This is a genomic window from Pseudomonas sp. LRP2-20 (assembly GCF_024349685.1).
In the GTDB taxonomy this organism is placed as follows: domain Bacteria; phylum Pseudomonadota; class Gammaproteobacteria; order Pseudomonadales; family Pseudomonadaceae; genus Aquipseudomonas.
This window is the reverse complement of sequence record NZ_AP025944.1, coordinates 3384673-3442343: the sequence shown is the minus strand read 5'-3', so window position 1 is coordinate 3442343 and position 57671 is coordinate 3384673. Positions and strand designations below refer to the sequence as shown.

Below are 57671 nucleotides of genomic sequence, written 5' to 3'. Positions count from 1 at the left end.
GGGCAGTAGGCCATGGTTGGCAAGCCGCGCTGGCGGCTCCACGGCAACAGGTCGAACTCGATGCCGCGCTGCGCCGGGTTGTACAGCACCTGATTGGTGGCGCAAGCCGGATTGTGCAGTTCGCGCAGATCATCGACATCGAAATTGGACACCCCCCAATGGCGGATCTTGCCCTGCTCGCGCAAGCGCTCGAACGCTTCGACCGTTTCCGCCAGCGGATACTGACCACGCCAGTGCAGCAGGTACAGGTCGATCACCTCGGTACCCAGGCGCTTCAGGCTGCGTTCGCAGGCTTCAGGCACGCCACGGCGGCTGGCGTTGTGCGGGTAGACCTTGCTGACCAGGAACACTTGGTCACGGCGCCCGGCAATGGCTTGGCCGACCACTTGCTCGGCGCCGCCCTCGGCATACATTTCGGCGGTGTCGATCAAGGTCAGGCCCTGTTCGATACCTTGTTGCAGGGCGCTCACTTCGGCGGCCTTGCGGGCCGGGTCTTCGCCCATGTACCAGGTGCCCTGGCCAATGGCCGGCACGTTGCAACCTGCCAGTTTCACGTAACGCATGTCACCTCCGGAGTCTGGGTAGTGGAAAGCAGTACCTCGAGCAGCGCCTGGGCTGCGGTGGAAAGCTTGTGGTCGGCCAGGGCGATCACGCCGATGCGCCGTTCCACGGCAGGTTCGACCAGGGTCACGCAACGTGCGCCAAGTTCCTGCATCTGGTTGATACACAATGCCGGTACCGCACTGACGCCCAGGCCGCTGGCGACCATGCGGCCGATGGTCGACAGCTGGTGGCTTTCGAACGCCACCGCCAGCTTGCCGTGGCGTGCCGCGACGTATTGCTCGAGCAGCAGGCGCACCGCCGATGGGCGCTGCAAGGCGATGAAGTCTTGCGCCAGCAGCTGCGCCCAGGTCGCCTCGGTTTGCAGGGCCAGCGGTGAATCGGCCGGCACCACGGCGACAAAGCGGTCCATGTACAGCGGGTGGAAATTCAGGCCTTCGGTGTTTTCCGGCTCGAAGCCGATGCCCAGTTCGACGCGGCGGTGGCGCACCAGTTCCAGCACCTGTTCGTTGATCACATCATGCACCGTGACGTTGACTTTGGGGTAACGCTGGCGGAACACCTTGAGCGAATGTGGCAGCAGGTTGCCGGCAAAGGCCGGTATGGCCGCCACCGAGACGCGGCCCAACTGCAGGGTGAAGCGCTGGCGCAGCATCTCTTCGGTGTCGTCCCAGTCGGCCAGCAGGCGCCGGGCCAGCGGCAACAGCACCTCGCCCTCTGCGGTCAGGCTGACGCTGCGGGTGGTGCGGGTGAGCAGGGCACCCCCAAGGTTATCCTCCAGCGCCTTGATGGTCAGGCTCAGGGCCGGTTGTGACACATGCAGCTGTTCACCGGCCTGGGCGAAGCTCTGGTACTTGGCGACAGTGACGAAGGCGCGCAGTTGCTTGACGTTCATGACAGTCTCGATCGCTGTTTTGAAAAAGTTATCAATCGATGATGAAAACAAAATTAACAAATCAGTCGCCAGCGGTGAAGATGGCTGCACACGCTCACCGACAGCCTCGTCGGTTCAACAACTACAAAAGGCGGATCAGCATGGCCGGACTGGACAAGCGCGTAGCAACCTATGAAGAGGCCCTGGCAGGCCTGACCGACAACATGACGGTACTGGCCGGCGGCTTTGGCCTGTGCGGCATCCCCGAAAACCTCATCGCCGAAATCAAGCGCCGTGGCGTCAAGGGCCTGACCGTGGTCTCCAACAACTGCGGCGTCGACGGCTTCGGCCTGGGCGTGCTGCTGGAAGACCGGCAGATCCGCAAGATGATCGCTTCCTACGTCGGCGAAAACGCCGAATTTGAACGCCAGCTGCTCAGCGGCGAGCTGGAAGTCGAACTGACCCCGCAAGGCACCTTGGCCGAGAAGATGCGCGCCGGTGGCGCCGGTATCCCGGCCTTCTACACCGCCACTGGCTACGGCACCCCGGTTGCCGACGGCAAGGAAGTGCGCGAGTTCAAAGGCCGCAAGTACATCCTCGAAGAGTCCATCACCGGCGACTTCGCCATCGTCAAGGGCTGGAAGGCCGACCACTACGGCAACGTGGTGTACCGCAACACCGCGCAGAACTTCAACCCGCTGGCGGCCACTGCCGGCAAGATCACCGTGGTCGAAGTGGAAGAGATTGTCGAGCCTGGCGTGCTGCTGCCCAGCGAGATCCATACCCCGGGCATCTTCGTCGACCGGGTGATCGTCGGCACCTTCGAAAAACGTATCGAAAAGCGCACCGTCAAGGCCTGAGCGCCATCCATCAGAACAACAAAGAGATCCTGACCATGGCACTGACCCGCGAACAGATGGCGCAACGCGTCGCCCGTGAACTGAAGGACGGCTACTACGTCAACCTCGGCATCGGCATCCCGACCCTGGTGGCCAACTATGTACCGGCCGACATGGACGTGATGCTGCAGTCCGAAAACGGCCTGCTCGGCATGGGTGAATTCCCCACCGAAAGCACCCTCGATGCCGACATGATCAACGCCGGCAAACAGACCGTCACCGCCCGCCGTGGCGCATCGATCTTCGACTCGGCGCAATCGTTCGCCATGATCCGTGGCGGCCACGTCGATCTCACCGTGCTGGGTGCCTTCGAGGTGGACGTGGAAGGCAACATTGCTTCGTGGATGATCCCCGGCAAGCTGGTCAAGGGCATGGGCGGCGCCATGGACCTGGTGGCCGGTGCCGAGAACATCATCGTCACCATGACCCACGCCTCCAAGGATGGCGAGTCCAAGCTGCTGCCGCGCTGCAGCCTGCCGCTGACCGGTGCCGGCTGCATCCGCAAGGTGCTGACCGACCTGGCCTACCTGGAGATCGAAGACGGCGCCTTCATCCTGCGCGAGACCGCGCCGGGGGTCAGCGTCGAAGAAATCATCGAGAAAACCGCCGGTAAGCTGATCGTGCCGGACGATGTGAAGGAAATGACCTTCTGACATAGAAGGTACAAGTTACCCCTGTGGGAGCGGGCTTGCCCGCGAATGCGCCGGTACATTCACCGCCGCATTCGCGGGCAAGCCCGCTCCCACAGGGTTTTTGCGTTTTTGCTGAAACATCCGATAAAACCAATAAAAGGAAGTAACTGTGGCCGCTGAAATCCAAGACAGCCGCTCCGCCCGCTTTGCCCTGCGCTGTTCCAACTGGGCCGAGCGCTGGTTCCCCGACTCCTGGGTATTCGCCGCCCTGGCCGTGCTGCTGGTGTGCATCGGCGCCCTGGCCATGGGTGCCAAACCGACCGACACAGCCAAGGCCTTTGGCGATGGCTTCTGGAGCCTGATCCCGTTCACCATGCAGATGGCCTTCGTGGTCATTGGCGGCTACGTGGTGGCCAGCTCGCCACCCGCCGCCCGGCTGATCGACCGCCTGGCGCGCATCCCCGGCAATGGCCGCTCGGCGGTGTGCTGGGTCGCGCTGATCTCGATGCTGGCTTCGCTGCTCAACTGGGGCCTGTCGCTGGTGTTCGGCGGCCTGCTGGTCCGAGCCCTGGCCCGTCGTACCGAGCTGAAGATGGACTACCGCGCCGCCGGTGCTGCTGCCTACCTGGGCCTGGGTGCTGTCTGGGCGCTGGGCCTGTCGTCCTCGGCCGCGCAGTTGCAAGCCAACCCGGCGAGCCTGCCGCCTTCGATCCTGTCGATCACCGGCGTGATCCCGTTTACCGAGACCATTTTCCTCTGGCAGTCCGGGGTGATGCTGGCGGCCCTGGTGGTCGTCTCGCTGGTGATCGCCTATGCCACGGCACCTGGCCCGACCAGCGCGCGCAGCGCCGAAGATTGCGGCGTCGACCCCAGCTTCACCGCGCCGCCAGCCCCCAAGCGCACCCGCCCGGGCGAGTGGCTGGAGCACAGCCCGATTCTGATCCTGATGCTGGTGGCCCTGGCTGGCGGCTGGCTGTACCAGGAGTTCGCCACCAAGCCGGCGATTACCGCGATTTCCGGGCTGAACACCTACAACCTTTTGTTCATCATGCTCGGTGCCTTGCTGCACTGGCGCCCGCGCAGCTTCCTCGATGCCGTGGCGCGTGCCGTGCCGACCACCACCGGGGTATTGATCCAGTTCCCGCTGTATGGCTCGATCGCCGCGATCCTCACCCAGGTCAAAGGTGTGGATGAACAGACCCTGGCCCACCACATTTCGCTGTTCTTCACCCAGATCGCCACCCATGACACCTACGCGCTGCTGATGGGCGTGTACTCGGCGGTGCTGGGCTTCTTCATTCCGTCTGGCGGTGGCAAGTGGATCATCGAAGCACCGTACGTGATGCTGGTGGCGAACGACCTGCAGTATCACCTGGGCTGGGCCGTGCAGATCTACAACGCCGCCGAGGCGCTGCCGAACCTGATCAACCCGTTCTACATGCTGCCGCTGCTGGGCGTGCTGGGGCTCAAGGCGCGCGACCTGATCGGCTTTTCGTTCGTGCAGTTGCTGGTGCATGTGCCGTTGGTGCTGGTGTTGCTGTGGGCACTGGGTACCACGTTGCAGTATGTGCCGCCGGTGATGCCATGAGGTAAAGGCTGAGACGGCTGACTTCTGTGGGAGCGGGCTTGACCCGCGAAGCAGGCGCTGCAGTGCCTGGCACCGGCTTCGCCGGTGTTCGCGGGCTAGCCCGCTCCCACAGGAGAACACGTCAGTCTTTGATGCCGAGTCCTAGCAACAATGCCGCCAAGGTCGCGCGCCCTGGCTCATCCAGCCCGAACACCGGCCGCCGTGGCTCACCCACCGGCAACCCGGTAAGCCCCAAGCCTGCTTTGATCGTCGCCGGCAACCCGCCCTTGAGAATGAAGTCGAGCAGCGGCAGCTGCCGGTAGAACAGTTTCCTGGCCTGCGCCAGGTCTCCCTCCAGTACCGCCTGGTACAGCGCCTGGTTCAACGCCGGAATCAGGTTCGGCGCCGCCGTGCACCAGCCCTTGGCCCCGGCCACGAACGCTTCCAGCGCCAGCGGGTTGCACCCGTTGTAGAACGGCACCTGGCCCTCGCCAAGCAGCTGCAGCTTGTGCATGCGCTGGATGTCGCCAGTGCTCTCCTTGACCATGGTCACGTTGGCCACTTCGCGGACGATGCGCAGGATCAGCTCCACCGACATGTCGGTGCCGCTGGTGGCAGGGTTGTTGTAGAGCATGATCGGGATATTGATGGCATCACCGATGGTGTGGTAGTGCTGAAGGATCTCGGCTTCGCTGAGTTTCCAGTAGGCGGCCGGCAGTACCATCACCGCGTCGGCGCCGTGGGCCTGGGCAAAGCGGGCGCGGCGCACCGCGCCGGCCGTGGTCAGGTCGGAGACGCTGACGATGCTGGGCACTCGCTTGTCGATGCGGGCGAGGCTGTACTCGGCCACCTGCTGCCATTCGCTGTCGCTGAGGTAGGCACCTTCGCCGGTACTGCCCAACGGGGCGATGGCCTGCACGCCGCCGTCGATCAGGCGTTCGATGGACTTGCCCAGCGCGGGCAGGTCGAGCTGTTCGCCGCCTGCGCTGAAGGGGGTGATGGTGTAGCCGATGATGCCGTGGAATTCGGTGGTCATGATTCGGGCTCCGCAAGCAAGGCGATCTGGGGTCAGTTCAGGCAGTCGGCGTGAATACGCAGGCTCTGCCGGGCAAAGTAGTTGAAGGCAGCGGCATGGCGCTTGGGCCGGTCGATCCAGTCGTGGGCTTCGCGGCCCAGTGCCGGGGCGATAGGCTTGATGGTGCCGGCCGACATTGCCAGCAGCTGCAGGCGCGCGGCGCGCTCGATCAGCTGGGCGTACACGCAGGCCTGCTCGATGCTGGTGCCGGTGGACAGCTGGCCATGGTGCGAGAGCAGGATGGCGCGCTTGTCACCCAGCGCGGCGCTGATGATTTCGCCTTCCTCATTGCCCACCGGCACGCCCGGCCAGGCTTCGAGGAATGCGCAATCGTCGTAGAGCGGGCACAGGTCCATGTGCGATACCTGCAGTGGGACTTCCAGCATCGACAGGGCGGCAACGTGGGTCGGGTGGGTGTGGATGATGCAGTTCACATCCGCACGGGCGCGGTACACCCAGCTGTGGAAGCGGTTGGCCGGGTTGGGCATGCCCTGGCCATCGAGCACCTCAAGGTCCTCATTGACCAACAGCAGATTGCTGGCGCTGATTTCGTCGAAACCCAGCCCCAGTTGCTGGGTGTAGAAGGTACCGGGATGCGGGCCGCGTGCGCTGATCTGCCCGGCCAGACCGGAGTCGTGGCCGTGATCGAACAGAATTCGGCAGGTCAGGGCCAGCTTTTCCCGTGCAGTCCACGTATTATCGGCAAGCGAGCCTTGCATCTGCGTCAGCGCCTGCTGGACCAGTTGGTCCTTGCTGTGTGTCAGGGTCTTTGCCATGGGGGATTCCTCTGTGGCGTGATGAGCGATGTCGGCGCTGGCCCGTTGCGAAGCTTTGGTCGGTAGAGCAACGGGGTAGCGAATGACACAAATAATCCTATATGACACAAAGTGTCATAAGCAAGCCTGTGGATCCGGGAAAAGCGCGTCGCATGTCTAACCGATTGAAACTGTTGAGAAAGAAACTGGGTGTCACGCTGGAGGCGCTGGCCGATAAATCCGGCATGACCAAGAGCTACCTGTCCAAGGTGGAACGCGGCCTGAACACGCCGTCGATCGCTGCTGCGCTTAAGCTGGCGCGGGCGCTGAACGTCAACGTCGAGGAATTGTTCGCCGAGGAGCAGGCCGGGCAGGGCCGCTACAGCCTGGTGCGCCAGGGCGAGCGCCAGGCGCTGGTGGGCGATGGTCACGGGCCTGGCTATGCGGCGTTGACCAACCAGGTCGGGCAGCGCAGCCTGTTGCCGTTCCTGATCCAGCCGCCGACCGAATTCGGCGACCCGACTTTCAAGGAGCATGAAGGTGAGGAGTTTCTGTTCGTCCACGCCGGCCAGGTGGAAGTCGACTTCATGAATGAGCGGGTGCTGCTGGAGCAGGGCGATGCGCTGCACTTCAACGCCCAGACCCCGCACCGCCTGCGCTCGGTCGGCGAGCAGCCGGCGCAGCTGCTGGTGGTGGTGCACCACAGCGACGAATGAGGGCAGGGCGATGATCGAGGTGTCGCGGTTCTGGCGGGATCCGGCATTGCCCTTCGTCGAAGCCCGGCGCGTGGGGGATGGGCGCAAGGTCTGCTACGCCGCCCATTCCCATGAGAGCTTTTCCATCGGCGTGATCACCGGGGGGCGCAGCACCTACCTGAGCGGCGCCAGCCAGCTCGAGGTGACGGCCGGTACCACGGTGCTGATGAACCCAGGCGTAGTGCACACCTGTAACCCGATCGCCGGGCAGCCTTGGTCATACCTGATGCTGTTCGTCGACATGCCGTGGTTGCAGGATCGGGGCTTTGTCCTGCCAGCGCAGACCGTCAGTGCGTCTCCTGCGTTGTACGGCCGGCTGCTGCAACTGTTTGCCGACCTGTTCGACGGTGAACTGGATGATCGCGAGGCACGGCTGGCGAGTTTTTTCACAGAACTTCCGGGCTATTTACTGGCTTCAGCGCAGCAATCACCTTCCTGCCATCCACAGTTGGAAGCGGCAGCGGCGTTCATTCGTGCCCATCGTCTCGACTCGCTGAGCCTGGAGGACATCTGCGCAGCCTGTGGCTTGTCACGGTCTTACCTGATTCGCGCTTTTCGGCAGCGCTTCGGCCTCACCCCACACGGCTACCTGCTGGATCAGCGCGTGCAGCATGCGCGGTCGCAGTTGCGTAAAGGGCGAGCTATTGCCGAGGTGGCACTGGAGGCCGGGTTCGCCGACCAGGCGCATCTGCAGCGCGCTTTCAAGCAGCACCTGGCTGCGACACCGGGGCATTACCGCGATGCTGTACCGGCCTCTTCGCGGGGCAAGCCCGCTCCCACAGGATTATGAATGTCTTTCAGGGAGTGGTAATCCTGTGGGAGCGGGCTTGCCCCGCGAAGAGGCCGGCACTGGCTTCATCAAACGAGCAGGTATCCCGCACTCCCCACCAGCAATACTGCCAGCCCCCGATTCAGCAACTGCAGATACCGCGGCTCGCGCAGATACTGGCGAATCACACTCCCGGCCCAGGCCCAGCAGGCCACCGAAACGAAACAGATCGGCCCGTAGATCCAGGTGAACAACCACAGCAGTTGCTGTTCGCCACCGGTATAGGCACCCACGCCCGCCACCGCCGCCAGCCAGGCCTTGGGGTTCAGCCATTGCATGGCTGCACCATGCCAGGCTGAAGGTGCCTGCTGCTGATCGGTCCCACCCAGGTGGCCATCATCGCTGGCCAGCTTCCACGCCATGTACAGCAGAAACGCCACGCCACCCCAGTGCAGTGCCGCGCCCAGCAGCGGCCAGCGCAACAGCAGTTCGTGCAACCCCAGGCCAACCAGCACCAGCAGCAAGCAGAAGCCCAGCGTCGCGCCTGTCACATGCCACAGGCTTGCCCGCAGGCCATGACGGGCTCCGCTGCCGAGGGCGACGACATTGACTGGCCCGGGAGAGATCGATGCGGCAAGGGCGAAAGCAGCCATGGACAGGGACAGGCTCATTTTCCGTAACTCCGTGTGTTGGACGATGTTGCCATCCTGCCGCTGCAAGCGGCGCGAGTATTGAAGAAAAATCCCCTGCCATGCTGTTACAGGTTTTGTAATAGTTTCGCGCTATCAGATTAACCTGCTGTGCTTGTAGGATTTCCTTCCCTATTTTTGATCAAGGTCCTTATGAGCGCCTTCGCGGAGCCCCCCAGTCCCCGGCCTTCCCGGCCATCTTCCCGCCGTCCCCGTGACGCTTCCTTCGTGAGTACCCGCTAATGGAATGGCTAGCCGACCCCACGGCCTGGCTGGGCCTGTTGACGCTTATCGTCCTCGAGCTGGTGCTGGGTATCGACAACCTAGTGTTCATCGCCATCCTCGCCGACAAGCTGCCGCCGCATCAGCGCGACCGCGCGCGGGTCATTGGCCTGAGCCTGGCACTGATCATGCGTCTGGGCCTGCTGGCCAGTATCTCGTGGATGGTCACCCTCACCGCACCGCTGTTCGAGGTGTTCGGCAAGAGCTTCTCTGGCCGTGACCTGATCATGCTGTTCGGTGGTGTGTTCCTGCTGTTCAAGGCCACCATGGAATTGCACGAACGCCTGGAAGGGCACGTCACGCAAGCCAGTGGTGCGTTACGCCATGCCGCGTTCTGGCCGATCGTGGCGCAGATCGTCGTGCTCGACGCCGTGTTCTCGCTGGACGCGGTGATCACCGCCGTAGGCATGGTCGAAGAGTTGTCGGTGATGATGATCGCGGTGGTGTTCTCGATCGGTATCATGATCGTCGCCAGCAAGCCGCTGACCCGCTTCGTCAACGCCCACCCGACAGTGATCATGCTGTGCCTGGGCTTCCTGATGATGATCGGTTTCAGCCTGACCGCCGAAGGCTTGGGCTTCCATATCCCGAAAGGCTACCTGTACGCGGCCATCGGCTTCTCGATCCTTATCGAGCTGTTCAACCAGCTGGCCCGTGCCCGCCGCAAGCGCAGCCTGCAGCAGCACCGGCCACTGCGTGAGCGTACCGCGCATGCCGTGCTGCGCCTGTTGGGTGGCCGTCGGGTCGAGGCTGACGAAGTGGGCGAAGACATTGCCGACCTGGTCGAAGGGGGCGAGGAGCAGGTGCTGTTCGACCGCCGCGAGCGGGTGATGATCAGCGGCGTGCTGAACCTGGCCGAGCGGCCGATCCGCACGGTGATGACGGCGCGAGCCGAGGTCGACGTGATCGACCTGGCGCAGCCGGCGCAGGCCATCACCGAGGCGTTGGCCAACTCGCCGTACTCGCGCCTGCCGCTGATTCGCGATGGCCATATCGAGGAACCGCTGGGCTTCGTGCACAAGAAAGAGCTGCTCAAGGAGTGGTTGTCCGGCAGCCAGCCGGACCTTGAGCGCATGGCCCGGGCGCCGTTGAACCTGCTGGAGAGCTTCAGCATCCTCAATGCCCTGGAGCAGATGCGCAGCCAGTCGACGCACATTGCTTTCGTGATCAACGAGTTCGGTGACTTCACCGGCTTGCTGACCATGACCGATATCCTCGAGTCGATCGCCGGCGAGTTGCCGGACGCCAGCGAGGTAGAGGGCCCGGCGATCGTCGAGGAGGCTGGCAGCTTTGTCGTCAGCGGCGCCCTGAACCTGAGCCAGGTCCAGGCCGGTACAGGCTTCAGCGCCCGTGCCACCGAGGACTACCAGACCCTGGCGGGCCTGGTGATGAGCCTGTTGGACCGCCTGCCGGTGGTGGGTGACCGGCTGGCCTGGAACGGCTGGAGCATGACCGTGGTGGCGGTGGAGGAGCGCCGGGTGCGCCAGGTGCGCCTTACACCGAACGCCGACGCTGACGCAGCAGGTGCTTGAAGCCTTCAAGCACCAGCACCAGCACTGCGGCCCAGATGGGCAGGTAGGTCAGCCACTGATCAGGGCCGATGGATTCGCCCAGCAGCAGGGCAACGCCCACCAGCAACACCGGCTCGACGTAGCTGAGCAGGCCGAACAGGCTGAACGGCAACAGGCGGCTGGCCAGCACGTAGGCGATCAGAGCACAAGCGCTGATCGCCCCCAGCAGTGGGATCAGCCCGTAGAGGCCGGGGTGCTGGTGCAGGTCGGCCGCCGACAACGGCCCCTGGGTAACGAAGTACACAGCCCAGGGCAGCAACAGGCACATGTCGCACCACAGGCCACCCAGGTGGTCGGTGCGGCAGCGTCGCCGCAAGACGAAGTAGATCGGGTAGCCGATCATCACCAGCAAGGTTTCCCAGGCGAAGCTGCCATGCTGGTACAGCTCATGCCCTACGCCCAGTGCGGCGCAGCTGACCGCCACTTTTTGCAGGCGTGACAGGCGCTCGCCGTAGACCAGCCGCCCGGTCAGTACCATCGCCAGCGGCAGCAGGAAGTAGCCCATCGACACTTCCAGGCTGCGCCCATGCAGTGGCGCCCAGAGGAACAGCCACAGCTGCACCCCCATCAGCCACGAAGTGCCGACCATGCCCAGCAGCAGGACTGGCGTCTGGCGCACACGGGCAAGCAATTCACCGACGCGCTTCCAGTCTTTGCTGACCAGCATGAACAGCGTGAGGCAGGGCAGCGTCAGCAGCGTGCGCCAGCCAAAGATCTCTTCGCCATCGAGCGGCGACAGCAGGGAGGTATAGAAATACATCACGGCGAACAGACAGGACGCCATGACCGACGAAACAATGCCTTTTGACACGAATGCCTCGGATAGGGGAGTGAGCGGGTGGATCAGCCGCGCATGATCTCAGGGGGCGCGCCCTGCGGCAACCGCGCAGCACCTGGGCGTGCAGCAAGTGCGCTGAGGAACTCGTTCGCTGGCATCGGCCGGGCAAACAGATAGCCCTGCTGGAAGTCCACCTCGAAACGTGCCAGATAGTCACGCTGGACGTCGGTTTCCACGCCTTCGGCAACTATGCCCAGGCCCAGTTTGCCGGACAGCTCGATGATGCTGTCGAGAATATGTTGCGACAACGCGTCGCCACCGATCATGGCCACGAAACTCTGGTCGATCTTCAGGTAGTCGACCTTGAACTGGCGCAGGTAATTGAGGCTCGACTGACCGGTGCCGAAGTCGTCCAGAGCGATCATCACCCCCATGTCATGCAGTTTGGCGAACAGTTCGAGGGCCACCGGCGTGGCTTCGATCAGCTTGCGTTCGGTCAGCTCCAGGGTAAGCCGTACCCGCCCAGGGGGGAAATGCTGGAGGAAGGTGCGGCAGTCGTCGAGCAGGCTCAGGTCACGGCAGTGGTCGGCAGTGATGTTGATGCCGATGTGGAAGCCTTCTTCCAGTAGCGCAGTGTAAGGTGCAAGGCTCTGCGCGGTGTGCAGCATCAGGGCCCGGGTCATGGCGACGATCTGGCCGCTGTGTTCGGCGTAGGGGATGAACAGGTCCGGGCGGACCAGGCCTTCACGGGGGTGGTTCCAGCGCATCAGCACCTCAGCCCCGGCCCAGCGGTAGTCACCCTTGCGCACCACTGGCTGGAAATACGGCAGAAACTCGTCCGCCTCCAGGGCCCGATTCAGCTCGGCCCGGGGCGAACTGGCCCGGCGGATCTGCCAGCGGCAGGCACTGCCGGCCACCACGCCGAGCACCAGCAGCAGGCTGAGCAGGGCCGGGTAGTGGCTGCGCAGCAGCTCACCTTGCTTGCCGGCCTCGTAGCCACCGTGCACGCTGAACGGGTAGCGGGTCGAGCCGAGGGTCACATCGGCAGCGGCGGCAACCGGTGGGGCACCGTCATGCACCACGCCGTCCTTGCCCATCCAGGCATTGCCGACGCGGATCTGCAACGCTTCCTCCGGGCCGATCAGGCGCAAGGCTGTAAGCAGGTGATCGCCATCCACGGTAGTGATCGCGCCGCGATCGCCATCGCTGGCCCGGTACACCAGCAAGGCATGACCGGGCGTTACCGAGTTGCCGTCCATCAGCCATAGCCGGCCATCGGTGTAGTCATTGGCATCGACGACTTCGTCGAAGTCGCCGAACAGCGAACTGCAGTACAGGTTGTGTTGCTGAAACAGGTTGGTCGAACGCACGAAAGCATTGCGCGTGACTTGGCTGCGCAAGGCCAGTTGAGCGTCCGCGCATGGGCTGCCCGCCAGCGGCAGCAGCGCCTGAGCGGCATTGGCGAGGTTGTCTAGAATATGATCGACATGTTCGACCACCTGGCGTGTTGTCGCCTGGCTGGTGGCGCGCAGTTCGCGCTCGATCTGCCAGTTCATCACCGCCAGGCCACAGGCAAGCGGTACCACGCCGACGATCCAGGGCAAGAGCGTGCGCCAGCTCCAGCGAGCGGGGCGTTTGACCGTTAGGGGCATGCTGGGGTGATCTTCCTGATGACTGACGTGCTGAGGATAGCCGTTTGTCGGCGGCGCTGGCCAACTAAAGCGCGACAAAGCAATTTACGCAATGTAGAATCGATTTACGAATACAACAATAAGGTCCTTCGCGTTTGAGGGATCAACCCGCCGAGAATGGGTCCATATGACATACCATGGGTTCAAGCTGATCATTGGTGACTTCCTCGCCCGCAGCGTGCGCGGTATCCCGTGCTCTCCACCATTGCCGTTCCACATCCTACGCATTCATTAATTATCGCTGCAGATGAGGGTACGAACATGGCTGATATCTTTGACAATCCAATGGGCCTGATGGGCTTTGAATTCATCGAGCTGGCTTCGCCGACGCCCGGCGTACTGGAGCCGGTATTCCAGATCCTCGGCTTCACCAAGGTGGCCACGCACCGCTCCAAGGACGTGCACCTGTATCGCCAGGGCGGCATCAACCTGATCCTCAACAACGAACCCAAGAGCATCGCCTCCTACTTTGCTGCCGAGCATGGCCCGTCGGTGTGCGGCATGGCGTTCCGCGTGCGCAACGCTCATGAAGCCTATGCCCGGGCCCTGGAGCTGGGGGCTCAGCCGGTCGAGATCGAAACCGGCCCGATGGAGTTGCGCCTGCCGGCCATCAAAGGCATCGGTGGGGCACCGCTCTACCTGATCGACCGTTTCGATGAAGGCAGTTCAATCTACGACATCGACTTCAATTTCATCGAAGGCGTCGACCGCAATCCGCAAGGGGCAGGTCTGAAGATCATCGATCACCTGACCCACAACGTCTATCGCGGGCGCATGGCTTACTGGGCCGGGTTCTACGAGAAGCTATTCAACTTCCGCGAGATTCGCTATTTCGACATCAAGGGCGAGTACACCGGCCTGACCTCCAAGGCCATGACCGCGCCTGACGGCATGATCCGCATTCCGCTCAATGAAGAGTCGTCCAAGGGCGCCGGGCAGATCGAAGAGTTCCTGATGCAGTTCAATGGCGAGGGCATACAGCATGTGGCCTTCCTCACCGATGACCTGCTCAAGACCTGGGATGCACTCAAGGGCTTGGGCATGCGCTTCATGACCGCGCCGCCGCAGACCTATTACGAGATGCTCGAAGAACGCCTGCCAGGGCATGGCGAGCCAGTCGACCAGTTGCAGGCCCGCGGTATCCTGCTGGATGGCGCTTCCGAACCAGGCGACAAGCGCCTGTTGCTGCAGATTTTCTCGGAAACACTGCTTGGTCCGGTATTCTTCGAGTTCATCCAGCGCAAAGGTGATGATGGCTTCGGTGAAGGCAACTTCAAGGCGCTGTTCGAGTCCATCGAGCGTGATCAGGTGCGTCGTGGCGTACTCAATGCCGAATAAGTGAGTGAAGCGTGGCGTTGTCAGTCTTTGCTGGCAGCGCTGCGAGCACGCAGGTTTCGTTGCCTGAACAGGCCCCAGTAAGTAATTGCGCCAGTAATGATCCCGACCAGCGCCAAGGAAGGGAAAAGTTGTCTCATTGTCTGGCGTGTCTCATTTGCCGAATATCCCTGTGCATAGCCTGCCTTGACGGTATAACCATATTTCTCCGAGACACCTTCCTGGAAGAATTCGGCTTGTGAGGGGCGCGCCGGATCCCGACTGTCGCCGTCGGTCCAGATGTACAAGTCTCCAAATTCGAGCACCAACGTCAGCCCGGTCTGAAATGCGCGCAGTTCATTACGCAGCATCGTGCCATAGGACGTGACAATGACCCCCAGATTTTGCTTGCTCAATTGATAAGCGAGCATGACTGTATTGGGTGTTGCAGGCGGGTCCAGCACCAGACGAAATTGCGATTTTGCATCTGGGAATATGCTGTACGGTGGGTATGGTGTTTTCAAGGTGTTGCAGTAAGTACGGCCGTCAACGGTCAATGCCAGCGAGCGCAGGTGCGGCGCTTTTTCAACCTGATCAAACATTTGCGCCTGGGCATTGTCGCAGGGAGCCCCTGCCAATTTCATTGCAGCCTCCGCCGAAGCGTGTATTCGATCAAGTGCGAGGTCCACGGAATAGATTGCCTCGCCAACAGAGATTCGCGCGGTTTCCTCAAGTTTCTTGTCATGCTGATAAAACATGATCATCAGCCCGGATCCAACCGGCAGTAAACTGATTGCCAATGTCAGCAACAGTTCTACCAAACTCTGCCCTGCAGTCTTGATTCTTGACATGAGTGTCCAGCTCCCCATTTCCGGAGCCGCCCGAGATGGACGGCCCAGTGAAGAGCCTATGAATCAATCACTCCGCCCGCTGTAAGCCAAAACCATGGGTGTTTTGCGAAAGACGCTGCCAGGGTGTAGGACTCATTGCGACTCGAGTGCAGCAATGACCTTTTTTGCCAGCAGCGCGGTGGAGGCGGGATTCTGCCCGGTGATCAGCCTGCCGTCTGGCACCACGAACTCTTTCCAGGGATCATCGTCTTTGCTGTAGATGCCCCCCCGCGCAACCAGTTCGTTTTCGGTGAGAAAGGGCACTACCTTGTCCAGTTCTACCAGTTTTTCTTCGGTATTGGAAAAACCGGTTACCTGGCGGCCCTTGAGCAACAGGCTGTTGTCGCTGAGCTTGATGTTCAACAAACCGACCACACCATGGCAGACTGCGGCAACGATGCCGCCGTTTTCGTAGATCTTGCGTGCCAGTTCCTGTAACGGCTGGTTGTCCGGGAAGTCGTACATCACCCCATGGCCGCCCGTGTAGTAAATGGCGCGGTAATCCGCTGCCCTGACCTTGCCCGGGCTGGAAGATGCGCCCAGGCGGCTCATGAACGATTTGTCGTCGTACCATTGCCAGTCCAGCTCTGGGGCCAACTGCAGGCTATGTGGGTCGATTGGCACATAGCCACCATTTGGGCTCACGTAATCGACTTCATATCCGGCTTTCTGCACGACGTCGACAAAATGCACCGCTTCACCCAGCCACAAGCCGGTGGCCCGGTTCAGGGTCGGGTATTTGGCCGTATTGGTCAGTACCACCAGAATCTTCTTGCTCATCACCACGCTCCCTGGTCTGTCGTTGAAGGGCACTGCGTTCCTTGGCGCGGGGAAAACCTATTGAGCATAGCTTGGGTTTGGCAAGGCGCTATTTCGGCAATGGCTCTATGCTATTACCCAGGCCTGTACGGTGTGTCGAGTGAGAAGCTGTTAACAGTGCAGCTATTGCGGCGGCAAATCTTCGGGCAGATGATGCGCAAACGGATTTTTTACCCAAGAGCCATGATGGAATCACGACAGTGTTCGTAAACCACACACCGGGCAAACCTTCGGCGCAAGGCAGGGCGCCTGCCACCCGGCAGTCTGCGCAAGTGGGCATGGCTGAGCAGATCACGCAGTTCGACTGGCGATACAGTTCGCTCGGGCCGCTGCCGCACTGGCAGGCACCGTTGCGCATAGCCGTCGACATGATGTTGCTGTCGCCATTTCCCTGCGCCGTGGTCTGGGGCGCGCAGATGACCGTGATTCACAACGATCCTTACGCAGCATTGCTCGCTAGCGGCGATCATGCGTTGGGGCAAGCGTTCGACAAACTCTGGGCAAAAGAATGGAAGGCCATCGGGCCTTGGGTGTTCAAGGCACTCGAAGGTTGCTCGAACTTTGTCGAAGACCAGCCGCTGTGGCTACCGTGCAGGCGAACGGGCAGCCAAGCCTGCCACGCATTCAGCTACACACCGTTACGCGATGAGCAGCATGAGGTGGTGGGGTTTCTGCACACGGTGATCGATACCAGCGCCAGCATCGATGCGCATGACAAATGGCGCGACCAGGCGTTGGCGTTCGAACGCCAGATCGAACGCATCCTGGCCGACCGTGATCACATCTGGCAGCTTTCCCGCGATGCCATGGTCGTGGTCACTCACGACCTGCGGCTGCAAGCGGCCAACCCGGCCTGGCAGCGTGCGCTGGGCTGGACTGAAGACGAGAAGCGCGGTGAACCGATCCTGGAGATGGTCCATCCAGCCGACAGGGCCGAGGTGGAAATTGCCGTGATGGAGTTCATTCACGACCGGGGGGGCGAGCAGTTCGAGACGCGCTTGCGCCACAAAGACGGGCACTACCGCCTGTTCCGCTGGACGGCGAGCTTCGACGGCACGCTGCTGACTGCCGTAGGGCGTGACATTTCACAGGACCATGAAGACGCCTTGCGCCAGTCCGATACCCTGTTACGGGCCAGCCAGCGCCTGGACGCGGTCAGCCACCTGGCAGGCGGCATGGCCCACGAGATGAACAACCTGCTGTCGGGTATCGGCGGCAGCCTCGAACTCTTGCAGCGGCGCATGGACCAAGGGCGGCTGGAGCACATCGACCGCTATGTGGCTCTTGCCAGCGACTCCGTGCGACGCGCCATGACGCTCACTCACCGTTTGCTGGCATTTTCCCGCCATCAGCCGCTGTCACCCAAACCGCTGGACATCAATCGCCAGCTGAGTGCCATGGAACCATTGTTGCGCCAGGTGCTGGGGGCTGAAATGCGGGTGGACTGGGAGCTGGATGTAAAACCCTGGACCCTCTGCCTGGATATTGCACAGCTGGAAAATGCCATGGTGAACCTGTTCGCCAATGCACGTGAGGCTTGCCTTGGGCGTGGCGTGGTGACACTGCGCACCATCAATCAGCGCCTGCAGGCGCCATTACCCGATGAGCACGGCGTATCCCCAGGTGACTACGTCGCGGTGTATGTCACAGACGATGGTCATGGCATGCCCGAAGTCGACCTGGCGCGGGCATTCGAACCGTTTTTCACCACCAAACCCATGGGCCATGGCGCCGGGTTGGGGCTGGCGATGGTCTATGGCTTCGTCGGCCAGTCCGGTGGGCACGTCTGGCTCGAATCTGCACCTGATCACGGTCTCAAGGTCTGTATGCTGTTCCCGCGTTGCCTTGAGCACATCGAGCCAGAACCCCCGCAGCCGGTACCAGCAGTTACACGGGCCATTGGCCAGCGCGTGCTGCTGGTCGATGACGAGGAAAACCTGCGTTCGCTGATGAAGGAGTACCTTCAGGAGCGTGGCTTCGACGTGTGCGATGTGAGGGACGCGAACTCGGCGCTCGATCGCTTCCGCCACCACGGCCCCTTCGAGCTGGTGATCACCGACATTGGCCTGCCAGGCGGTTTCAGTGGGCGGCAGGTCGCCAGGGCGATGCGCATGGTCGAGCCGGAGCAGAAAATCCTCTTCATTACCGGCTTCAACGACCAGCCGCTGGATCCGCAACTGTCCGAGGCGCCAGGCACGGCGCTGATGCTAAAGCCTTTCGCCTTGGCCAGCCTGATGGACCAGGCCCTGCTGATGTTGAGCGAATGAACCGGCTCAGGGATGCCCCAGCATGGTGGCTACCTGTGCCTGCAACTGCTTGAGCTCGAACGGCTTGCAGATCAACTGCATGCCCGGCGCGAGAAACCCCTCGCGCGCCATTGCCGTCTCGGCGTATCCGGTGATGAACAGCACCGGAAGCTGCGGGCGCAGTGTGCGTGCGATCTCGGCCAACTGCCGGCCATTCATGCCCGGCAGGCCGACATCGCTGACCAGCAGATCGATCACCTGGCCTGAACGCAGCAGTTGCAAGGCTTCGTTGGCGTTGCTGGCGCTGCGGCAGGGATAACCCTCGTCCTGCAACGACTGGCAAAGCAGTTCGCGGACATGGGGATCATCCTCGACGACCAGTACATTACGGCTTCTGGCGGCAGGCGTAGGGCGCGGCGTAGCGGCCTCGGGTTGTTGCGCATCATGGAAGCGTGGCAGGTAGAGGTCCACCTGGGTGCCATGGCCGATCTCGCTGAACAGCGCCACATGGCCGTGAGACTGCTTGCTGAAGCCGTAAACCATCGAAAGGCCAAGGCCAATCCCTTGACCCACCGGCTTGGTACTGAAGAAGGGCTCGAAGGCATGCTCCAGGGTGCGCTGTGACATGCCCTGGCCGTCATCGATGATGCTCAGGCAGGCATACTCACCTGTATTCAACCCACCGCTTGCGGGCCGCTGCGCGTCAATCTGCTGGTTGCTGGCCGCTATCCGCAGCCTGCCCCCATTGGGCATGGCCTCGCAGGCATTGACCAGCAGGTTGTTTAGCGCCTCTTGCAATTGCTTGTCGTCCGCCTGCACGGCCCAAAGGTCTGCGGGCAGGTCCAGTTGCAGGCTTACCCCTTGGTCAAGGATGGCCTCCAGTCGCTGCGGTTGCAGTAGGGCAAGCAGGTCGATGCGCTGACTGTGCAGCGATTGCCTGGACGAAAACGCCAGCAGGCGATGGGTAAGCACTGCGGCACGTGACACAGCCTGCTGGCCCATGCGCAGGATCCCTTCAACGCCGTCACTGCGCCCGTTTTTCAGGCGCCGGTCGATCAGTTCGAAGCTGCCGCCGATGCTGGTCAGCAGGTTGTTGAAGTCATGCGCCACACCGCCGGCCAGCTGGCCGATCGCCTCCATCTTGCGGGTCTGCTGCAAGGCCTGGTCGAGGACGCGTTGCTCCTCGCTGCGCGCATCCAGGCGCTTTTGCAGTTCGAGCATCTGGTCGCGCGCCAGGTATTGGCGGCGCCGGTTGCGTAACGCTGTCTGAGCCAGCTGCTGTAACTGCCCTTCGACGAAAGGTACGGCAAGCGGGGTCAGGTTGCCCAGGCCAAGATGGGTGGCAGAGGGGGAGGCTGGTGTTGGCGTCAACAACAGGATAGGAAAGTCCGACCACGCCGGCTGTTGGTCGATGTAGCGCTGCAAGACAGGCGCTGCGTCAACGCTCAGGGCCTGTTCGGCGATGATCGCCAGGCCTGCGCCTTCGATCAGCCAGGCCTGCAGCTTGGCGATATCAGGCGTGCACAAACAGTCGACACCGGCCGCCGCCAACAACTTGGAAGTATTGTTGGCAAGCTGATCCGGGGCCAGGATCAGAGCACGTTCGTCCATCGACAACGAGCTGGCCAATGCGGTTCTCCTGAAATGCTCGGCAGGGCCGGTTCCCTGCTACCTCCAATGGTCCATAAACACTGGACCACGGGCATCTGCCAAGGGTTCAACGCAATCTACAGCCCTTGTTGCAGGAAGGGATCGTCCGGGTTCTGCCGCTCCAGCTCAGCCAGCAGGACCTGGACATTCTGCAGTTGGCCGGTTTCTTTCCAGTACTGGATCAGCAGCACCCGCGCCCGACGGTTGGCTGGCTGGCGGCTGAGCAGGGTTTCCAGTTGCTTTTGCGCGGCATCGGATTGATCCAGATCGTGCAAGGTCACCGCGAGGGTGTAGCGGTAATCGGCATTTTCCGGTTCCAACTCTACCGCGCGCGACAAGGCGAGCAGGGCGTATTCACGCTGGTCATGGCGGATCAGCCACAGCCCCAGCTCGTACTGCAGGAACGCCGAGTCAGGGCGCAGCGCCAAAGCCTTGGCCAGCACCTGGCGGGATTGATCGTGATGGCCCTGGCGCTCCAGCAGGCGCACCTGGGTGGCCAGGGCATCGAGGCTATCCGGGTCCACCGCGAGGCTGCGCTGCAGGGCTGCGGCCGCCTGGTCGTAATCATTCTCGTGCAGGTACAGGCGCGCCAGGTGCACCTGGGCCTCGGCGTCGTCAGGTTGTTTTTCCAGTGTCTGCTGGTACTGCTCCAGCGCGCTCTGCAACGGGCCGAAATACAGGCCGATGGCGTCGGGGTCGAGGCCAAGCAGGGCGTCCACGGCGGCGAAGCGCACGCTTTGCTCGTCATCGTCCAGCAGTGGCCCCAGCACCAGGCTGCGCTGGGACGCGGGCAACAGCTTGCGGATACCGGCAATGGCTGCACGGCGCACCAGCGGGTCGTCGTTTTCCAGGTCCAGGCGGGCCAGCTTCAGCGCCTGCGGCGAGGGGTAGTTGGGTAATTCGGCATACAGCGCAGCGCGGCGGATCGGCGTCAGGTCATCGCGCTGCAGTTGTTGGTACAGCACCCGGGCGGCACCGGGCAGGCCATCATGTGCCTGGCGCAGCGCCTTGCCGTAGCTGTGTGGCGGTAGCACTGGCGGTGCGGGCCTGTCGTCGCGGCGCAGAAAAACGATGGCGATGGACACCAGAATCAGCAGCAGTACGGCGATCAGGTAGCTGTGGCGTCTGGGCATCGGGCGCTGCGATCCATGGCGGTGGGAAGGCAGAGCTTGGGGCAGAATGCCCTGGGCTGCAAGCCGCAGGGGCGCCAAGGGGCAATAAAAAAGCCCCGCAGGCCAGGGCCAGCGGGGCAAAGGGTTGGGGGAGGAACCAACCAAAGGAGTCAGTGAAACGAAGCGGGATCAGCGTGCGCTGGCGACAGTCTCCGGTTGCCAGCCGCCGCCGAGGGCCTTGTAGATCGAGACGATGCCGCGATACAGCTCGACCTCACCCTGCGCCTGGGCGTCTTCGGCGCTCAGGCGTTCGCGTTCGGCGTCGAGCAGCACCAGGTAATCCACCGTGCCCTCGCGGTAACGCACCGAGGCCAGGTCGGCCGCCTTGCGGCTGGCGTCGCTCTGGCGCATCAGCGACAACAGCCGCTGCTGGGTCTTGTCGTAGTCGCTGAAGGCGTTGGCCGACTCTTCCAGGGCCAGCAGCACCTGCTGTTCATAGTTGGCCAGGGCACCTTCGGCGTCAGCCTTGGCGCCCCGCAGGCGGGCCCGCACGCTGCCCAGATCGAAGGCGGCCCAAGTGATGCTTGGGCCCAGCGCCCAGGCATTGGCCGCAGAGGACCCGATCTGCGAGCCACGGGCGGCGGTAAAGCCAAGGAAGCCGCTGAGGCTCACCCGCGGGAACAGGTCGGCGGTGGCCACCCCGACATTGGCGGTGGCCGCGGCCAGCTGGCGTTCGGCGCTGCGGATATCCGGGCGGCGGCGCAGCAGCTCGCCGGGGTCGCCCACCGGCAGGGCCTTGGCGATGGCCGGCAAGGCCTTGGGCGACAGGTCGACGCTCAGCGCGTCCGGGCGCTGGCCGAGCAAGGTGGCGATACGGTGCCGGGCCCGGGCCTGTTCGGCCTGCAGTTGCGGCACGGTGGCTTCGACACCCGCCAGGCGGGCATCGGCACGCACCACGTCGAGTTCGTTGCCGACCCCGGCGTCGCGCAGGGTCACGGTGATCGTGCGTGACTCCTGCTGGGTCTTGAGGTTGGCCACGGCGATCTTCTCGCGCAGTTGCGCCCCGCGCAGCTGGCCATAAGCGTCGACCAGCTCGGCGATCAGGCTGACCTGCAGCTGTTGCAGGTCTGCCTGGGCCGCCGCTTCCTGGGCTTCGCTGGCCTCGATCTGGCGTTGGATGCGGCCGAACAGGTCAAGCTCCCAGGCCATGTCCAGGCCCAGGTCGTAGCGCTCCTGGTTGACCCGCTGCGTGGTCTGGCCGGGCACCTGGCCCTTGCCGATCTCGCTGCTGGCGCGGCTGGTGACCACCGGGAACTGGTCGTTGGCGGCGTCGTCACGGATCGCCCGTGCCGACTTGAGCCGGGCGAAGGCCACGCGCAGGTCACGGTTGCCGTCCAGCGATGCCTGCACCAACTGGTTCAGCACCGGGTCGTCGAACTGCTTCCACCACACGCTTTCGAAGCGGCTGCGGTCAAAGGCCTTGGCCTGTACATCAGCGCTGTCGAAATGCGCGGGCTCGGTGTCCGGGGTCTTGTAGTCCGGGCCGACTGCGCAGGCCGCGAGGGCCAGCGCCAGCAGGCTCGGGGTCAGCGGTTTGAGCAGGTTCATGCGTGGTTCTCCAGCACGTGCGCGTGCTCGGCCTTGCGGGCCTGGCGACGCTCGACGAAACGGCGGATCAGGAAGAAGAACACTGGGGTCAGGAACAGGCCGAACACGGTCACGCCGATCATCCCCGAGAACACCGCCACACCCATGGCATGGCGCATTTCCGAGCCGGCACCGGAGCTGAACACCAGCGGCACCACGCCCATGATGAAGGCGATCGAGGTCATCAGGATCGGCCGCAGACGCAGGCGGCAGGCTTCCAGCACCGCAGCCAGCGGGTCGAGGCCCTTGGCCTGCTCATCCTTGGCGAACTCGACGATCAGGATCGCGTTCTTGCACGCCAGGCCCACCAGCACGATCAGGCCGATCTGGGTGAAGATGTTGTTGTCGCCTCCGGAGACGATCACCCCGGTGATGGCCGACAGCAGGGTCATCGGCACGATCAGGATCACCGCCAGCGGCAGGCTCCAGCTTTCGTACTGGGCGGCCAGCACCAGGAAGGCCAGCAGCACGCACAGCGGGAAGACCAGCAGCGCGGTGTTGCCCGAGAGGATCTGTTGGTACGTAAGGTCGGTCCACTCGAAGGTCATGCCGTTGGGCAATTCCTCCTTGAGCAGTTTCTCGATCGCAGCTTCGGCCTGGCCAGAGCTGTAGCCGGGGGCTGCTGCACCGTTGATTTCCGCGGTGATGAAGCCGTTGTAGTGCATGACGCGGTCCGGCCCGGAGGTGTCGCTGACCTTGAGGAAGGTTGCCAGCGGGATCATCTCGCCCAGGTTGTTGCGCACCTTCAACTGGCCGATCTGCTCGGCATCGAGGCGGAACTGCTGTTCGGCCTGGACGTTGACCTGGTAGGTGCGGCCAAAGCGGTTGAAGTCGTTGGTGTACAGCGAGCCCAGGTAGACCTGCAGGGTGTCGAAGATATCGGTGATCGCCACGCCGTGGGTCTTGGCCTTTTCCCGGTCGATGGCGGCATCGACCTGCGGCACGTTGACCTGGTAGCTGGTGAACAGGCCCGCCAGTTCCGGCACGTTGTGGCTCTTGGCGATGATGTTCTGGGTCTCTTTGTACAGCGCTTCGTAGCCCAGGTTGCCACGGTCTTCGATCTGCAGGCGGAAACCACCAATGGTACCCAGGCCCTGTACCGGCGGCGGTGGGAAGATCGCGATGTAGGCGTCCTGGATGTCGGCGAACTGGGCATTCAATGCAGCCGCGATGGCCGCCGCCGACTGGCTCGGGTCCTTGCGCTCGTCAAACGGCTTGAGCGGGGTGAACACGATGCCGCTGTTGGGGCTGTTGGTGAAACCGTTGATCGACAGGCCCGGGAAGGCCACCGAGTCGGCAACACCTGGTTGCTTCAGGGCGATTTCGCTCATGCGCTTGATCACCGCCTCGGTACGGTCAAGGCTGGCTGCGTCGGGCAATTGGGCGAAGGCCACCAGATACTGCTTGTCCTGCGCCGGCACGAAACCGGTCGGCGTGGACGAGAAGCCCAGGTAGGTCAGGCCCATCAGCCCGGCATAGACGAACAGGGCGATGCCGCTGGAGCGGATGACCCGGCGTACGCCGCCCACATAGCGGTGACTGGCACGGTCGAAGAAGCGGTTGAACGGGGCGAACAGCCAGCTGCCCAGCAGCTTGTCGAGGAACCGCGAGAAGCGGTCCTTGGGTGCATGGTGGTCCTTCAGCAGCACGGCAGCCAGGGCCGGCGACAGGGTCAGCGAGTTGAACGCCGAGATCACGGTCGAGATCGCGATGGTCAGGGCGAACTGCTTGTAGAACTGCCCGGTGAGGCCGGAAATGAACGCAGCAGGTACGAACACCGCGCACAGCACCAGGGCGGTGGCGATGATCGGGCCGGTCACTTCGCCCATGGCCTTTTGCGTAGCTTCCAGCGGTTTCAGGCCCAGCCCGATATTGCGCTCGACGTTCTCAACCACGACGATGGCGTCGTCCACCACGATACCGATGGCCAGCACCAAGCCGAATAGCGACAGGGCGTTGAGCGAGAAGCCGAACAGGTGCATTACCGCAAAGGTACCGATCAGCGATACCGGCACGGCCAGCAGCGGGATGATCGAGGCACGCCAGGTCTGCAGGAACAGGATCACCACCAGCACGACCAGCACCAGGGCTTCGAACAGGGTGTGCACCACTGCTTCGATGGAGCCGCGTACGAAGATGGTCGGGTCATAGACGATGCTGTAGTCCATGCCTTCCGGGAAGTCCTTCTTCAGCTCGGCCATCTTCGCCCGCACTTCGTCGGAGATCTCGATGGCGTTGGAGCCCGGGCGCTGGAAGATCGGGATGGCCACCGCCGGCTGGTTGTTCAGCAGCGAGCGCAGGGCGTACTGGCTGGAGCCGAGCTCGACCCGGGCGATGTCCTTCAGGCGCGTGATTTCGCCATCGGCACCGGCACGGATGATGATGTTCTCGAACTCTTCTTCGTTGACCAGGCGGCCCTGGGTGTTGATCGACAGCTGGAAGCTGGTCGAGCCGGGGGCGGGCGGGGCGCCCAGCTGGCCAGCGGCAACCTGGCGGTTCTGCTCGCGAATGGCAGCTACCACGTCGCTGGCGGTCAGGTTGCGCGACGCGGTCTTGTTCGGGTCGAGCCACACGCGCAGCGAGTAGTCGCCCATGCCGAACAGCTGCACGTCACCGACGCCGCCCAGGCGCGCCAGTTCGTCCTTGATGTTGAGGATGGCGTAGTTGGACAGGTAGAGCATGTCATAGCGGTTGTCCGGCGAGGTCAGGTGCACGACCATGGTCAGGTCGGGCGACGCCTTGTCGACGGTGATACCGATCCGGGTCACTTCTTCCGGCAGCTTGGGCTGGGTACGGGTGACGCGGTTCTGCACCTGCACCTGGGCGTTGTCCAGGTCGGTGCCCAGGGCGAAGGTGATGGTCAGGGTCAGCTTGCCGTCGGCGGTGGACTGCGAGGACATGTACAGCATGTTCTCGACACCGGTTATGGCCTGCTCCAGCGGCGCGGCCACGGTTTCGCCGATCACCTTGGGGTTGGCGCCGGGGAAGTTGGCGCGCACCACCACGGTGGGTGGCACCACTTCGGGGTATTCGCTGATCGGCAGCTTGAACAGCGAGATCGAGCCCGCGATCAGCAGCACCAGCGACAGCACCGCGGCGAAGATCGGCCGGGTAATGAAGAATTTCGAAAAGTTCATCGGTGTGGTCCCTTAACCGCGTGGCGCCTGGGCGCTGGCGACTTTTTCGGTGGAGCCCGCAACCTTCTGCGCCGGGTTGCTGGCCTCGAGGGCCTGGCGCTGCTGGGCGAGGGTGGCGAGGGTCTGTTCACTGGCCATCGGGGTCTCTTCCGGGGTCACCGGCGAGCCAGGGCGCACACGCTGCAGGCCCTTGACCACGATGCGGTCGTCCTTGGTCAGGCCGCTGCGCACGATGCGCAGGCCTTCTAGCTTGGGCCCCAGTTCCACGGCGCGGTAGGCGGCCTTGTTGTCCTTGTCCATGACCAGCACGAACTTCTTGCCAAGGTCGGTGCCGACCGCTTCGTCGTTGATCAGCACGGCGTCATACTGGGCGCTGCCGACCAGCTTCAGGCGGGCATACAGGCCTGGGGTGAACTGGCCGTCGCGGTTGTCGAACACGGCGCGGCCACGGATGGTGCCGGTGCGTGGGTTGACCTGGTTGTCGACGAAGTTCATCTGGCCCAGGTGCGGGTTGCCGGTTTCGTTGGTCAGGCCCAGGTACACCGGGGTGCTCTGGCCACGCTGGCCATCGCGCGCCAGCTGGGTGTACTTCAGGTACACGCGCTCGTCGGCGTCGAAGTAGGCGTACACCTTGTCGGTGGACACCACGCTGGTCAGCGGCGTGACATCGGCGGTGACGATGTTGCCGGCGGTGAACTCGGCGCGGCTGACGCGGCCGCTGATCGGCGCGGTGACGCGGGTGAAGCTGAGGTTCAGGCGGGCCAGGTCGAGCTGGGCCTGGATCGCATCGACCCCGGCGCGGGCTTCAGCGGCGGCGCTGCTGCGCGATTCGGCAAGCTCGGCGGAGATCGCGTTGCTGTCGCGCAGGCGCTCGCCACGGCGGGCTTCGTTGGCGCTGCGGATGGCAGTGGCCTTGGCCTGTTGCAGCTGGGCTTCGAGGCGGCGGACTTCAGCTTGGAACGGGCGCGGGTCGATCTGGAACAGCAGGTCGCCTTTTTTCACCTGGGCACCTTCGGTGAAGCCGACCAGATCGATCTGGCCCGAGACCCGTGGGCGCACTTCGACGGTTTCCGGCGCTTCCAGGCGGCCGGTGAACTCGTCCCATTCGTTGATCGGCTGCTCGATGACCTTGGCAACGCTGACCTTGGGCGCGGCGGGAGCCTGCACGGCGTCGGGGGTGCGGCCACAAGCGCTGAGCACCACCACTGCCAGGGCAGCGAGGGGAAAGCGCAAGGGTTTGAGTGAGTGATCCATGGAGAACTCCGCCAATGTATTAGTAGTGGGCGGAGTGTGAGTGTCTTGCGCGTGACGCACGAATCGAACGCAGCGAAGGTTATTATCACGGGCAATGATATGTCCGGCTCAATCATCGATGGCAGGCATGTGACGGGGCCAGCAGGTAAGCTCTCTAAGACTGTGCCGGCCGCTTCGCGGGTGAACCCGCTCCCACAGATATTGCACAGGCCTCGAGAGCTGTACGGTCCTTGTGGGAGCGGGTTCACCCGCGAAGAGGCCGGCACAGCCATCCCAGCCCCGCGACTGAAATAGGCCCCACCTTGCACACCTACCACCGCCTACCCGGCCCCCTCGGCATCGTCCTCCTCGGCGTGCTGCAAATCCTGGTCTGGGGCGGCTCGTTCTTCCTCATGGCAGTGATGGCCGACCCCATCAGCCGCGACACCGGCTGGCCCAGCCAGTGGGTCTATGGCGCGCTGTCCCTGAGCCTGATGGTCTCGGCGCTGCTCGCCCCCTGGTCCAGCCGCCTGGTCGCCCGCTACGGTGGCCGCCCGCAAATGGCCGCCAGCGGTGCGGTGGTGGCGGTGGGGCTGCTGATCATGGCCGCCAGCCACGACCTCGGCCTGTTCCTGCTGGCCTGGGCGGTGATCGGCATCGGCATGGCCATGGGCTTGTACGAAGCGCTGTTCGCCACCCTTGGCGGGTTGTATGGCGAAGGCGCAGGCAAGGCCATCACCGGCATCACCCTGATCGCCGGCTTCGCCTCGACCCTGTCCTGGCCGACTGTGGCCCTGGCCATCGAACACTTCGGCTGGCGTGCAACGTGCGTGTGCTATGCGCTGGTGCTGATTGTGGTGGTCGCACCGCTGTACTGGCGGGTGCTGCCTGCCGGTGGTCGGGTCGAGGTGCCGGCCAAGGCACAGGCCGCAGGCGAAGCGCTCGGCGTGGACCGCCCACTGTACCTGCTGTTGACCAGCATGTTCGCCATCGGCGCGATCATCATGACCGCCATCGCCGTGCAGCTGGTGGCCGTGCTGCAGGGGTTGGGGCATTCGCTGCCGGTGGCCATCGGCCTGGCGGCGATGCTCGGGCCCAGCCAGGTGGCCTCGCGGGTGCTGCAGATCCTGGCGGGCAAGCGCCACCCGATCTGGACCGCGCTGGCCTGGGTGAGCCTGGTGCTGGTGGGGCTGCTGATGGTGACCTTTGTGCCGGCTGCCACGGCGGTGGGCTTGCTGGTGTTCGGCTGCGGCAATGGCCTGCGGGCGATTGTACGTGGGCTGCTGCCGCTGGCGATGATGCCGCCAGCGCAGTACGTGCTGTTGATGGGCCGCATGTCGCGGCCGTCACTGATCGGACAGGCACTCACGCCAGTGGTTGGGGGCTTACTGTTCGAGCACTTTGGCTCGATGGGGGTGTTGGTCACCCTGTGTCTGTTGGCGCTGACCAATGTGGTGCTGGTGGGAGTGGTTATGCGCAAAGTACATGTCAGTCCTTGACCAGCCAAATGGCGCCTGTTTCACATTTTTTTGGCCATACGCATCGCCGCAAAAGCTAGGCTGTCAGCGTTTCGGGACGTCACCTTTGCGCGAAACGATGGATCTTGCCAGAACCACCCTACGGCGCTGGTGATGGGTAATACGTGAGTGGTGTTATTGGAGCGGTACGTCAACTCGGTGTCGCTGCTGTCGATAGTGCTCAGTCCATAATGCTTTGCGGTCTCTTCAAGGAATAGTTTTGGTTGTTCGAGTTCATTAGGATCGAGCCAGCCGAGGCGGGCAATTCTGTAAGAAGTTTCTTCGCCCTTTCTGCCGATATAAAAGAAGTCCGCGGAGTATGCGCCTGGTGCAGACACGCCAATGATGGTGCCGAGATGAGTGAGCTCATGAATTAAAAAGTGGGTTCTGATCATGTCTGTCGTGGATTCGTGGAAGAATGAATCGTGGAAGCGAATAATTCCCGAAGTGTCACCTTTGGGAACGCTGGCAACGACGCCTGGGTCGCCACCGTTAACTTTCAATAATTTTGAGTTAAGGAATTCGTCAAAGAAGTACTTTCCACTGAGTGATTTGACGTTTTTCCAGGCCTGCGTAATCTCTCCTTGGCGTTCGTAATAAGCAGGTCCAAATGACTCCATCATGATCCAGGGATCAGGTGGCGCCGCGATGGCAGATTCCAGAGCCGCCTCAGCGTTCGTTAATGCCCATAACACTTTTACCGCGTCTTCCGAGGGGAAATTGGCCAACCCTCTAGCGGCCACAGTTACAGTGTCAGGGGTCGCTTGAGCAGTGGCTGGACTGCGAAGCATCAAACCTGAATCATCAACATGGGTGGCGGGGTTATTACAAACCATCGCATAGAGGTTCAAACCGTCCACGGTAAGCGCCGGGTCTGAGCTCATCCATCGGCCGGCAAGTGGGTGGTAATATCGATGACCGAAGTAATACAGTCCTGTCGCATCTCGTTCTTTACCTGAAAAACGTACGCTTTTGTAGCTTGCCTCAACACCCGGGCGTGCTAGCCAGGCCGACGTCTCTCCGTAGGGATAATATTCCTCAATACTGATTATGTTGCCGTAACCGTCAACGTCAAAGCCACTGCTACCGACGAGGTCGGTGTAATGGTAGCGAAGCGAGTTGTTGTCAATGCCTGTGGGCTTGCCCGTGGACCAATGTAATAGGCGAATATATGCGCTGTCAGCCTTCCCAAGGCTCATGATCTGCAGGCGCTCTGTCACTTTGTTTTTATTGGAGGTTGTTCTCATCTCTAACTGAGGTAAGTAGATCACCTGCTGATGGCTTGCTGCTTGGTTACTGCCTTTCGATACGCGCTGATGGCGGGCATCGTAGCGATAAAGCTCGTGATCGCTCGGGGCGCCATGGCGCGTCACTGGCGTAATTTTTTGCAGCTCCCCACGGGATGTCCAATGTAGGCGTTGACCTGGCTGCAGTTCCCGTTGCTGTCCTGCGTTTGTAAACCTCGCTTCCACTTCCTCTGGGCTGCTCGCAAGCGTGCTGCTCACGCCTCTGTTGCTGCGGTTGCTGACAGTGATGTCGGTGGTGTAGCAGTTGTTGGTGGCGGGTGCACTGTGGCGAATCTGGGTCAGATTGCCTGCGGTGTCGTAGTGGTAGAGACGGGTGTACCGGGTGTAGGTGGCGTTGTCACCGCCAAGCGGCAGGGTTGCCGGAGTTGATTGACTGTTCTGGCGACCCGCATTGGCCATTTCCCGGCCGCTGGCACTGACCAGTTGATACAGGCTGTCGTAGCCGTACACGCTTGCTGATGCCACACGTTGGTTGCGCCAAATGCGAGTCTGCTGCGTTTCGTCCTTGGCATTGAACACATTGCCCACCGGGTCGTATCGGTAACGCAGGTCCTGCAGAAAGCCGGTTGCACGCTGTAGCTGAATGATTGCCAGTCGTTGCGTTCGCGGCTCGTACCTGTAGATGCATCTCACGCCGTTGCCGTGTGTCTCGCTCAGCGTTCGCCCCGCTGCCGAATAGGCAAGCGAAAGCACCACTGGCTGCTCCGCGCCTTGCTTCACGGTCAGCCAACTGCACGCCAGCTGCCCGTTCACGCCATACGCCACGCGTTGCTGATGGCCAGCCGCATCCAGCGTGAGCAGCACCTTGCCCGAGGCGTCGGTGTGGGTCACGGTGGTATACCTTTCTGCCGCAAGCAGTGCATTCCAGGCTGACGGGTCAGCGCCGTGCCAATCGACCTGCATGTCAGTGTCAGTCGCCGCGTTGAACAATCGGCGCGTTATCGAGAGAGGCACGCCTGAAAGGGCAAAGCTTTCGTTGGCCATCAACCCGGCCGTATCGTAATGGCTGATGCAAAGCCCGGCGATGTTCAGGTCTTTGTCTGAAGCCGTGCTGGCCGCGTAAATGAAGCGCTGCGTTGTTCGTGGGACTTCATAGACAACCTGTTCGGAAACGGCTAGCGGCCGACCAGGTAGGGTTGGCACCTCGTAATGCCAGGTGTGGCTGACGGCCTGGCTGTGGTCTTCGGAGCTGTAGCCAGTGCTGAGGATGCCGTTCACGATGAGCAGTGGCCGGCCGGCGATGTCTTTTAGGTTGACCGATGTGCCTGCGTCCACGCTGCGAGTGTGCAGAGCTTTTCCGCGCAGGTCGTTGTGAAAGATGAAGTTGGCTATCCCTGCGTCAGCCAGGCGCGGGTCCGCGCTCTGTGTCAAGAAGCCAGGCGCGGCGAAGTGATGATGAGTAATGCGTACCTGGCTTTCATCCAGCTGGTCAGGATGACGGTAAAAGGCGATCTCGCGCACCGCAAGGCCGCGGTTGTCCTGGACCTTTACGGTCGGGGTGTTGCGGTTGACTGCCATTTCGATGCGGCCCATGGGGATGCTACCTCGCCGGATCAGCGCGTGAGTCCTTGGGAGGTAAGCTTCCGGCAAATTCGTCAGTGCGTAACCTGATAAAAATGACAGTTGCCATTTGGCCGTCTGGGTCAGGATGCGCTGACAGCCCGAGGTCTTTGTCGGCGGTACAGCACGGTCGTTGCGGTGAATCCGCATACCGCTGCGAACATCAGCCAGTAGGCAGGCGAGGCCTTGTCACCGGTGGCTTGCACCAGCAGTGTCGAGATCGCCGGCGTGAAGCCGCCAAACAGCGCAGTGGCCAGGCTGAAGGCCAGCGAGAACCCGACCACACGCACGTTCGCCGGCATCACCTCGGTCAACGCCGCGACCATCGCACCGTTGTACATGCCGAAGAAGAACGAGAAGTACAGCAGTACCGCCAGCAGGCGCTCGAAGCTGGCGGCCTCGGCCAACCAGTGCATGGCCGGGTAGGCGGTCAGCACGCACAGCAGCGAAATCGCCAACAGCTGCGGGCGCCGGCCGATGCGGTCGGAAAGGGCGCCGCCGATGGGCAGCCAGATGAAGTTGCTGACCCCGACCAGCAAGGTCACCACCAGGCTGTCGGTGGTGCTCAGCTGCAGCACGGTCTTGCCGAAGGTCGGGGTGTAGACCGTGATCAGGTAGAACGTGGTGGTGGTCATTGCTGCCAGCAACCCGCCGGCCAGCACCGTGCGCCAGTTGTCGCACATCGAGCGGAACACCTCGGCAGCGCCCGGGTGATGCCCGCGCGCCTTGAACGCTTCGGTCTCTTGCAGCGAGCGGCGGATGATGAAGATGAACGGAATGATCACACAGCCGATGAAAAACGGAATACGCCAGCCCCAACTGGCCACTTCATGGGTCTGCATGCAGGCATTGAGGGTGTAGCCCAGTGCTGCCGCCACGACGATCGCCACTTGCTGGCTCGCCGATTGCCAGCTGGTATAGAAGCCGGTGCGCCCCGGCGTGGCGATTTCCGAGAGGTAGACCGAAACGCCACCCAGCTCGGCGCCAGCGGAAAAGCCCTGCAACAGCCGCCCCAGCAGCACCAGCAGCGGGGCCAGGATGCCGATGCTGGCATAACCCGGCACCAGCGCGATCAGCACAGTGCCGGCGGCCATGATCGACAGTGTCACGATCAGCCCTTTGCGCCGGCCGACCTTGTCGATGTAGGCGCCCAGCACGATGGCCCCCAACGGGCGCATCAGGAAGCCTGAGCCGAACACCGCGAAGGTCATCATCAATGAGGCGAACTCGCTGGTGGCCGGGAAGAACGTCTGGGATATGTAGGTGGCATAGAAACCGAACAGAAAGAAATCGAACTGCTCGAGGAAGTTGCCGCTGGTGACCCGCAGGATGGCGCCCAGCTTGGCGCCCCTGGTCTGTGTTGTTGTTTTCATCATGGCTACCGTTTTGCTCGCTTTTGTTGTTTTTTGAGGCGGGGCGCGATGTTCAGTCGCTGCCGGCATTGATTGGGTTGGGCTGGCGTTTCTCGATGGCGTGCTTGAGCAGCGCGGCGCTGCGGAAGATGCCATGGGCGAACTTGCCGTAGGGCATGGTCAGGAAGAACGCCATGACCAGCCCCAGGTGCAGGGCCAGCAGCAAGCCAAGGGCGCTGGTTTCACGAAACGCCAGCAGGGCCAGGCCGCTGGCGCTGACCAGCAACAGCAGGGCGATGAAACCGCGGTCCATGGGCTTCTGCTCGCTGTCGCCGTGGGCGGGGTTGCGCTGCAGGTTGAGGTACAGCAGCCCGGCAGGGCCTACCAGCAGGCCGATGCCGCCGGCGATGCCGAGCATGACCGGCAGGCTCAGCACCGGGTATGGCGCCGCCAGGCCCAGCAGGTAGTGGTAGAGCGTTGCGCTGCCGGTGGCGGCCAGGCACAGCAGGAAACCGTAGAAGGTCAGGTGGTGGAAGCGGCGCCGCCACAAGGTGAAGCGGTCATCGGCGTTGTTGCAGCCTTCGCCGTGGCCACCGTCCAGGTACTTGAGCTTGGCCACGCTGGCCGTCGCTTCCAGCGCAGCGGCGGATTTCAGCCTGGCGTCTGCCGCAGGTGGCGTGATGTCGCGCCAGAACCGCCGCACTCCCAGGCTCAAGGCAATGACCGCAAAGCCGAACACCGCGCCGAACATCAGCGCCAGGGTGTTGTGCGCAAAAATGCCATAGAAGTTGCCCCCAGGCATGGGCGTGAACAGGTTGCCCATGGCCAGCAGGCTCAGGCACAGGAACAGCACCAGGCCGAAGCCGCTGGCCAGCGCCAGGGTCAGGCCGTTGCGCTGGTAAAGGCGGCCCAGGGCACGGGGCCAGGCGTATTCGACGTAGGTGTCGAGGCGTACCTTGGCCATGGCCTTGGGCACGTTGACCTCGAAGGCGTGGGGCGCCGCGTACTGGCAGGCGTGCAGGCAAGCGCCGCAGTTGTGGCAGAGGTTGGCCAGGTAGTGGATGTCGGCCTGGGCGAACTCCAGGCGCCGGGTCATCGCCGGAAACACCGCACAGAAACCTTCACAGTAGCGGCAGGCATTGCAAATGCTCATCTGCCGCTGCACTTCGCCCTCGTGCACATTCAGCACCGGGATCAGTTCGCTTTGTGCCTGTGGTTCAAACAGCTGCATGGCGCACCTCGCGGTTATCGACGAAGCCTGCGCTGGCGGCCGCCTGGACGCCGGCGATACGGCCGAATGCCGTGCCGATGGCCATGCCGATGCCGGCGGTGTAGCCCTTGCCCAGTACGTTACCGGCCATCATTTCTCCTGCGACGAAAAGGTTGGGGCTGGGCTTGCCGGCGAAATGCACGGCGGCCGTTTCGTCGGTGGCCAGGCCCAGGTAGGTGAAGGTGACGCCTGGCTTGAGCGGGTAGGCGTAGAACGGCGGCTTGACCAGCGGGCGGGCCCAGTGGGTCTTGGCCGGGGCCAGGCCTGCGGTGTGGCAGTCGTCGAGCGCGGTATGGTCGAAGGTGCCGACCTGGCAGGCGTTGTTGAAGGCCTCGATGGTCTGGCAAAACTGCGCTTCTGGCAGGCCCAGCTTGCGCGCCAGTTCAGCCAGGGAGTTGGCCGTGGTGCCAGGGAACACCGGTGGCATGAAGCGGCCGATGGCCTGCTGGTCGATGATCGAATAGGCCTGCTGACCCGGCTGGCCGGCTACCAGGCGGCCCCAGATGGCATAACGCTTGGGCCAGAAGTCTTCGCCTTCGTCGTAGAAGCGCTCGCCGTCGCGGTTGACTACCACGCCCAGCGACACGCAGTCGATGCGGGTGCAGATACCGCCGTCATACAACGGCGCGCGAGCGTCGATGGCGACCATGTGCGCCTGGGTCGGATCGCCAATGATGTCGGCGCCGAGCTCGCCCATGCGCTTGAGCAGGGTGCCGGTGTTGAAGCGCGTGCCGCGGATCAGGAAATTGTCCGACGGCCATTCGCCACGGGCGTTCTGGCCCCAGGCTTCACGCAACCACTCCCGGTTGGATTCGAAGCCGCCCGCCGCCAGCACGCAGGCCCTGGCCTGGATACGTTCGGCAGGCAGCTGCCGACCCTCTGCTTCACGCGCGGCCAGGTGGGCGGCGACAAATTTGCCGTCCTGCAGTTCGATATCGCTGACCGGGGCGTTGTAGCGCACCTGCACGCCAAGCCGTTCGGCACTGCGGAAGTAGGCGTTCACCAGGGCCTTGCCGCCGCCCATGAAAAACGCGTTGGTCCGCGCCACATGCAGGGCGCCAGACAGCGGCGGCTGGAAATGCACGCCGTGGCGGCGCATCCAGTCGCGGCAGCTGGAGGAGGCGCGGATGGCAATGCGTGCCAGCTTTTCGTTGGTCAGGCCGCCGGTGACCTTGAGCAGGTCCTGCCAGTACTCCTCTTCGGGGTAGGCATCGACCAGCACATCCTGGGGCGCGTCGTGCATGCAACGCAAGTTGCGGGTGTGCTGCGAGTTACCGCCGCGCCATACCTTGGGCGCAGCTTCCAGCAGCATGACGCTGGCACCGGCCTCGCGTGCCATCAGCGCGGCGCAGAGGGCGGCGTTGCCACCGCCGATTACAAGAACATCGATCATTTTCGCTCCTCGTTCGCAAGGAGGCGTGAACGAAGAGCCCCTTGCGAGTGAGGAGAAAGTAGGGGAGCCGGCCATGCGCCGAAAGGCGGGCTACGGCATGGGGTGTTCAGTTTTGCTAAAGGCTGGCGTCTTCGATCCAGGTTGCGCCTGGCCATTGCCGCTGGCTGACGAGGTGGCGCGCGACGTCGATGATCACCCGTCGGGTGGCCAGCGCGGCAGGTGACAGTTCATCGTCCGCCAAGGTTGCCAGCAGGTTGCGCCGGCCTACGTGGGCGTCGCTGATCTGCGCGACACACAGCCCGTTTTCACCCTTGAGCGCCGCTGCGGCGCCGGGCTGGATGGTGGCGGCATGGCCGGCACGCACGGCGTTCATCAGGACCGCCAGGCCATCGACTTCCATGATGATGTTCGGCACCAGGCCGAAGCGTTCGAAAGCGGCCATCAACGTCGAACGCAGGCCATGCTGGGCGCTGGGCATGACCAGCGGCAGCTGGCCCAGATCGGCCAGCTGCACACTGCTGCACGAGGGGGCCTGGGGGAGCTGTGGAGGGCTGATGACGAACAGCTTTTCGTCGAGCAGCGGCGTCACGCTCCAGCGTTTACCCCCCTCAAGCTGGAACAGGATGGCGAGGTCGATCTGCCGGGCATTGAGCTGCGCGGCGAGGTGCCCTGAAAGCATCTCCACCAGGTGCAGCTGGATATCGGGGTAACGCTCGCGCATGGCGTTGATCAGCGGCAGCGCGAGCACGGTGGCGGTGGTGGGCGGCAGGCCGACGGTGACGTAACCGCTCATGCGTCCCCGGTGGGCAGCCAGGATGGCGTTCTCGGCCTGGCGCAGGCTGAGCTGGGCATGGTGCAGGAAGGCCATGCCGGCGCTGGTTGGCGTGACACCTGTGCTGCTGCGGTTGAGCAGGCGGGTGCACAGCTCGCTCTCCAGCTTGGCGATCTGCTGGCTGAGGGCGGAGACGCCGACCTCCAGTTCGAGCGCGGCGCGGCCAAGGCTGCCGTGTTCGATGATCTTCACGAAATAGCGCAGTTGCCTGAGTTCCAAGGGGGGCTCCTGACGAAGGCAGAGGAGGGGATGGCTGGTCGGGCAGTGTAACGTGCCTTCTGCGCCTGACCTGCGCCTGGTGTTCTCCAGTTACGCGTTGCCGGGTCATGCACTTTCCCGGGTAATCAACTCGCAGTGCAGCAAGTTCAAGCGTTCGACTTCGCCCTCATGTGCCACGCATCCCAGATGCTGCAGTACCCGCATCGCTGCCAGTTCGCCAATTTGCCGCGACGGTGGCCGCAACGTGGTCAGGCTGGGCAACAGCATCTCGGCGAAGGGGTAGTCGCCAAAACCTACTATTGCCATGTCTTCGGGCAACCGCAGCCCGGCACGCTGGCCGGCAAGGAGGGCGCCGGCGGCCAGGTTGTCGTTGGCGAAGATGATCGCCTCCGGACGTGGGGCGCGGCGGACCAGCGCTTGCATGGCCTGTTTGCCGGCCTCGAACGGCGTGCATTCAGCCGAGGGCACGAACACCCAGGGCTCAAGCCCGGCGTCACGCAGTGCTTCGATGTAGCCGTCCCGCCGCTCCAGCGCGCTCAGGTCACCCGCCGCGCTGTTCTGCACAAAGGCTATGCGCCGATGGCCCTTGCCCAGCAGATAGCGGCACGCCTGCACACCCACCTGGTGATGGAGGAAGCCAACCTGCAGAGGCGCTCGTTCCGGGCGGTAGTCCCAGATTTCCACTACCGGTACATCGGCCTCGGCGAGCATCTTCTCGGTGGCCGGGCTGTGGAAGTGGCTGGTCACCACCAACGCTGCCGGCGACCAGCCAAGAAAGGCCCGCACGGCGCTTTCTTCCTGGGCCTCGCTGAAATAACTGGAAGCCAGCAACAGTTGGTAGCCATGCCGGCTCAAGGTGTCGCTGAAGGCCTCGATGGTCTGGGCGAAGATCGGCCCGGAGATGTTCGGAATGACCATGCCGACAATACGACCACGGGCAGAGGCCAGCCCTCCGGCCACCAGGTTCGGTACATAACCCAGCGCCTGTACCGCCGCTTCGATGCGTTCGCGCAGAGGTGGGGAAACCTGCTCGGGCTGGTTGAAGTAGCGCGACACGCTGATGGCCGAAACGTCGGCTGCCCGCGCTACCTCGGCGAGCGTGACACGCCCCGCGCCACGGCGCTTGCGGGTGGGTTCCTTGGTTTGGCTCACAGGCTGGCCTCATTGACAGATAAGGCGATGTTAGCGCTAACGAGTGCCGTCGTGGCAAATAGCTTAATGGAATATTAATCGTATTTTTAAGTATTTGACCTGCTAAGCCAGCGGCTCTGATACTTGTTGATGTTAGCGCTAACAAGCGCTGCTGTTGGCAAGCGCCTGCCACTCGCACGAGCGAGACCAGACAACCACAGCATCACCCGTGTCGGCCCCCGTGCGGGCCATGGTCTGGTCTTTGAAGGCAGTCGCATCATGCACAAACACCGCAAGGCATTTCCGTTCAAGCAACGCCAACCGCTGGCTGCCGCTGTATTGCTGGCCGCCATTGGCCAACCCACGCAAGCGGCCGAACAAACGCCGCAGGCCACCTCGCTGGACGCGGTGACCGTGACCGCCACCCGCCGCGAGTCGACCTTGCAGGAGGTGCCGGTGGCCGTTTCGGTGATCGATGGCGAACAACTCGAACGTGACAATCGCAACAATGTCGCCAGCATCGTCCAGCAGGTACCGACCCTCAATTACCGCGCTGGCGCCTCGAACAAGGACACCTCGCTGTTCATCCGCGGCGTGGGCACCATTTCCACCTCGCCCGGTGTCGAGCCGACCGTGGCTACCGTGGTCGATGGCGTCGTGTTCGGCCGCCCCGGGCAGTCCACCCTCGACCTGCTCGACCTGGAGCGTATCGAAGTGCTGCGCGGCCCGCAGGGCACGCTGTTCGGCAAGAATGCTTCCGCTGGCGTGCTGAACGTGGTCAGCAAGGCGATCCCCGAGCAGACCCAAGGCTACGTGGACTATTCGCACTTCGGCGGTGGCGACGAAAACCGCCTGCGCTTTGGCATCGGTGGCCGCCTCAACGAGCAGGTCAAAGGCTCGTTGAGTACCTTGTGGGGCGACTACGACGGCAACGTCGAAAACGTCGCCAATGGCCACGACGTCAACGGCTACCAACGCAAGGGCGCCCGCGGCAAGCTGGAGTTCGAGCCCAGTGACGAGCTGCGCCTTACGCTGATCGCCGACTACATGAAAGGCGAAGACACCCTGCCCAGCGGTGTGGTGACCAGTGCCAGCACGGCCATCGCCAACCAGCTGCGCCCGGTTGTGCCCAGTGCTCACAACCGCGACATCAACAGTGATTTCAAGACCCACGTCGAAGACCAGAACCAGGGCCTGTCGGCACAGCTCGACTGGCAGCTGGGTGACTACACGCTGACGTCCATCAGCGCCTGGCGTGGCTGGGACAACACCCAGTACCAGGATGGCGACCGCCGCGCCTTGCTGCCGGTTACCGCCTCCCATGACAAGGGCACCGTGGACTATGACCAGTACAGCCAGGAGTTTCGCCTGACGTCGCCCAAGGGCCAGTTCAATGAATACGTGCTGGGCGCCTTCTACATGCACGGCACCTCCGACGAAACCTATCAGCGGCTCTCGGTCAACAGCGGGGTGGCGAACACGGGCAGGGCGGACTACTCGACCACCAACGACAGCGTCGCGCTGTTTGGTGAAAACACCTTCAACTTCACCGAAGATTTCCGCGCGATCTTCGGCTTGCGCTGGACCCACGACGACCTTGAGTACGACCACCGTCGCGTGTCGACTTCGCCGACGGCCGTTACCGGCATCCAGCCCTCGACCGCCAGTTCCGGCTCGGTGGACGAGGACGGCTGGAGTGGCCGTACCGGCCTGCAGTACGACTTCAACGACAACCTCACCGGCTACGTAACCTATTCGCGCGGCTACAAGGGCCCGGCTTACAACGTGTTCTTCAACATGCAGCCGCGTGATACCGAGGCCCTCAAGCCGGAAACATCCGACGCCTACGAGGTGGGGCTCAAAGGCACCGCACTGGATAACCGCCTGATGGCCAACCTGGCGGTGTTCCACACCGATTACGACAACTACCAGGCCAACTTCTTCGACACCGTGGCCAACCAGGTGGTGACCCGCCTGGTCAACGCGGGCAAGGTCAAGACCCAAGGCGTCGAACTCGATGCCAGTTTCCAGGCTACCCGCCAGCTCAAGTTCACGGCCGCTGCGGCCTATACCAAGGCGCGGGTCGACCATTTCAACTGCCCGGTCGGGGCGGCGGCCAATTGCAACATCGACGGTGGCCACTTGCCGTTCACGCCAGACTGGAAGACCTACGTGCGCGCCGATTACGTGATCCCCCTGGATAACGGCCTGGATGTGGAACTGGCCAGCGACTACAGCTGGCAGGACGCGGTGCAGTTCAGCCTCGACCAGAACCCCGACACGGTGCAGGGCGCGTATGGCATCTGGAACGCCAGTATCGCCCTGGCCGATTACAACGACGGCTGGCGCGTGGCGTTGCTGGGCAAGAACCTGGGCGACAAGTCCTACGCGCAGATGCTGGCCAGTGGCGGTGACTACATCTATCGGTCCGTGCCGCGTGATGACGGGCGCTATTTCGGCATTCAACTGCGCAAGGACTTCTGACTGTGGGCGCACTGCAAGGAGACAGAACATGAGTCGTCAAATGAGCCTGGGTGCCTTCCTCATGGCCACCGGGCACCATGTCGCCGCCTGGCGTCACCCGGACGTGCCTGCCGACCCGCTGGACTTCGCCAGCTACCGGCGCACTGCGCAAATCGCCGAAGCCGCCTGCTTCGATGCACTGTTCGTGGCTGACAGCGTCGCCGCCCCCAGCGATGCGCTGGCCAGTCGCAGCGCCCGCTCGGTGCATTTCGAACCCCTGACCCTGCTTTCGGCGCTGAGCGTGGTCACCGAGCGCATTGGCCTGATCGCCACTGCCACCACCAGTTACAACGAGCCATACCATGTGGCACGCAAGTACGCCTCGCTCGATCACCTCTCGGGCGGCCGAGCCGGCTGGAACCTGGTGACTTCCGACGCCGCAGCCGAGGCCGGCAACTTTGGCCGCGATGCACATATCCCCCATGCCGAGCGTTACGCGCGGGCTCGCGAGTTCCAGCAGGTGGTGCAGGGCCTGTGGGACAGCTGGGCCGATGACGCCTTCGTCCGTGACAAGGCCAGCGGCCAGTTTCATCGGCCGCAGGCCGTGCGCAGCCTCGACCATGCCGGTGCGCATTTCCGTGTTCGCGGTCCCTTGAACGTGGCCCGTTCGCCCCAGGGCCGGCCCGTGCTGGTCCAGGCCGGATCGTCCGAAGCCGGCCGCGAACTGGCGGCCGAAAGTGCCGAGGTGGTGTTTACCGCGCAGCCCAGCCTGGCGCGCGCCCAAGCGTTTTACGCCGACCTCAAGGGGCGCCTGGGCCGCCATGGGCGTAGCGAAGACTCGCTGAAGATCATGCCTGGCGTGTTTGTCGTGGTCGGCCGCAGTGCCGCTGAGGCCCAGGCGAAGTACCAGCAGTTTCAGGGTTTGCTCGACCCCCGTGTGGGGGTTGCCTTGCTCGGCCGCATGCTCGGTAACTTCGACCTGTCCGGCTACCCGCTGGACGGCCCGCTGCCGGAGCTGCCGCTGACCGAAGATGGTCAGCGCAGCCGCCAGCAATTGCTGACCGAGCTGGCGGGGCAGGAGCAGTTGACCCTCGCCGAACTGGGCCGTCGCATCGCTGGCGGGCGAGGGCACTACAGCCTGATCGGCACGCCGACGCAGATTGCCGATGCGCTGCAGGCCTGGTTCGAAGGCCGTGCGGCCGACGGCTTCAATGTGCTGGTGCCGCATCTGCCACAGGGGCTCGAAGACTTCGCCGAGCTGGTGGTTCCCGAGTTGCAGCGTCGAGGTCTGTTCCGCCGCCAGTATCAGGGCCACACCCTGCGCGAGCACCTGGGCCTGCAACGGCCTGCCAACCCCTATTTTGCCGAGTGAGGTCAACCATGAGCTACATTGCCAACCCCGAGCGCTACGCGCGCATTCCGTACCGCCGCGTCGGCCGCAGCGGCCTGGTGTTGCCAGCCCTGTCCCTGGGCCTGTGGCACAACTTCGGCGATGCGACGCCGATCGACACCCAGCGCGCCTTGCTGCGCACGGCCTTCGATGCCGGCATCACCCATTTCGACCTCGCCAACAATTACGGCCCGCCCTATGGCAGCGCCGAGCGCAATTTCGGCCGCCTGTTGCGTGAAGACCTGCGCAGTTATCGGGACGAGCTGGTCATCTCCAGCAAAGCCGGCTGGGACATGTGGCCGGGGCCGTACGGCCAGGGTGGCAGTTCGCGCAAGTATCTGCATGCCAGCCTTGACCAGAGCCTCAAGCGCCTGGGGCTGGACTACGTGGACATCTTCTACTCGCACCGCTTCGATGCCGACACGCCGCTGGAAGAGACCGCGATCGCCCTGGCCGATATCGTGCGCCAGGGCAAGGCGCTGTACATCGGGATTTCTTCCTATTCCGCTGGCAAGACCCGCGAGATCGCCGCGTTGCTGGCCGAGTTGAAGGTGCCGCTGCTGATTCACCAGCCCTCGTACAACCTGTTCAACCGCTGGATCGAGCAGGACCTGCTGGACACCACCGACGCGTTGGGGGCCGGGGTCATCGTGTTCACGGCACTGGCCCAGGGGTTGCTCAGCGACAAGTACCTGAACGGTATTCCGGCCGATGCACGGGTCAACCGCCCCGGTGGTGGCTCGCTGCAGCCGCAACACCTGTCCGAGGCCAACCTGGCCCGCGCCCGTGCGCTCAAAGAAATTGCCCGCCGCCGCGGCCAGAGCCTGGCGCAACTCGCCCTGGCCTGGACCCTGCGCGATCCAAGGGTGAGCTCGGCCCTGATCGGCGCCAGCCGGCCGGAGCAGATCAGCGAGAATGTCGCGGCACTCGACAACCTGGCATTCAGCCCTGAAGAACTTGCCGAAATCGACCGCCATGCCGTTGAAGGTGGGATCAATCTCTGGGAAAAACCCTCGACCGACTGGAAGGAATGAGCCATGCGCGTCTTACGCTTTGCCGCGCTTTTACTGCTGGCGCTGGCGGGGGCCGTTCATGCGGCGGACCCTGCCACGCTGCGTATCGGCTATCAGAAAGGCTCGGTCAGCCTGGTGCTGGCCAAGCAGCACCGGCTGCTGGAACAGCGCTTCGCCAATACACGGGTCGAGTGGATCGAATTTCCGGCAGGGCCGCAGATGCTCGAAGCGCTGAACATTGGCAGCCTCGATATCGGTTCCACCGGGGACATACCGCCGATATTCGCACAGGCAGCGGGCGCAGACCTGCTGTACATCGCCGCCGAACCGGCAAAGCCGAAGGCCGAAGTCATTCTGGTGCCCAAGGGCAGCCCGATCACCTCGGTGGCTCAGCTCAAAGGCAGGCGTGTGGCTTTGCAGAAGGGCTCCAGTGCCCACAATCTGCTGCTGCGCAGCCTGGCCAGCGTGGGCTTGAGCATGCGCGACGTGCAGCCGGTGTACCTGGCGCCCGCTGATGCCCGGGCGGCCTTCGAACGTGGCAGCGTCGACGCGTGGGCGATCTGGGATCCGTTCTATTCGGCCATCGACCTGGAAGGCAAGGCGCGGCTGCTGGCGGACGGCGAGGGGCTGGGGCTGATCGGGCCGTTCATGCTGGGGGCGCGTGGCTATGTCGAGGCCAATGGCGATTTCATCAAGCACTTGTTGGCGCAGATCACCAAGGCCGAGGCGCTGACGCGCTCTGACGAGGCCGGCAGTGTCCGTGTGCTGGCGCAGTTCATGGGGCTGTCGGAAGAAGTGGTGCGGCGCAGTTTCAGTCATCGGCCGGCATCGCCGCTGATACCGGTGAGTGAAGAGATCGTCGCAGCGCAACAGCACACGGCAGAGCTGTTCTTCGAGAACCGCGTGTTGCCCAAGCGGGTGGATATTGCGGGTGCGGTGTGGCGTCATGATTGATGCCTTGCGGCCCTGTCGCCGGCAAATTGGCTTGCCGGTGACAGGGCCGCAAGGCCCAGGTCAGCCTTTGGCAAACTGCAACAGCTTGTCGCCATCCAGCCGGTAGCGCACCCACTCAGCCTGTGGCTCGGCCCCCAGTGACTGGTAAAAACCGATCGCGGGTTCGTTCCAGTCCAGTACGCTCCACTCGAACCGCCCGCAACCTTTGGCCACTGCTTCGCGCGCAATGTGCCGCAGCACATCCCGACCTGCGCCGCCGCCGCGCTGTTCGGGGGTGATGTACAGGTCTTCCAGATAGATGCCGTTGCGGCCCTGCCAGGTCGAATAGCTGTAGAAGTACACGGCAAAGCCGATGGCCTTGCCGTCACGCTCGCAGATCAGGCTGTGCACGGTGCTGCCTTCACCGAACAGGCTGTGTTCGATATCGGCGAGGGTGGCGATCACTTGGTCACGGGCACGCTCGAACTCGGCCAGTTCGGTGATGTAGGCGAGAATCTGGGCGGCATCGGTGCGAACGGCAGGGCGGATGGTCAGGCTCATGCAGGGGCTTCCTTGTGCTTGAGTGTGTGGCGCTGGATGGCGGTACAGTAATGTGTATCTGCATAATATAATCTAACTGTACCGGTCGCAGGGCAGGGCGACTCCGTTAGTGTGACAGCACCTGCAACAATTCTGGAATGCCTGCCAATGCTTGCCTCTGCCGACCTGCTGACCGCCTTCGTGCTGTTTGCTTTCGTTTCCTCGATCACGCCCGGGCCTAACAACACCATGCTGCTGGCCTCGGGCGTGAACTTTGGTGTGCGCCGTTCGATTCCGCATGCCATGGGTATCAGCGTGGGGTTCATGGTCATGGTGCTGGCGGTGGGGCTGGGCCTGGGCGAGGTGTTCAAGGCCTGGCCGGTGCTGTACAGCGTGTTGCGCTATACCGGTGCGGCCTACCTGTTGTACCTGGCCTGGAAGATCGCCACCTCCGGGCCGCTCGGCGCTGATGCGCCCGGCGCGCGCAAGCCGCTGGGTTTCTGGGGCGCTGCGGCATTCCAGTGGGTCAACCCCAAGGCCTGGGTGATGGCAGTGGGGGCGATCACGACCTACACGCCGGCCCAGGGCTATGTGGCCAATGTGGTGGTGATTGCCGCACTGTTCGCCCTGGTCAACCTGCCCAGCGTCGGCGTATGGGTGATGTTCGGCAGCGCCCTGCGCAACCTGCTGCAGAACCCGCGCTGGCTGATGCTGTTCAATGTCCTGATGGCCTTGCTGCTGGTGATTTCACTTTACCCGCTGCTGTTTGTAGAATCGGCGTTTTCATGAACCGCCGAGTACAGTAAGCCGATGCAATTGATCCCCTGGTCATTTGAGGCCGCCGAAGGTTTCACCCTGCGTGGCTGGCGTTCGCCGGCCAGTGGCAAGCCGCTGCTGCATTTTCTGCACGGCAACGGCTTTTGCTGCCTGGCTTACCAGCCGCTGCTGATGCGCCTCAGTGAACATTTCGATTTATGGCTGAGCGATGTCCAGGGCCATGGTGACAGCGATCATGGTGGTGATTTCCGCGGCTGGAACCGCAGCGCTGCACTGGCAGTGCAAGCCTTCAACGCCGGACGTGGTGAATATGGCGAGGTTGCCCGCTACGCCGTGGGGCATAGCTTTGGCGGCGTGCTGACCGGGTTGATGCTGGCCAGCCAGCCGGGCTTGTTTGCCCGTGCCGTATTGCTCGACCCGGTACTGTTCAGCCGGCGCATGATCGGTGTGATGGGCGCTGCTGCGCTGGTCGGCTTGCACCGTCGGCATGCCCTGGCGCGCAAGGCCGCCAGCCGGCGCAGCCATTGGCCCGACCGTGAGTCGGCGCGGGCCTCGCTGCACGGGCGTGGCATCTTCAAAGGCTGGAGCGAAGCTGCTTTGCAGGCGTATGTCGAGCACGCGATCGGTGACTGCGGCGAAGGCGTGGTGCTCAAGTGCCGGCCCAGCCGTGAAGTGGAGGTCTTCAGTTCGTTCCCGTCGCGCATGTGGGCGCAGTTGGCCTCCATTCAGGTGCCAACCCTGGTGCTTTATGGTGAGCAGACCTATCCCTTCGTGCCGCACTCGGTGGCGCGCTTGGCTAGCCTCAACCCTGAGGTGAGCGGCCTTCAGGTCCCCGGCGGGCACTGTTTCATGCAGGAAGACCCGGCGATGGCCGCGCACAAGGTGCTCGAATACCTGCAAGCGTGAGTGTTTGTTCCATTGGTGGAACGATCAATGCCATTTCAGCTGACTACCGGCCGATTGGGCTCATTGGTAAGGTTAACCCAGCTTAGAGAGGAGACTTCTCATGAAAAAGATCCTGGGTATCCACCGTAGCCCTCACGCCCATTGGGTAGGCGATGGTTTCCCTGTGCGCAGCCTGTTCACCTACGACAATCTGGCGAGCAAGATCAGCCCGTTCCTGTTGCTGGACTACGCCGGCCCCTACGACTTCACCTCGACAACTGACCGCCGCGGCGTCGGCCAGCACCCGCACCGCGGGTTCGAGACCGTGACCATCGTCTATCAGGGTGAGCTGGAGCACCGAGACTCGACCGGGGCCGGCGGCCTGATCGGCCCGGGTGACGTGCAGTGGATGACCGCCGCCAACGGCATCATCCACGAAGAGTTCCACTCCCCGGCGTTCGCCCGCAGCGGTGGCACGCTGGAAATGGTGCAGTTGTGGGTCAACCTGCCAGCGCGTGACAAGCGCGCGGCTGCCGGTTACCAGACGCTGTTGTCGGCAGACATTCCCGTGCTGCAACTGGCAGGTGACAGCGGTAGCCTGCGGGTGATCGCCGGTGCCTATCAGAGCCATTCGGGCCCGGCACGGACCTTCACTGCGATGGACGTGTGGGATATGCGCCTGAATGCGGGTGCCAACCTGCAACTGCCGGTTGCCGCAGGTCGAAATGCCGCGTTGGTAGTGCTGCGGGGTAGCGTGCGGGTCAATGGCGAGCGGGAGGCGGGCCCGGCCAGCCTGGTACTGCTGGAGCGCGATGGCGAGGATGTGGCCATCGAGGCGCTCGAAGGCGCCAGCCTGCTGTTGCTCAGCGGCGAGCCGATCGATGAGCCGATCGTTGGCTATGGCCCCTTCGTGATGAACAGCCAGGCGGAGATTGCCGAATCGTTCGATGACTTCCATGCCGGGCGCTTTGGGCAGATGGCGGGCGAGGGGGCTGGCCTGAATCACTGACAGCCTGTATTGGCCCATTCGCGGGGCAAGCCCGCTCCCACGGGATCATGACTGCCCCTCAGGTAGTGACGATCCTGTGGGAGCGGGCTTGCCCGCGAAGAGGCCAGTACAAACCACACAAATCTTGGCATCATGCAACGATGCCTCTGTCCCACCTGCACGCCGTGCACCGTTCACTAAGCGCTTCTGGCCAGCACATCTTGTGGCTGCGCTACCCCACGCCTTACCACTGGCCCTCCACCCTGGCCTTCCTGGCTGCCCGCTGTATCCCAGGCATCGAAACCTTCTGCGATAACACCTATCGCCGCAGTTTCACCGTGGCTGGCAAACAGGCGGTGCTCGAAGCCAGGCCGGCCAGCGGCAATCGCCTGTGCATCCGCTTCAGCGCTGTACCTGCCCGGTCCGTCCCCGGCCTGATCGCCCGCATCCGCCGTTTCTTCGACCTCGACGCCGACCCCACGCGCATCGCCGCAGCGCTGTCCCGCGACCCGTTGATGGCCAGGCTGCTTGCCGCCCGCCCGGGCCTGCGCGTCCCGCAAGGCTGGGACGCCTGCGAGCAGGCCATGCGCACGGTGCTGGGGCAGCAGATCAGCGTGGCAGGTGCCATGACCCTGGCCGGGCGCCTGGTGGCGCGCCATGGCCAGCCGCTGCGGCTGCCGGCCGCTGGTGTGACACATGTGTTCCCGACGGCGCGTGTGCTCGCCAATGCCGACTTGGAAAACCTGGGCATGCCCCGCGCACGCGCAGCCACCCTGGGTACTCTGGCGCGAGCGCTACTGGCGCAGCCGACACTGCTGCGCCAGGGGCAGGCGCTGGAGCCGCTTTTGGCCAGCCTTTGCCGCTTGAAAGGGATCGGCCTCTGGAGTGCCCACTACCTGGCGCTGCGCCAGGCGGGCGCCGGCGATGCGTTGCCATTGGGGGATGTGGCATTGGTCAAGGCCTTGCGCCTGCTGGAAGGGCCTGACGCGCAATTGGCCGAACGCGCTCTGGCCTGGCGACCCTGGCGCGCTTATGCCGCGCAGCATCTGTGGGCATCACTGGCCGGCTGACAGCGCATTGCGCGACCGCTTGTCGCGAAGTGCCAGCATTCGATCGAACGGGCGGGGCCAAACATCGTTCTTCCACTAAGGTGCTAAAGGATTCTCCGCACGATCATTGCCCCGGCGCATGGACGGCCGCTTGGGCATGCGCAATATCAATTGGCACCCTGCCTGCCAAAGGCGTACTCACACACAACAGGCCATCCAGTACAGAGAGGGTCGTACCATGTCGTTGATAGGAGTTTCGATGCTGGAAATGCGGCAGATTATCGAGCAGGCATGCCTGCCCGACCGCTGCGAAGTCAGCTGCCCGGACGGCACCACCTTGACCATCCGCCTGGGTCAGGGACAAAGCCTGGAGGAGGGCGTCACCCTCTCCGGGGTTTCGCTGCAGAGCTTGAACAGTTGTCGCGACCTGGTGAACCTGGTCGGCCAGCTGCACACCCTGCGAGATAGCCACCCGGCAGCACTCAGGGCCATCGCCTGAGCACCGATGTGCACCGGTCAGCCAAGGCTGGCCGGGCGCACGTATTCGGGCATCAGTGCATTGCTCCAGAACAGGATCATCGACACCAGGATGGTCACCAGCAACAGCAGGCCCACGCCCCAGACGCAGCTGGCAAACAGCATGGCCTGCTCCTTGCGCAGGCGCAGGAAGGTCTGCAGGCCGCCATACAGCAATACCGTGGCGTAGGCTGAAGCGGCGAGCAGAGCCAGCAGTGCCAACCAGCGAATCGGCAGCAAGCCGACCACCCCGGCAAAGAACCAGGGCGTGGCGCAATAGGCGGCGAAACCGATGCATTGGGTGAGCGTCGGTTGCACATCGAAGCCGCGCGACATCCAGCGAATCATCACCCCCATCAGCATCACCCCGACCACGGTGGTGGCATACAGCAGCCCGGCCAGTTGCGCGGCGCTGGCCATGCTCAGTTGCACCCGCTCCTGCGCGGCCAGGCTCCAGCCGAAGGTGGTGGTGCCGACGAACAGGCACAAGGCCGGGATCAGGGCCAGCGCCAACAGGCGCGGCAGGTATTGTTGCGGGTGGTCTTCCTCGGCGCGGCGGATGTCGATCCAAGCGTCGGCGGGGTGGGTGAAGAGCTTGAGCAACGGGCTGTTCATGGCGTTCTCCAGAAGGCAGGGCCTTGTAGTTATGGAGATCTGCCGTTTGCAGCAGGTTCAGCCCAGTGCGCCGCCGTTGATCGGCTTATTGCAGCTCCAATAGCAGGTTCAGCCCGCCATCGCCGCATTTGCCGTGGTCACGGACCACCCCGTGATAGCTACGCCCGTCCCACACGAATGCCACGCTGTGGGCGCGTTCGACCTTGTCCGGCAGTGGTGGGCAGATGTGCAGGCGCAGGGCAGGGCGGCCTTGCAGCGTAAGGGCCGCCATCTGGCATTGGCATTCCACGCTCAAGGCTACCGGGCCGAACAGGGTGTCGCGGACGTAGTCGAGCTGCAGGCTGGAGTTGGGCGCACGGCCTGGCAGTTTCATGGCAACTGGGCTCCTGGGCGTTGGCAGCGCAGGAATGGCGGGATGAGCATCGGCGGCTGGCTCCTGGCAAAAGGATGGCACGTATCAACTTTTGGAAGCTTAACGGCGCTGGATGTTCAATTTGTTTCACAGATTTTCATCAGGTTTTTGCAGTGTGCCGACGAAGGGCCGCCGGGCGACCCAGGTTGGAGGACGGTCAATCCAGTTGCCAGTTGTTATCACCTTGGCTCAGTACGCCGCCGTGGTCGGTTCTGTCACCTTCACGTGCTACGGCTTTACCTTCGATTTGAAAACCGGTTGCGCCGGTTTCGATCAATGCACCGCAACTGGTTCGGTCGCCGACTCTGGCGACCGCCTTGCCATTGAAGGTGTAGTGCGTGCTGCCTGTCTCAACCACGCCCGGGCCGTGAATTGGGCAGTCATGGCGGTGGCCTACGAGTATTACGGCTTTCATTTCTGCTCTCCTGGATTGGGGGCGGTGCGGGATTCCAGGTCCATATCAGCGGGCCATTGGACTTTGGGGGCGAGGCGGTCGAATGGGTTGTGATGAACAGCATTTTCCCAATGGTCGGCATCAGGTGATTCTTCACAGGCTTTTGAGGCGCGGATAAAGTCGGGCAGTGCTTCGGGGCCTTGCTGCATGAACAACCTGGCGATGGCCCAGTACTGCTCGCCTTTTTCAATATCGTCGGCAAGGAAAACGCGATCAATTACTTCGTCAGTACCGGGTTTGCGGACGGATAGCATGACCTCTTCCCTCAGCCCGCCGTAACCCATGGCCCCGTAGATCCGATAAGCCTCGGCTGTGAGGTCATCCCAGTCGTAGACTACCGGTTTTACCCCCCAGTTTTTACGACCGAAAGGGTGAAGCAAGTCAAAGCGGAATTGGTAGAAATAGACCTTACGGCGGTGTCTGTTGAAGCGTATGGGTTGGTTGTGAGGCTGCTCGATGTCCATTCGCACATAGGGTGTTAAGACTGCGAATAAGAAGACGCATACTCCCAGGAAGGTAATAATGGAAGTAAAGTCGGTTCTGACTGCTGAGAACAGTTCATGGTAAATTGCTGCTGTTGCGATACATGCGGCTGAGAGGAGTACTGTCGAACCTAGGGTGATGGAAAATCCTCTAAGCTTTAGGGTGTGTCTTGATATTTCGATCATGTTCTCGTCGATGTGTTCCAGTGAAGACTCTATATTGCTACTGATAAGTTGCGGGTGGCTGGGTTGATGGGGCGCGACTAGATCATATTTCCAGCCTGCTGGACGTTTGGGCTTATCCATTAGATTTCTTGCTGTATCGCAATTTCGGCAAAGGCTTCAGGAACGCTACGGTCAGGCCAGTAAGTTATTAAAAGCGAGACAGCCATTATGTTGTGCCTGCCGATGTCTGGAGTCAGAGCAATGCTGCCACTGAATGCTTCATAGGTGCGGCTGCCGTCATTGGGAATCGGTTGCTGCTTTGTTCGGTTGATTACTATTGAATCCGCCATGTAATCAGATATCTTAGGAGGTTTCATTGGCCTCATGGAAGCATATCGGGAAGTTCTTGATTCAATCGGGGGTGGTAGGTGTCGTTCGTTGATAACGACCTCGCCAGAGATTGGATTCGGAATTTCGCCATCTGCCTGACGATGCAGTACGAGAACCCACTGATAACTAGATGTTGTCTCGTTGAAGGCAGGAATGATAATTTGAAATTTTATGCTGTGTTGAAACTCTACGTTGGCCCGCCCTCCTGTTTTCGGGTTGACAGCAATGTCCTTTTGAACGGTGTGCAGTGTCAGGCCGCCAGTCAGTTCTAATGTAGCCGCATTGAGTTCGGCGAAGGCGATGTCTGCCTGGTTCGGCGAATTCCAATGAATGCGAGGGGACTCGTTGGCTTTTCCGAAATAACAGCGTTTGGCCCATGATTCTAGGCGTGTTGACTCCTGTTTTTCAGCCCATTTAATCATGTTGTATGTTGAAATGCTCAGGATGATGGTGAGGCCTAGTGTGCCGAGTAAAAACTGGCTAGATACAGCTTGAATTCCTGTAAGGGTTCCGCCAATGGCGAGAGCTGTGGCCATGGAATACCGAAGTACAGCCCTGTTGTCTCCGGCTCTGTAAGAACGCTTTACGGCCAGCATGGAGTAGGCAGCTTCAAAAAAACCTGCGATAGCACTCACCACTGCGCCAGTTTTGGCGATAGTCCGGCCGAGAGAGGCACTACTACTCGTAGTCATCCTGCGCGGCATCGAAAGTCCGACAAGCTCTACGGCTCCACCAAGGGCCGCAATACAGGACCCATATAGCGCCATCAGGGCTTCACTCGACTTCGGACCGATCACTTTTTCGGCTTTCTTCAGATTCTTTCCAAGGCTGTCACTCAGTAAATAGAGCCCACCCAACGAAAGCAGCAACTCCCAGCCTTTTCCCGTTCCTCGCAGCCCCGTAAAACTGTCACGTACCAACTGCGTTGCTTGGCCCGCACTGATTTTCATGCCATTGAGGGTCTTGCGTGCTTCCAGCTCCAGCGTCCCCGCCGCGACTGTGATGTCTACCAATGCCATCTTGGCGGCATCATTCAACTGATTGACGTTCAGCTTCACTTCCCTGGCCAACCGCTCATGCAGGTCATGCGCCGTGCCTTCGACCCAGACGCTGACCGGGATCACCTGATGTGCGATTTTCGGGTCGAGCACGGCAAGGCTCAGCAAACCGGTCTGGATGATGGGTTTGACTTTGCCTGCTTGCCTGAATATGCCGGCCTTCACGTCTTCGAGGTCCGGCATCATCTGCGCCCGCGCCTCGGCCAGTTTCTGGCTGGCGCTGTTCTGCAGTTCACGCAGGTGCGCGCTCTGCAAGGCGTAGTACTCACCCAGCTTCATCTGCACCTGCAGTTCGATCAGGTGCACACCGTTGTAAATCCGCTGGCTAGCACTGTTCAGGTGCCGCACGGCGTGCTGGATACCGGGGTCGAGCCGCGTCTGCAGGCGCAGGCTGGCGGCATTGACCGCGCCCTGCAGTTCGGTGATGGCCTGCTTGAGCGAATCTCGCATCTTCAGGCCGGCATCTTCACTGGCAATGAATTTGCTCAAAGCGGCGTAGAGCTTTTCGCTGTCGTTCCAGTCGGTCGGCTCGGTCGGCGAGAAGCTTGGCAGCAGTGCCGCCATCAAGGGGGCGTCGCGCAGCAGCAGGGCGCGGTAGGGTGGGCTGTTGGGGTCATGCAGCCATTTCAGCCACAGCGCTTCGCTGGTACCGGGCGCTGGTGGAGATGGCTCAGGGTTGGTGGACGGCGCTTCAGTGATGCCACCGGCCAGGCAGGCAGCGACGGTCTTGCTGTAGGCAATGCCCGATTCACGGTCCCATCCGTCGTAATCGTGCCGCTCGATTAGCGCGAAGGCCGCGCTCTCGCAGAGTTCCGCGTAGGTGACAGCATGCCGGTCGATGAAGGCCTGGAAGCGAGCTTCCTCTTGTTCATACTCCGCTTGGAATGCCGCGCGCCGGGGTTCGTCGTAGCGTTCCTCGAGTTTTTCATCGCTCTCGCGCTGGCGCATTTCGACTATGCGCTGGCGCTCCACCTCGGGATCGGTGAACACCGGCGGCCCGTCGCCTGTCTGTGGTTCGAACGTCGGTACTTCTTGCGCCGCCCATTCACGCTGGGTGGCACGAATGATCTGCAGGATCTGCGACGTCTGCAACTGATAGGCGCGCAGCGGGTCCTCGCGCCAGGCTTGGCGCTTGACCACCCAGTTCAGGCGTTGATGGTTGTACTCCTGAATGAGGCCGACAGTGTCATCGAGCACCACCGCCAGCACGCCGTTTTCCAGCTGATGCCGGGCCATCGCATTGACCAGGTAACCACGCAAGGCAGTCTTGCGCAGGAAGCGACTGTGAAAACCATGGGCACTGTCGAACGGCCCGTTCAGTTGCTGGGCATACTCGAACACCTGGCTGTCGACCTGCAGGTTGTCCGGGGTCATGGCCAGGCCCTGCAACTCGGGGTGCTTGCGCGCCAGGATCAGGTCCAGGCCTTCGAAGCGCTGCGCAGGCGCTTGGCCGTTCTTGTAGGCATCTAGCACGCTAGCCGGCCAGGGATCGCTGGAAAAGGCCAGCCAGGCCGAGCCGTAGGTGTGGGTGTCGACGTTGAGGAAGGACGACGGTATGTCGTGGTTTTCATGCACGCAGTGCTCGGGCAGCGACGGTGGCGGCCCTGGGTTTGGCTCGTAGGGCAGGAAGCGACGCAGGTGGCCTTGCGCGGTGACTTCGTAGGCGTGCCAGATGCGTTGGTCGAGCAGCACATAGAGGTAGCCGCTGCGCAAGGTGCGCAGGCCCATTCGGGTTTGCGTGGCGGGGTCGCTGCCGGGGCGGGTATCGGGGACCACGGCGCGGCGCAGGGGGAGGATGGGCAGGCCCTGGCGCTGGCAGGCTTTGCAGGGGGTAAGGAGAAATTCGACTTCGGCAACGGCGTTGGCAATGTCTTGTGTGATGCTCATGGGTAGGCCTTTGGTTGGGGAGTGGCTGCAACCAGATGGCGCCAGCTCGAATCGGAAAAGTGCGCAAACATCTCGGTGAGGGGCCTTTGCTGCCGGACGGCCATGTCGACCATGTCGCGTACGGCCTTCTGGGTGTGCAGTTGCGCGTGCAGCCGTAGCAGGTGAAGGGCCATTACCAGGATGTCCTGCTCGACCGTCAGGCCAAGTTCGCGCGCGTCATCGAGATGGTTGGCTGTTCGCAGGGCCGCGAATGGCGGGATTTCGCGGGCGCCGGGAAACGCCGGCAATCTCCTCCATGCCGCTAACACGGCCTCTATCAGGGCGGCGTCCTTCTGAACGCGGATGGCGCCCGCAGGCAGGTTGCGCTGGGTATGTGGCTGACCTGTCAGGCTTGCCAGGCTGCCGCCACTGGTCACGAAAACCCAGCGCTCGATCGGCCACCAAGGCCCCTGTTCCGCACGTTCGAACAACGCGGCCAGCAGTTCCAGGCGCAGCGGTTCATAAACAGGGTGAAACGAGGTCGCCCCGGATGCATCGGGTAAACGGCACAGCGCGGTAAGGTGAGCTGCGACGGTGGTGGGCGGCGCTTCGCTGAGCAGCCAACCGCAGACATGACGCTTGCGCCGATGCATGTCGCGTTCGGCGGCCCGTGCTGTTGGCTCCAGCAGTGAGATGCCAGGCGAACTTCCGGGCGAGCCAAGGCAAACGAGCACGGGATGCAACCCGGTTGCACGAGGCAGGTCGGGTCGAACCACGCGTGTCATCGCTTTGTCGCCCAATGCCATCTTCAGGCTTGCGAGTAATGACTGTTCGCTGCCTTCTGAGGCTGCCAGCGGGTCCAGCAGCACATAACTGTATTGCCCGGGGCGGTGGTGTTGGTTGATGAGCTTGATCAAGGCTTCACTGCTCATCGGCCGGTCTCCTCGCATCGGACGCTGGCATTTGCGAGCAGATCCAGGTCCAGGGTATTTCCCGATCCATCGACGGCTGCTTGGGTCGGGCCGAGCAAGGTGAGTGTCAGGCCGTTCAGGGTGATGCCTTGCTGATCCAGCACGATGCTGCCGCCAGGGCTTCTGAACTCGATGCGCTCGCTGGCCTGCAGTTGATAGACCGTGGTTTGCTGGTTCACACCCCCGCCGATGCTGATTTGCTGTCGCCCTTTGATGTGCAACTCGCTCTGGCCACCGATGCTGACATGGTGGTTGGCCCCCGTGGCTTCACGATGGTCATTTGCGACTTGCTCGATAAGGTCCTGGCCTATGTCTACCCGGCTGGTACGCCCGACCCGATCAGTTCGGTCGCGGCCGGTTTGTTGTTGAAGATCGTTGCCAACCGTCAGCTGTTCGTCATTGCCTACCTGCTCGACTCGGTTGCGCCCGACGCGGGTGGTCTCATCGTGCTTGACCACATTGTTCTGGTCTCGCTCGGCATGGATGAACACTTCCTGCTTGCCCAGTTCATCCTCGAAACGCAGTTCGTTGTAGCCATCACCCTTGTGGGTCTGGCTCTTGATGGTCATGCGCGTCTTGTGTTCCGGCAGGTCGTACGGAGGCAGTTGGTTACCGCAGTACGTACGCCCGGTGATCATCGGCTGATCGGGGTCGCCGTTGACGTAGTGGATGATCACGTCCTGGCCGACCCGCGGGATGGCCATCGAACCCCAGCTGCCGCCGGCCCAGCCTTGTGAAACGCGCACCCAGCAGGAGCTGAACTCGTTGTTCTGGCTCTCGCGGTCCCAGGGAAAGCTGACCTTGACCCGGCCCCACTGGTCGCAGTAGATCTCCTCACCGGGTGGCCCGACCACGGTGGCCATGTGCGGGCCATCGACACGGGGCTTGTCCAGCGGGGCAGGGCGCCACTCGGTTCGGCCAGGCACCAGCGTTGCGTTCTGCTGGTAGTGCGTGCCGCGTTCGGCACCGGCGGCTTCTTCCTGCAAGCTGGTGAACTGGCTGCCCTCATGGACGACATGGATCACCCGCCAATGCACGTTCAGGTCTTCACGCGGATGTTCGGTGAGGGTGAAGCTCAGCCCCGGTTGCAGGCGCACATCGTCGCCTTCCACTTCAGCGATGCAGGCATCGTGACGCCGGGCGTCGAGACGGGTCTGGGTAAAGGGTTTGCCTACCGCATCGCGCTTGTAGCGGCCGGGGTAGTCGAAACGCTCGTAATCCGTCGATTGGTGAATTACGCCGCTGGCCTCTGCGCGGTGCTGCTGGTTATAGGCCGGGTTGGTGAAGGTATAGTCGCGCTGCACTTGCCTGGCGGTACGTACCTGCTCGCTATAGCGCAACCGACGCAGGCAGGGTAGCGCCTGCACACCGCCGCTGTTGGCGCGGTACAGCACATGATAGGGGCCCATCTGCTGCTGATCATCGAACAGGCCGTCATCGTCATCCTCGGCCTTGATGACGCCATGGCTGATCAGCCCCAAGGCCTGCACGCGATCGCTGATGATCAGCTTGTGCTGTTTGGCGCTGTGCTCGAAGCGGTAGACGAAGCCTTCTTCAGCCGCCAGCCGGGCGATGAAGTCGAGGTCGGTCTCGCCGGCCTGCACGCAGAATTCGCGCACCTGATGATTGCAGCTGGCATGCAGCTCGAAGTGCAGGATGCCCTGGCGCTGGAGCATCAGCTCGATGATCTGCGCGGCGGTTTTCTGCTGGAAGATGCGCCAGTTCGAGCGCAGACTGGCGCGTGCCAGTTGTGGCTCGACCAGGGCGTGGTAACGGGTACGACAGAAGCCGGTTTCACCCTGGCTGAAGCTGCTGATCAGGCCGTGCACGTAGCGCAGCGGGCGTTCACCACGCCAGAGGGTGAACAGTGCAGGTTTGTCGAGCAACTGGGCAAAGTCGGCATCATCTTCGAAGCTGATCAGTTCCAGATTCAGCTGGAACGGCGTGCTGATCGCCTCGTCGAGCGTGAACGACACGACCTCGAATTCCATTTGGGTCAGCAGCGGCTGAAAGCTGAAGCGCAGGTCGGTTTGGCTGGACATGTGGATCTCCCTGAAATGCGTGGCGTTCGGCTACTGCTGTAAAATGCGGTCCAACGACTCCAGCACCTCGGTGGTAATGAGGTGAAGTCGGTAGCTGTAGATCCCGTAGGCAATGGCCATGGCAACGGCAGACAGCACCAGCGGGCTCCACCAGGGCCACTGCCGTTTCAAGCGGAAGTCGCGGGGCGCCACGTTGGTGTAGGGGTCGCAGATTTCTGTCGGGACGGGGCCGCGCAGTTCGCGGATAATCCCGTGCAGCTGGTGGATCAGGGTGTTCAGTGTTTCTTCGCCTTTCGGGGCAACGGCGTACTTGCCCTTCAGGCCAAGGCACAGCGCGAAATACATGAACTCCAGGGCGTCCTGGTAGCGCTTGGGCTCCTGCATGAGCCGCGAGAGCACGGTGAAGACCTTTTCACCGCCCTGGGTCTCGTCATGGAAGATGCTCAGCAGCGATTCCTGGCTCCAGCAACTGTTCTTGCCCCACGGGCGTTCCATCACGGCTTCGTCGATGAACAGGCACAGGGCATAGGAGTAGGCCTGCAATTGCGCCGGCTCATAGTTGTTCTGGCGCATTTCCTGGCGAATGTTCTCGATCTGGTTGCGCACTTTCGCATGCACATCCTTGATGTTCGGAAGTTCATCCAGCGTGCGTAGACGCATGACCAGGCCGAACAGCGGTGCGGCGGCGTCCAGCATCAAGTTGTCGAAGCCACCGCGCAGTTGAAAGTCCGGGTCTGCAGCGTAACCTGCAGGTTCTGAAGGGGGCTCCTGCCGGTTGTCGCTGGAAAGGCTGGCAGCCCATGCGGTCGGTTCGAGCATGCTCTGAGCATTCTGCTCACTCATGCGATAAGTCGTTCCCGAGTGTTCATCGCTAGCGTTGGGGTGTCTGGACATCTGGTTCCTCGATTGCCGGCCTGCGTACGGTGGCGCAGACCAACGAGTGGCTCATCGGTCAGTTGTGATTACGCTGAGCCTGAACACTAACGGGGAATCAATTCTCGTAGGACTGTCGCGCTTCCTTTAACGCTGTAGGAATATTCGACGCGTAAACTTTCAGCCCTTTAATGAAGGTATCCAGATGTAAATCTGCCCGCTCAAAGCACGCTACCGAAACGACAATGCATATCATCCCCCG

Annotated in this window: 47 protein-coding genes (1 of these 47 running past the window's edge); 18 read left to right on the top strand and 29 right to left on the bottom strand. The window is 62.6% G+C overall.

From position 1 onward, the window contains the following. Positions 1-563 carry the 5' portion of an aldo/keto reductase gene (locus tag OCX61_RS15295; RefSeq protein WP_261940258.1) on the bottom strand. The gene continues 259 nt to the left of window position 1, outside the view, so only the first 563 of its 822 coding nucleotides appear in the window; its start codon is at positions 561-563; the stop codon falls past the left edge of the window. After that, on the bottom strand, positions 551-1456 hold the full coding sequence (locus tag OCX61_RS15290) for a LysR family transcriptional regulator (RefSeq protein WP_261940257.1): 906 nt from the start codon (positions 1454-1456) through the stop codon (positions 551-553). Before OCX61_RS15290 ends, OCX61_RS15295 begins: the two co-directional genes overlap by 13 nt. A 140-nt stretch (positions 1457-1596) precedes the next feature. On the opposite strand from OCX61_RS15290, the gene OCX61_RS15285 reads away from it, so the two are divergent. The 3 genes from OCX61_RS15285 (at position 1597) to OCX61_RS15275 (ending at position 4554) form a co-directional block, all read left to right on the top strand. After that, entirely contained in the window at positions 1597-2295 is a 699-nt protein-coding gene (locus OCX61_RS15285; RefSeq protein ID WP_085676930.1) for a CoA transferase subunit A, read from the top strand. 35 nt (positions 2296-2330) lie between these two features. Next, the gene (locus OCX61_RS15280; protein WP_027916751.1) at positions 2331-2987 is read left to right on the top strand and encodes a CoA transferase subunit B; all 657 of its coding nucleotides are present in this window, start codon (positions 2331-2333) and stop codon (positions 2985-2987) included. A 148-nt stretch (positions 2988-3135) separates the two neighbouring features. After that, positions 3136-4554: a short-chain fatty acid transporter gene (locus tag OCX61_RS15275; RefSeq protein WP_261940256.1), complete on the top strand. Its 1419-nt coding sequence runs from the start codon at positions 3136-3138 to the stop codon at positions 4552-4554. A 121-nt stretch (positions 4555-4675) separates the two neighbouring features. Here OCX61_RS15275 and OCX61_RS15270 read toward each other — a convergent pair whose 3' ends face one another. Together OCX61_RS15270 and OCX61_RS15265 are read right to left on the bottom strand one after the other, a co-directional pair. Next, on the bottom strand, positions 4676-5569 hold the full coding sequence (locus tag OCX61_RS15270; RefSeq protein ID WP_261940255.1) for a dihydrodipicolinate synthase family protein: 894 nt from the start codon (positions 5567-5569) through the stop codon (positions 4676-4678). Between the two features lie 32 nt (positions 5570-5601). Next, a complete protein-coding gene (locus OCX61_RS15265) occupies positions 5602-6384 on the bottom strand; it encodes an aldolase (RefSeq protein WP_261940254.1) in 783 nt (260 codons plus the stop codon). 152 nt (positions 6385-6536) lie between these two features. Here OCX61_RS15265 and OCX61_RS15260 point away from each other — a divergent pair, with 152 nt between their 5' ends. Continuing rightward, positions 6537-7079: a helix-turn-helix domain-containing protein gene (locus OCX61_RS15260; RefSeq protein WP_261940253.1), complete on the top strand. Its 543-nt coding sequence runs from the start codon at positions 6537-6539 to the stop codon at positions 7077-7079. A 10-nt stretch (positions 7080-7089) separates the two neighbouring features. Continuing rightward, entirely contained in the window at positions 7090-7908 is an 819-nt protein-coding gene (locus tag OCX61_RS15255) for an AraC family transcriptional regulator (RefSeq protein WP_261940252.1), read from the top strand. A gap of 68 nt (positions 7909-7976) precedes the next feature. Here the strand turns inward: OCX61_RS15255 and OCX61_RS15250 are convergent, their stop codons facing one another. Then, entirely contained in the window at positions 7977-8558 is a 582-nt protein-coding gene (locus OCX61_RS15250) for a LysE family translocator (RefSeq protein ID WP_261940251.1), read from the bottom strand. A gap of 260 nt (positions 8559-8818) precedes the next feature. Between OCX61_RS15250 and OCX61_RS15245 the strand changes: the two genes are divergently transcribed. Beyond that, positions 8819-10390 (top strand): TerC family protein, encoded by a 1572-nt coding sequence (locus OCX61_RS15245; protein ID WP_261940250.1) that lies wholly within the window; start codon positions 8819-8821, stop codon positions 10388-10390. Here the strand turns inward: OCX61_RS15245 and rarD are convergent. Then, on the bottom strand, positions 10353-11240 hold the full coding sequence (gene rarD, locus OCX61_RS15240; protein WP_261940249.1) for an EamA family transporter RarD: 888 nt from the start codon (positions 11238-11240) through the stop codon (positions 10353-10355). The two genes, OCX61_RS15245 and rarD, sit on opposite strands and share 38 nt — an antisense overlap. A gap of 32 nt (positions 11241-11272) precedes the next feature. After that, a complete protein-coding gene (locus tag OCX61_RS15235; protein WP_261940248.1) occupies positions 11273-12859 on the bottom strand; it encodes an EAL domain-containing protein in 1587 nt (528 codons plus the stop codon). Positions 12860-13159: 300 nt separating this feature from the next. On the opposite strand from OCX61_RS15235, the gene hppD reads away from it, so the two are divergent. Then, positions 13160-14236, top strand: coding sequence for a 4-hydroxyphenylpyruvate dioxygenase (gene hppD / locus OCX61_RS15230; RefSeq protein ID WP_085676920.1), 1077 nt, complete (start codon positions 13160-13162; stop codon positions 14234-14236). Between the two features lie 20 nt (positions 14237-14256). On the opposite strand, the gene OCX61_RS15225 is transcribed toward hppD, so the two are convergent. Together OCX61_RS15225 and OCX61_RS15220 are read right to left on the bottom strand one after the other, a co-directional pair. Beyond that, on the bottom strand, positions 14257-15063 hold the full coding sequence (locus tag OCX61_RS15225) for a CSS-motif domain-containing protein (RefSeq protein ID WP_261940247.1): 807 nt from the start codon (positions 15061-15063) through the stop codon (positions 14257-14259). Positions 15064-15195: 132 nt separating this feature from the next. Next, entirely contained in the window at positions 15196-15882 is a 687-nt protein-coding gene (locus OCX61_RS15220) for a type 1 glutamine amidotransferase domain-containing protein (RefSeq protein WP_261940246.1), read from the bottom strand. Positions 15883-16199: 317 nt separating this feature from the next. Here OCX61_RS15220 and OCX61_RS15215 point away from each other — a divergent pair, with 317 nt between their 5' ends. Continuing rightward, complete coding sequence (locus tag OCX61_RS15215; protein ID WP_261940245.1) at positions 16200-18188, top strand: hybrid sensor histidine kinase/response regulator; 1989 nt, start codon at positions 16200-16202, stop codon at positions 18186-18188. 6 nt (positions 18189-18194) lie between these two features. On the opposite strand, the gene OCX61_RS15210 is transcribed toward OCX61_RS15215, so the two are convergent. The 5 genes from OCX61_RS15210 to mexE all read right to left on the bottom strand — a co-directional run bounded on the left by OCX61_RS15210 (position 18195) and on the right by mexE (position 26967). Next, on the bottom strand, positions 18195-19796 hold the full coding sequence (locus tag OCX61_RS15210; RefSeq protein WP_261940244.1) for a response regulator: 1602 nt from the start codon (positions 19794-19796) through the stop codon (positions 18195-18197). Between the two features lie 98 nt (positions 19797-19894). Beyond that, a complete protein-coding gene (locus OCX61_RS15205; protein WP_261940243.1) occupies positions 19895-20950 on the bottom strand; it encodes a tetratricopeptide repeat protein in 1056 nt (351 codons plus the stop codon). A gap of 168 nt (positions 20951-21118) precedes the next feature. Continuing rightward, positions 21119-22537 carry an efflux transporter outer membrane subunit gene (locus OCX61_RS15200; protein WP_261940242.1) on the bottom strand — a complete coding sequence of 473 codons (1419 nt, stop codon included), beginning with the start codon at positions 22535-22537 and terminating at the stop codon, positions 21119-21121. Then, complete coding sequence (locus tag OCX61_RS15195) at positions 22534-25713, bottom strand: efflux RND transporter permease subunit (protein ID WP_261940241.1); 3180 nt, start codon at positions 25711-25713, stop codon at positions 22534-22536. The genes OCX61_RS15200 and OCX61_RS15195 overlap by 4 nt, the downstream gene beginning before the upstream one ends. A 12-nt stretch (positions 25714-25725) precedes the next feature. Then, the gene (gene mexE, locus OCX61_RS15190; protein ID WP_261940240.1) at positions 25726-26967 is read right to left on the bottom strand and encodes a multidrug efflux RND transporter periplasmic adaptor subunit MexE; all 1242 of its coding nucleotides are present in this window, start codon (positions 26965-26967) and stop codon (positions 25726-25728) included. Positions 26968-27320: 353 nt separating this feature from the next. Between mexE and OCX61_RS15185 the strand changes: the two genes are divergently transcribed. Then, positions 27321-28445, top strand: coding sequence for an MFS transporter (locus tag OCX61_RS15185; protein ID WP_261944321.1), 1125 nt, complete (start codon positions 27321-27323; stop codon positions 28443-28445). Positions 28446-28465: 20 nt separating this feature from the next. Here OCX61_RS15185 and OCX61_RS15180 read toward each other — a convergent pair whose 3' ends face one another. The 6 genes from OCX61_RS15180 to OCX61_RS15155 form a co-directional block, all read right to left on the bottom strand. After that, a complete protein-coding gene (locus OCX61_RS15180; protein WP_261940239.1) occupies positions 28466-31303 on the bottom strand; it encodes an RHS repeat-associated core domain-containing protein in 2838 nt (945 codons plus the stop codon). A gap of 110 nt (positions 31304-31413) precedes the next feature. Continuing rightward, positions 31414-32706: an MFS transporter gene (locus OCX61_RS15175; protein WP_409261615.1), complete on the bottom strand. Its 1293-nt coding sequence runs from the start codon at positions 32704-32706 to the stop codon at positions 31414-31416. A gap of 49 nt (positions 32707-32755) precedes the next feature. Next, on the bottom strand, positions 32756-33913 hold the full coding sequence (gene tcuB, locus OCX61_RS15170) for a tricarballylate utilization 4Fe-4S protein TcuB (protein WP_261940237.1): 1158 nt from the start codon (positions 33911-33913) through the stop codon (positions 32756-32758). Further along, positions 33900-35345 carry an FAD-dependent tricarballylate dehydrogenase TcuA gene (tcuA, locus tag OCX61_RS15165; protein WP_261940236.1) on the bottom strand — a complete coding sequence of 482 codons (1446 nt, stop codon included), beginning with the start codon at positions 35343-35345 and terminating at the stop codon, positions 33900-33902. Before tcuA ends, tcuB begins: the two co-directional genes overlap by 14 nt. 115 nt (positions 35346-35460) lie before the next feature. Beyond that, on the bottom strand, positions 35461-36396 hold the full coding sequence (locus OCX61_RS15160) for a LysR family transcriptional regulator (protein WP_261940235.1): 936 nt from the start codon (positions 36394-36396) through the stop codon (positions 35461-35463). 105 nt (positions 36397-36501) lie between these two features. Then, on the bottom strand, positions 36502-37548 hold the full coding sequence (locus OCX61_RS15155; RefSeq protein ID WP_261940234.1) for a LacI family DNA-binding transcriptional regulator: 1047 nt from the start codon (positions 37546-37548) through the stop codon (positions 36502-36504). A 258-nt stretch (positions 37549-37806) separates the two neighbouring features. On the opposite strand from OCX61_RS15155, the gene OCX61_RS15150 reads away from it, so the two are divergent. From OCX61_RS15150 to OCX61_RS15135, 4 genes are read left to right on the top strand one after another with little or no spacing between them, the layout of a single operon-like run. Next, complete coding sequence (locus OCX61_RS15150; RefSeq protein WP_261940233.1) at positions 37807-40011, top strand: TonB-dependent receptor; 2205 nt, start codon at positions 37807-37809, stop codon at positions 40009-40011. Positions 40012-40039: 28 nt separating this feature from the next. Beyond that, a complete protein-coding gene (locus tag OCX61_RS15145; RefSeq protein WP_261940232.1) occupies positions 40040-41362 on the top strand; it encodes an LLM class flavin-dependent oxidoreductase in 1323 nt (440 codons plus the stop codon). 8 nt (positions 41363-41370) lie between these two features. Next, entirely contained in the window at positions 41371-42414 is a 1044-nt protein-coding gene (gene mgrA, locus OCX61_RS15140; RefSeq protein ID WP_261940231.1) for an L-glyceraldehyde 3-phosphate reductase, read from the top strand. 3 nt (positions 42415-42417) lie between these two features. Further along, complete coding sequence (locus tag OCX61_RS15135) at positions 42418-43347, top strand: aliphatic sulfonate ABC transporter substrate-binding protein (protein ID WP_261940230.1); 930 nt, start codon at positions 42418-42420, stop codon at positions 43345-43347. Positions 43348-43407: 60 nt separating this feature from the next. Here OCX61_RS15135 and OCX61_RS15130 read toward each other — a convergent pair whose 3' ends face one another. Beyond that, positions 43408-43887 (bottom strand): GNAT family N-acetyltransferase, encoded by a 480-nt coding sequence (locus tag OCX61_RS15130; protein WP_261940229.1) that lies wholly within the window; start codon positions 43885-43887, stop codon positions 43408-43410. Between the two features lie 147 nt (positions 43888-44034). On the opposite strand from OCX61_RS15130, the gene OCX61_RS15125 reads away from it, so the two are divergent. From OCX61_RS15125 to OCX61_RS15105, 5 genes are all read left to right on the top strand, one after another. Then, on the top strand, positions 44035-44655 hold the full coding sequence (locus OCX61_RS15125; protein ID WP_261940228.1) for a LysE family translocator: 621 nt from the start codon (positions 44035-44037) through the stop codon (positions 44653-44655). Positions 44656-44676: 21 nt separating this feature from the next. Next, positions 44677-45549: an alpha/beta fold hydrolase gene (locus tag OCX61_RS15120; protein WP_261940227.1), complete on the top strand. Its 873-nt coding sequence runs from the start codon at positions 44677-44679 to the stop codon at positions 45547-45549. A 100-nt stretch (positions 45550-45649) separates the two neighbouring features. Beyond that, positions 45650-46537: a pirin family protein gene (locus OCX61_RS15115; RefSeq protein WP_261940226.1), complete on the top strand. Its 888-nt coding sequence runs from the start codon at positions 45650-45652 to the stop codon at positions 46535-46537. A gap of 140 nt (positions 46538-46677) precedes the next feature. After that, entirely contained in the window at positions 46678-47586 is a 909-nt protein-coding gene (locus OCX61_RS15110; protein ID WP_261940225.1) for a DNA-3-methyladenine glycosylase family protein, read from the top strand. A gap of 217 nt (positions 47587-47803) precedes the next feature. After that, a complete protein-coding gene (locus OCX61_RS15105; RefSeq protein ID WP_054885291.1) occupies positions 47804-48064 on the top strand; it encodes a DUF1652 domain-containing protein in 261 nt (86 codons plus the stop codon). Between the two features lie 17 nt (positions 48065-48081). Here the strand turns inward: OCX61_RS15105 and OCX61_RS15100 are convergent, their stop codons facing one another. The 8 genes from OCX61_RS15100 to icmH form a co-directional block, all read right to left on the bottom strand. Beyond that, complete coding sequence (locus OCX61_RS15100) at positions 48082-48696, bottom strand: Yip1 family protein (protein WP_261940224.1); 615 nt, start codon at positions 48694-48696, stop codon at positions 48082-48084. Positions 48697-48781: 85 nt separating this feature from the next. Next, the gene (locus OCX61_RS15095) at positions 48782-49069 is read right to left on the bottom strand and encodes a hypothetical protein (RefSeq protein ID WP_261940223.1); all 288 of its coding nucleotides are present in this window, start codon (positions 49067-49069) and stop codon (positions 48782-48784) included. Between the two features lie 196 nt (positions 49070-49265). Continuing rightward, positions 49266-49523 (bottom strand): PAAR domain-containing protein, encoded by a 258-nt coding sequence (locus OCX61_RS15090; RefSeq protein ID WP_261940222.1) that lies wholly within the window; start codon positions 49521-49523, stop codon positions 49266-49268. After that, on the bottom strand, positions 49520-50350 hold the full coding sequence (locus OCX61_RS15085) for a DUF6708 domain-containing protein (protein ID WP_261940221.1): 831 nt from the start codon (positions 50348-50350) through the stop codon (positions 49520-49522). The genes OCX61_RS15090 and OCX61_RS15085 overlap by 4 nt, the downstream gene beginning before the upstream one ends. After that, entirely contained in the window at positions 50350-53544 is a 3195-nt protein-coding gene (locus OCX61_RS15080; RefSeq protein ID WP_261940220.1) for a T6SS effector BTH_I2691 family protein, read from the bottom strand. Before OCX61_RS15080 ends, OCX61_RS15085 begins: the two co-directional genes overlap by 1 nt. Further along, complete coding sequence (locus OCX61_RS15075; RefSeq protein ID WP_261940219.1) at positions 53541-54455, bottom strand: hypothetical protein; 915 nt, start codon at positions 54453-54455, stop codon at positions 53541-53543. The genes OCX61_RS15080 and OCX61_RS15075 overlap by 4 nt, the downstream gene beginning before the upstream one ends. Continuing rightward, a complete protein-coding gene (locus tag OCX61_RS15070; protein ID WP_261940218.1) occupies positions 54452-56536 on the bottom strand; it encodes a type VI secretion system Vgr family protein in 2085 nt (694 codons plus the stop codon). Before OCX61_RS15070 ends, OCX61_RS15075 begins: the two co-directional genes overlap by 4 nt. 30 nt (positions 56537-56566) lie before the next feature. Next, entirely contained in the window at positions 56567-57355 is a 789-nt protein-coding gene (gene icmH / locus OCX61_RS15065) for a type IVB secretion system protein IcmH/DotU (protein ID WP_410011115.1), read from the bottom strand. Between the last annotated feature and the right edge of the window lie 316 nt (positions 57356-57671).

Excerpts from the sequence above, each read along its gene's own strand:
- OCX61_RS15290 (WP_261940257.1), bottom strand. The coding sequence starts at position 1,456 with ATGAACGTCAAGCAACTGCGCGCCTTCGTCACTGTCGCCAAGTACCAG.
- OCX61_RS15285 (WP_085676930.1), top strand. The coding sequence starts at position 1,597 with ATGGCCGGACTGGACAAGCGCGTAGCAACCTATGAAGAGGCCCTGGCA.
- OCX61_RS15280 (WP_027916751.1), top strand. The coding sequence starts at position 2,331 with ATGGCACTGACCCGCGAACAGATGGCGCAACGCGTCGCCCGTGAACTG.
- OCX61_RS15270 (WP_261940255.1), bottom strand. The coding sequence starts at position 5,569 with ATGACCACCGAATTCCACGGCATCATCGGCTACACCATCACCCCCTTC.
- OCX61_RS15265 (WP_261940254.1), bottom strand. The coding sequence starts at position 6,384 with ATGGCAAAGACCCTGACACACAGCAAGGACCAACTGGTCCAGCAGGCG.
- OCX61_RS15260 (WP_261940253.1), top strand. The coding sequence starts at position 6,537 with ATGTCTAACCGATTGAAACTGTTGAGAAAGAAACTGGGTGTCACGCTG.
- OCX61_RS15255 (WP_261940252.1), top strand. The coding sequence starts at position 7,090 with ATGATCGAGGTGTCGCGGTTCTGGCGGGATCCGGCATTGCCCTTCGTC.
- OCX61_RS15250 (WP_261940251.1), bottom strand. The coding sequence starts at position 8,558 with ATGAGCCTGTCCCTGTCCATGGCTGCTTTCGCCCTTGCCGCATCGATC.
- OCX61_RS15245 (WP_261940250.1), top strand. The coding sequence starts at position 8,819 with ATGGAATGGCTAGCCGACCCCACGGCCTGGCTGGGCCTGTTGACGCTT.
- OCX61_RS15235 (WP_261940248.1), bottom strand. The coding sequence starts at position 12,859 with ATGCCCCTAACGGTCAAACGCCCCGCTCGCTGGAGCTGGCGCACGCTC.
- hppD (WP_085676920.1), top strand. The coding sequence starts at position 13,160 with ATGGCTGATATCTTTGACAATCCAATGGGCCTGATGGGCTTTGAATTC.
- OCX61_RS15225 (WP_261940247.1), bottom strand. The coding sequence starts at position 15,063 with ATGTCAAGAATCAAGACTGCAGGGCAGAGTTTGGTAGAACTGTTGCTG.
- OCX61_RS15220 (WP_261940246.1), bottom strand. The coding sequence starts at position 15,882 with ATGAGCAAGAAGATTCTGGTGGTACTGACCAATACGGCCAAATACCCG.
- OCX61_RS15215 (WP_261940245.1), top strand. The coding sequence starts at position 16,200 with ATGGCTGAGCAGATCACGCAGTTCGACTGGCGATACAGTTCGCTCGGG.
- OCX61_RS15205 (WP_261940243.1), bottom strand. The coding sequence starts at position 20,950 with ATGCCCAGACGCCACAGCTACCTGATCGCCGTACTGCTGCTGATTCTG.
- OCX61_RS15200 (WP_261940242.1), bottom strand. The coding sequence starts at position 22,537 with ATGAACCTGCTCAAACCGCTGACCCCGAGCCTGCTGGCGCTGGCCCTC.
- OCX61_RS15195 (WP_261940241.1), bottom strand. The coding sequence starts at position 25,713 with ATGAACTTTTCGAAATTCTTCATTACCCGGCCGATCTTCGCCGCGGTG.
- mexE (WP_261940240.1), bottom strand. The coding sequence starts at position 26,967 with ATGGATCACTCACTCAAACCCTTGCGCTTTCCCCTCGCTGCCCTGGCA.
- OCX61_RS15180 (WP_261940239.1), bottom strand. The coding sequence starts at position 31,303 with ATGGGCCGCATCGAAATGGCAGTCAACCGCAACACCCCGACCGTAAAG.
- OCX61_RS15175 (WP_409261615.1), bottom strand. The coding sequence starts at position 32,706 with ATGATGAAAACAACAACACAGACCAGGGGCGCCAAGCTGGGCGCCATC.
- tcuB (WP_261940237.1), bottom strand. The coding sequence starts at position 33,913 with ATGCAGCTGTTTGAACCACAGGCACAAAGCGAACTGATCCCGGTGCTG.
- tcuA (WP_261940236.1), bottom strand. The coding sequence starts at position 35,345 with ATGATCGATGTTCTTGTAATCGGCGGTGGCAACGCCGCCCTCTGCGCC.
- OCX61_RS15150 (WP_261940233.1), top strand. The coding sequence starts at position 37,807 with ATGCACAAACACCGCAAGGCATTTCCGTTCAAGCAACGCCAACCGCTG.
- OCX61_RS15145 (WP_261940232.1), top strand. The coding sequence starts at position 40,040 with ATGAGTCGTCAAATGAGCCTGGGTGCCTTCCTCATGGCCACCGGGCAC.
- mgrA (WP_261940231.1), top strand. The coding sequence starts at position 41,371 with ATGAGCTACATTGCCAACCCCGAGCGCTACGCGCGCATTCCGTACCGC.
- OCX61_RS15135 (WP_261940230.1), top strand. The coding sequence starts at position 42,418 with ATGCGCGTCTTACGCTTTGCCGCGCTTTTACTGCTGGCGCTGGCGGGG.
- OCX61_RS15130 (WP_261940229.1), bottom strand. The coding sequence starts at position 43,887 with ATGAGCCTGACCATCCGCCCTGCCGTTCGCACCGATGCCGCCCAGATT.
- OCX61_RS15125 (WP_261940228.1), top strand. The coding sequence starts at position 44,035 with ATGCTTGCCTCTGCCGACCTGCTGACCGCCTTCGTGCTGTTTGCTTTC.
- OCX61_RS15120 (WP_261940227.1), top strand. The coding sequence starts at position 44,677 with ATGCAATTGATCCCCTGGTCATTTGAGGCCGCCGAAGGTTTCACCCTG.
- OCX61_RS15115 (WP_261940226.1), top strand. The coding sequence starts at position 45,650 with ATGAAAAAGATCCTGGGTATCCACCGTAGCCCTCACGCCCATTGGGTA.
- OCX61_RS15110 (WP_261940225.1), top strand. The coding sequence starts at position 46,678 with ATGCCTCTGTCCCACCTGCACGCCGTGCACCGTTCACTAAGCGCTTCT.
- OCX61_RS15105 (WP_054885291.1), top strand. The coding sequence starts at position 47,804 with ATGTCGTTGATAGGAGTTTCGATGCTGGAAATGCGGCAGATTATCGAG.
- OCX61_RS15100 (WP_261940224.1), bottom strand. The coding sequence starts at position 48,696 with ATGAACAGCCCGTTGCTCAAGCTCTTCACCCACCCCGCCGACGCTTGG.
- OCX61_RS15095 (WP_261940223.1), bottom strand. The coding sequence starts at position 49,069 with ATGAAACTGCCAGGCCGTGCGCCCAACTCCAGCCTGCAGCTCGACTAC.
- OCX61_RS15090 (WP_261940222.1), bottom strand. The coding sequence starts at position 49,523 with ATGAAAGCCGTAATACTCGTAGGCCACCGCCATGACTGCCCAATTCAC.
- OCX61_RS15085 (WP_261940221.1), bottom strand. The coding sequence starts at position 50,350 with ATGGATAAGCCCAAACGTCCAGCAGGCTGGAAATATGATCTAGTCGCG.
- OCX61_RS15080 (WP_261940220.1), bottom strand. The coding sequence starts at position 53,544 with ATGAGCATCACACAAGACATTGCCAACGCCGTTGCCGAAGTCGAATTT.
- OCX61_RS15075 (WP_261940219.1), bottom strand. The coding sequence starts at position 54,455 with ATGAGCAGTGAAGCCTTGATCAAGCTCATCAACCAACACCACCGCCCC.
- OCX61_RS15070 (WP_261940218.1), bottom strand. The coding sequence starts at position 56,536 with ATGTCCAGCCAAACCGACCTGCGCTTCAGCTTTCAGCCGCTGCTGACC.
- icmH (WP_410011115.1), bottom strand. The coding sequence starts at position 57,355 with ATGCTCGAACCGACCGCATGGGCTGCCAGCCTTTCCAGCGACAACCGG.